The sequence below is a fragment of the Burkholderia sp. PAMC 26561 genome (genome assembly GCF_001557535.2).
GTDB lineage: Bacteria > Pseudomonadota > Gammaproteobacteria > Burkholderiales > Burkholderiaceae > Caballeronia.
The window spans coordinates 345,662-403,332 of sequence record NZ_CP014309.1 but is presented as its reverse complement, the minus strand read 5'-3'; the positions used below and the strand labels follow the sequence as shown (position 1 = coordinate 403,332).

Genomic DNA, 57,671 nt, shown 5'->3' with positions numbered 1-57,671 from the left:
TCCCGATGGCTATTCACTTTGGCGTTAGTGATCACTGCGGTGGTTGCAGCAGTCGCAATATGGCAACGCTACGAAACTCAACCATGGACGCGCGACGGACACGTTCGCGCCGACATAGTGCGCGTTGCGCCTGACGTGGGCGGTCTGGTAACCCTCGTAGCAATCCACGACAACGAGGAAGTCAAGATCGGTCAACTCTTGTTTGTGGTCGACCGACCGCGCTACAGCGATGCGCTCGCAGCCGATGACGCCGCAATTGAAAGCGCCCGGGCGACGTTGAACCAGGCACGACGAGAAGCAAAGCGGGATCTGGCGCTCGGGGACCTAGTGTCGGTAGAGACGCATGAGCAGAATACCGCTAGGGTTCAAACCGCTCTGGCCAGCGTCGATCAGGCTATCGCTTCCCGAAGCACAGCCGCGCTCAACGTATCTCGCACCGCAGTTCGGGCAAGCGTCAACGGGATCGTAACCAACCTGGACTTGCATCCCGGTGACTTCATCGGCTCAGGTACACAAGCGCTCGCCTTGATCGATAAAGACTCACTCCGCGTCGAAGGGTATTTTGAGGAGACAAAACTACGCCACATACACGTTGGCAGTGCGGCACGGGTTGAACTGATGGGTGACGATCGGGTGCTCGTCGGCCACGTTGAGAGTATTTCAGCGGGCATTGCCGACGACCAGCGCTCTCAGACAGCGAATTTGCTTCCCTCAGTTGCGCCTACATTCTCCTGGGTTCGCCTTGCTCAGCGTTTCCCCGTACGCGTCCGCATCGATCAGGTGCCTTCAGATCTCGCATTGATACCTGGACGGACGGCTACAGTCTCAGTAGACGCCAATCCCAGCGGTGCTCGCACAACGAACACGAATGGGAAAACCAAAGCACAAACCCGAGGCTGAGCGCAAAGCAGGCGCCGATACGGTCAGCCAGTTCAGCACGACTAACCAGCATCCCGTTCTGCCCAATCGGTACCTTCCGTCGCATCTTAGACTTGTGATATACCGGGAAAATCGTCGGCGGAGCAGCATGCCAATCGCCCACGCTGAGCAGACGCTCGTGGCGCATATTTTTAAGCCGACCTCAGGGCAGGTTAGCAACTTATTTTTTCTCTTGATTGCGACGCTGCGATTGTATGAGGGAGCTTCCAGTCACCGTAATCGAAAAAGTCGGGGGCGAGGCGGACAGTGACACCGCATTGCACGGGACATTGTGTCCGCCTGCCGAGGACTTCGAAGAGCGTACGACCAAAACGATGACCTAGCAGCTTTCGGCATCAACGATTACTAAGGCACTGAATCAAGTCGCCTTGCAAGCCGCCAAAAAAACCTATCGCACGTGACGGAGACGATTGTCAAGCGGTAGGAGGGTCAGCACCCTATCCCGAAGTTTTCTCATACTGCATCGTCCAAATTGCCTGATCTCCCGGCAAATAGGTGTTCCCGACCCACGGAGATCCACAGACGTGTAGATACGCGTAAGGGGTCCCTGGAAACATTATCCATGCGCCGGCGTCCCGTACATTGGTCGGCAGTCCACAGTGCGTCGAATCGAACGGCCAAAGTATCATCCAATGCGGGCCGATTGGGATCGCAGGACTTGTTTGGTCGAGTGCATTGGTGTTGCTATGCTGAGTCGCACCGCAAAGCATGTAGCAAAGGCCGGGGGTCGTATTGGACGGACGAGGTTTTCCCGCTATAACGTCGTTAAACCACTGCATACCGATACGATCTACGCACATCGGGGGATCGCCAACTCGGTTCTCATTGCCGGGAGTACAGACCCACTCGTTCGTTCCTTTACGTAGGACAGTTGTTAAGCTGCCTTGGCGGTCCATCTCGGCAATCGTGGCATCCTTAGTAATTTCATATGGGCCGGCCCTCATCGCACGAGCGATCTTGACGGCTTTGATTTCTGCATCTTGGTTATCAACAGCCGGACCAGTAGGAAGTGCGATGGCCGCGTTGCTATAACTCCCATGCACTTGATCCTGCGACCAGGCCCTTTCGCCAAGTGTCGCAAGTGCTGCTCCAAGCAAACCAACGCCTGCAATTAGCCTGCGACGACTCGTTAGTGTCTGCTGTTCCGTGCTTTCACTGGTGTCGGAAGGTTGTCCCGGTGTCATGCAAATCCTCAGTAAAATATTACTCGATGCGTTTATCGCGCAATCTAAGATTGATCTGGCAATACTGCAGGCCACCAGAAACAGCAGGTGGGTACGAAAGGCTTACGTCAGGCCGATTGCCCAGATTCATCCCGACGCCTATCCAGACGAATCTGGCACGTTGTCTCTTTATTGAGCTGAAAGCTCTTCGGTGGCGATGTGAACATTATCTGCAAGGCTCTGCGAGGTACCCGTACTATGGGCTGAATGTAATCTGATGTTAGTAGAAGGGCAATAATCTATTGGTATGTCTCGGCGATGTTGTGAAGCCCCGTACTTTGGCAACTTAAGTGCGCCGATCCGCTGGGATTGACTAGCTCGACGGAGATTGTTTTGCACCCCAGTATCCGTGCGCGTGCGCGGGGGTGCGCCCCGCCCTGTGCCGTCTCTACAACAGGACGTTGGAAACATCAGACACGGCCAGCGCTCATGGCCTGTCATCGGGGTCGCTTGGTGCTTTTCATTCTTGTTAGCTTGGCGATGAACACTGCCGGGGTCGGTAAATCCACACAGCAGTCTTTTTGCCAAATTCCCGCTAATTGTGGTTTGCCACGCTCAGATACGCTCATCGCGACAGTATCATCAAGCTCTCCCCTCACGATGGCGAAAAGTTTATAGGAAGCGTCAAGGATGTCTCGAGCCTCGCGGATGTTATCGTCTCTAGTGTCGAGGTCCGACCCACTTCGGCTGCCTCGCCCACGCGCGACGCGCCTTTGTTGATGCCTTCAAGGGCATGAAGAAACCAGGCGGGCGGGCCGCACATGCACTCGAATACTTCAAGGCGCTCTACCAGGTCGAAACACCCGCAAAGGGAGATCTGCCCGAAAGCGAGACGCGCGTCGATTACACGGCGGGCTCAAAACTGAAGCGCAACACCAAAGCGTATAAGGTGTTGTAATGCACAAAGCGAATCAGTATGAGCAGTTGCAAGCCGAGGAACGTCTAGAGATCGCGAGCCTGCGTCAACGGGGCTCGAGTATCCGGGCCATGGCCCGGATACTCGGACGCTCGGCCTCTACCGTCAGCCGTGAACTGAGGCGCAATAGCTCTGTGCTCGGTTATGTCCCAGCGGCGGCGCACGCGCTCAGTTCGGCCCGACGAACCGACACGGTCACCGCGCCCAAACTTGGGCCTCACAGCGCCTGCTGGAGGGTCGTCCTCACGCTGCTCGAGTGGCGTTGGTCACCTCAGCAAATCTCTGGAATTCTCAAGCGTATGTTTCCGACCGATCCTACTTTGCAGATCTCGCACGAAACGATTTACACGACCATCTACGCTCACCCAGGCGGAGAATTACGGCGCCAACTCATTGCTTGTTTGCGTCGTGCTCATCGCGCCCGTATGTCGCGCACGCGGGGTAATGATCGCCGCTGGCAAATTCCCAATATGGTCAGCATTCACGTGCACCCACCTGAAATCGAGGATCGCGTGATGCCCGGGCACTGGGAGGGCGACTTCATCAAAGGCGAAGGCAATCGCTCCTCAGTTGGCGTGTTGGTGGAGAGAACAAGCCGTCTGGTACTGCTGGCCAAGATGCACGATGCCACAGCCGAATCTGCACTGGCCGGCTTCTCGGCCAAGCTCAACTCGATTCCCGAACACTTGCGTCAAAGCTTCACTTACGACCAAGGGCGTGAACTCTCACGACATCAAGAACTTGCCGCTCAAACTGGCGTGAACGTCTATTTTTGCAATCCACATAGCCCGTGGCAGCGCGGAACTTGTGAAAATACCAATGGCCTGTTGCGCGAGTATTTACCCAAAGGCACCGATCTTTCCGTGCATAGTCAGGCAGACCTCGACATCATTGCCGACAGCTTGAACAAGCGACCTCGTGCCACCCATGCGTTTCATTCTCCCTTCGAGGTATTCGCCGCGACGCTACAAGCAGCGGATCTAGCAACGTCATCTAAACATTAACCTAGCTGTTGCACTTCGACTTGAGACCGCCCACCTTCCGGCTGCGCCAGCAACACAGCGTGCCGTCGGTTCATGCAACCGGCCTAATTCCAAAACGTGCAACTTGTCGGCTACAGCGCTACCAACCATTCGCCTAGCACTTGCGAGAACACCGATTTCCACCTCAGTCGTGGTCTAAACTTTGTCACACACTCAAATTCAGATAGCCGCGCCGGCTAAGCGGCGGTCACAGCGTTCAGAAACTCTTCGATCGTGAGCACTTCGTGGCCGAAAGTCGGATACGAAACGTCGAGAGCAGCTCGATGCGCCAGTTCGGTGAAGTCGGCTACCGCATCCTTCAGAAAGGTGACGTGGAAGCCGGTTTCAAGAGCATGGCGACCGGTTCCTTCGACGCAGGTTTGCGATGTCAACCCCGCGATGACGACCTTCTCGATACCATGGTTACGCAACTGCTTTTCCAGATCCGTACCAACGAACGAATCAAACATACGATGCTGACTAATGATTATTTCACCATTCTGTGGGCGTAGGGGTTCAAAGAAGTTAGCTCCACGGCTACCCTTCCAGAAAACCTTGTTTTCCAGGCCAAACTGAAAACGCGGATGCACATGGTGAACGTCGTCAAAGCTATGCTCGTCAACACCGTGTGGCGAGAAAAAGATCTTTAGACCAGCGGCACGCGCTCCTTCCAGGAGTCGCTTGAGATGCTCTATCAAATTAGTCTGATCGAGCATAGGACCGATCATGCCGTGGAGCTTTCCATCTTCAGCCAGAAAGTCGTTCAATACATCTACCAATACCAGGGCCGTTGTTTCGGTTGAATAACTTGGGATGTTCATGACAGGTCCTTTAGCCGAGGATGGTTTTCCCCGGCAGACAGCAATGCATTTTTTGGGCTCGAGATGGCGGGACTTCCAGCATCAGAATTGCTGATCCAAATATCGAGCGTGTTAGCTGAAGCGCGTGTGGGCCTGAGTGCGCATCAGCTCTTCCACGGTCCGAGTACATATTGCGACGAACTGCCCCCACACCATCTAAGAAACCGCACTGATGTCGGCACGTCTGCGGTCACGCGTGCGCCGTCCTACGAAGCTCACGCTACCGCTTCGCAACAGCGGCCAAATTGCCGAAGATGCAAAAACAGTGCGTCGCGGCCCACGGACACTTAGCAGGTAAACTACGCGTTGTGTGGTCCGGCCCATTGCTAATGCCTCTGGCATATACGTGTATATACTTGTATAGTATAGCGCAAACTCGGCGAGCTGAGGAAACCCAGATTGATGCGGGTGCTCGGACTGCCAGCCAAGCATTGGAAATTTGCCTCTTTTGAATTCTCAGTGGGTGGTTTGGCGGGTCAAGGGCGGGCGTGAGCCCGGCGCAGCGACCCCTTGAGGCGCGGTCACCCAGTAAGATGAGTTATGGGTGAGTGCGGCAGAATGCGGGAATCAGCCATGTAAAGCCAATCTGCTATGACGAATCAATTGTTCGAATCCGCCTTCGGTATCACGGCTCCTTGGTATGTCCGAAGTGTTGACTTCGATGCTGCTCAGCGGCAGCCCAACATCGCCGTTGACTTCGTTGCAGGCAGCCGATTTGGCTATGCCGGAGTTGCCGGCGAGCATCCCGTGCACGACACGCAAATCAAGCGCCTGCGGCATCTCAATTTCTTCCAGCACGAGTGCTTCCTCGAAGTGCGGGAGCCCAGGGTGCGCCTGCCCGATGGTTCAGTGCGTTTGGTTGAGCCAGTGTACGCGAGATAGCCCGCCGCATCGAACGCAGTCCTTCAGCCGTTTCACGAGAGCTCATCCGCAATGCGGCGACACGTGGTGGGTATCTCGAGTATCGTGCTTCGGTCGCGCAGTGGAAGGCCGAACGGTTTGCCAAACGACCAAAGCCGCGAAGCTGGCGAGTAATGCACGGCTGCGCCAATACGTACGGGAGCGGTTGGAGGGCAAGGTACATTACGTGGAGGGTCGTGAGATTGCGGGGCCAGGCAGGCAGGGTTCAAGCGGCGCAATAAACCACATCGCGGTGACCGAACGTGGGTCCACGGCTGGTCACCTGAGCAAATCCCAATCGACTGAAGGCCGATTTCCCGGACGATGAATCTATGCACATCTCTCACGAAGCCATTTATCAAGCCCTCTTATTCAAGGGCGCGGCGCACTCGAACGCGAGCTGCTGGGTGTCTTCGCACCGGGCGTGCGTTGCGCGTTCCTCGAGCGAGAGCGCGCGCTAAGGCGTGGGCGCACGTCAGCGAGGGGGTGATGATTTCCAGCCGGCCTGCAGAGGTGCAAGATCGTGCTGTGCCGGGTCATTGGGAAGGCGATCTAATTATCGGCTTAAACCGATCAGCCATCGGGACTTTGGTCGAAAGATCAAGCCGCTTTACGATGCTCGTGCACTTACCTCGCGAGAAAGGTTATGGGCACTTCCACGTACGAAGAATGGGCCTGCGCTTGCCGGCTATGGATCTGTCACGATGGCTAACACGCTCAAGAAGACCGTGGCTGACTTGCCTGGTCAGTTGTGGCGATCATTGACTTGGGATCGTGGCAAGGATCTGTCCGATCATGCCCGCTTCACGATAGAGTCCGGCGTGAAAGTGTTCTTCGCTGACCCGCTCAGCCCATGGCAGCGTGGTACCAACGAAAACACCAATGGCCTTCTGCGATAATACTTTCCAAAGGGCACGGACCTGTCTCGATGAGGTGTTCAAGAGCTCCAAGCAGTTGCTAACACGTTGAACGCCAGGCCCCGGAAAACGCTCGGCTGGAAGACGCCTGCGGAAACCCTAGACGCATACCTAAAATCCGTTCAATATTCTAGTTGTTGCGACGACCGGTTGAATCCGCCCTGACTGCCGCAGTCCGTGTGTTGTATCAGACCGGCCGGTGGTCGGTGCGACGCGACAGCACGAAACAGTGCCTGCATTACCGGCTGTTTTGTCATGCGCTCGCTCATCGAGTAGCCGACTACCTCTCCGCTAAACAGATCTTTGAGGCCGGCCAGATACAGCCATCCCTCATCGGTCGCTATATATGTGATGTCGCCACGCCAGGCCTGATTCGGCCCGCTCACCTTGAAGTCCTGATTCAGCAGGTTCGCTGTAGCCGTTCCGGGCCAAAAGTTTCTCGCCTACGCTCGTGAGCTGCACGCACCTGCGCTTCGAGCCGAGGCTCTTGCCGAGCGTGCAACGACAGCGGCCGTTTGCGCCAGGCGTAGTAGCCACTGGTGGAAACGCCCATAAACCGGCACATCGGCGGCACTGGATACTGCTGTTGCATCTGTTCAATCACGCCGTACTTCACCGCGACTCCCTCGTAAAGTACGTCGCGAATTTTTGCAATAAATCGCGCTCCGTCCTCACTTCGGCCAATTCCCGCTTGACCGGACTCAGCTCCGCCTCGATCTCCGTCAGGGGCTTCTGGTACTGTCCAACCTTCTCCAGCTTGCCGCCTTCGCAGCACGTACCCAGTTCACCAACGTCTTCATCGATATTGACAGTCGACGCGCGGCTTCAGACACGCCGACGCCGTCAGTCATTGCCAGCTTCACTGCTTCTTCACGAAATTCCTTCGTGTACACAGCCTTCGGGATTCGGTTCATCGACGCCTCCATTCCACAATTCTACGGGATGTTGGCGTCCATCTTTTTCAGCCGACCTCAACCTGGCCAACTTAGAAGAGTCGAGACAGAATCAAGAGGGTTATGGTGACAGTTATTGCGCCCCCGATACGGGTTGCAATCTGGGCAAAAGGCATCAGACTCATACGGTCGCATGCAGACAGAATCGCCACGTCGCCTGTACCACCTTGTCCGCTGTGACACGCATTTACGATAGCAGCTTCAATTGGATAGATGTTTACCCAACGCGCGACAACGAAGCCTGTCGCCATTAGCGAAAACACCGTAATGACGATTGTCGCGACGTTGGCCATGCTTATCGCGCCGACGAGGTCGTTCCAGGGCGTCAAAGCCGTCCCGATGGCGAACAGCAACGGGTACGTAACCGCAACCGAGAAGAACTGGTAGACAATGCGCGCCCCACTTTGAAGCTGCGGCGACACGGCATGAGATAGTTTGATAAGAACCGCGACGAAAAGCATGGACACCGGCGCCGGGAGACCGAAGAAACGGTGACACAAGAGCCCAACGAGGTAAAGCGAAATTGCCGTAATCGCACCAGCGGCGACCGTCGCAACATCAGGTATAACAGGGGTTTCTTCAGGCGCGCTGGCGGGCAGGTCGTCCGGCACTCGCTGTAAAACGCCTTTACCCGTGAGATGAGGCAACTTTTCTCCGATAAAGCTAAGTGCCCCCGCAAACAGGATGGCCGTCAGGCTGCCAATCATGACGGTCGGAAGCACTTGGGCAAAAAGCGGCCCTTGGGGCAAATGCATAATTTCGGAATAGCCCACTGATAGTGGAATTGCGCCTTCCCCGACACCCCCGGCCATGATTGGAATAACGACGAAGAGCAACGTGTGCTCAAAGCCAAGTCCGAGCAACCAACCCGTTGTCGTACCGACGATCCCCGCCACCACTGTCCCAGCTGCAAGCGGGATAAAAATCTTTGTGAACCCACGAACAAGCACGGTACGGTCCATGCTAAATATGCTGCCTACTATGATGGACGCGATGAACAAATACAAAAAATTGCTGACCTTAGTGAAGCTGACAACGACGTCAAGAACGCGCGCGGGCAGGAAATGATGATAGGCCAAATATGATGGCAGGAAGGTTGCCAAAATAGCCGCGCCCCCTATCTTCCGGATTACGGGCAAGCGCTTGCCGATTTCCGCACAGGTGAAGCCGGCCACCACGAGGATGGCCAGCGCCATGGAAATCTCGCCCGGCACTTTCCCGGTCAGGGCGAAGCCCGCAATGAGACCAACCAGCAACACATAAACCGGCAACGGGATAATGCCGACACGTATTTCTAGAATGGTCCACCATCCATTGGGCCAGAATGGAACCCGTTCCTTCAGCACAGGCATCTCAGAGCTCGACGACAGTTGTTTGGCGTCAGCCTCGGGCGCAATCTCAGCATTCGTGGGCACGGCGTGTCCTTTACATCGTTATCGGTTTGGTGAGAAGGCTGGGCTGGATGACAACCCGCCTAGATTCATTCGTCCTTGACGAAGTACATCAGCGAGCCAGTGAGAAGGGTCGAGATAAGCAGCATCGCGGCCATGCCAAGGATGCCCGCCGAGAAAGAGCCGGTCAGGTCCTTCAACCATCCCATCATGAACGGTCCCGCGAAGCCACCGAACGTGCCGACGGAATTGATGAACGCGAAACCGCCCGCAGCTGCCGCGCCTGTGAGGAAGCGGGTAGGAATGCTCCAGAACACTGCGCGCGCTGTCGTCACGCCAATCACGGCCACCGTGATCCCGACAAGCGCGGGCCAGAATGTATGGAGCAACGCTGCACAGATCATCCCTGCTGCCCCGAGCACGCATGTCAGCAAGAGGTTTAGAATCTTTTTCCCGCTTCGGTCGACGCGTCTTGCCCATGTCAACATCGCCAGTGTTGCGAAGATGTAGGGAACTGACGAGACGAGACTGATTGCGGATACGGTGAGTCCGTGTGACTTCAGAATGGTCGGCAACCAGATGCCGATGCCATACGAGCCCATCACGAAACCGAACTGAATGGCGGTAAGAATCAGCACACGTGGGTCTTTCAATGCAGCGCCAAAATGCTTGTGCTCTTTCTCACGACGCTCGGAAGCCAGCATACCGATGAGCGCGTAGCGCTCGTCATTTGACAGCCAGGTTGCCTGGGTCGGGTTATCGCGGAGCATCAACAAGACCACGACGCCGATGACAGTCGCGGGCAATCCCTGCATAATGAACATCCACTGCCAACCCGCGAGACCGAGCGTACCGTTCATGTTCAAGAGCAGGCCGGACAACGGACCGCTGATGACAGACGAAATAGGAACGCCCACCATGAACCATGCAAGCATGCGGGTGCGATATTTCGCTGGGAACCAGCAGGCGAGATAGAAAGTGACGCCGGGAAAGAAGCCGGCTTCAGCGACACCCAATACGAACCGGGCGAAATAGAAACTCTTCGGACCTACCGCCAAGGCAGTCGCTGCGGCTGCAAGCCCCCAAGTAATCATAATGCGCGCCAGCCACCGTCTGGCGCCGAAGCGATAGAGCATAAGGTTGCTCGGCACTTCGAGCACACAATAGCCTGCGAACAGAATACCGGCGCCCCAGCCAAATTCAGTCGCGGAAAGGCCCAGGTCTGCATTCATCGTCAGCGCGGCGAAGCCCACGCTGGTCCGATCGATGTAATTAAAAATGAAGGCGAGCGTCAGGACAGGAAGCAACCGCCAGGCGGTCTTCGATACCGCACGCTGCTGAAGCATTTCCTCGTTCGCTGACGGCGTCGGAATCGTGTCTGCCTGCGATGCTGAAATCATGAGTTGTCTCTTGCCCAATACATATTGGATACTGAAACGCATCCCCGCGAGGATGCGACTACACATCAAAACTTATGGCGAATGCCGACCCGAACCGCGACCTGTTTGCTGGTTGCGGACGGGGTCATGCCGGTTATAGTTGCGACCGCCGGCTGGTTCAGAGAATCAGTGCCGCTCGCGTGTTCGTAGACCGCGACGGTGTACACATCAGTTCGCTTCGAGAGGAAGTAGTCCGCGCCGATGCTGGTTAGCTCGTATTTTTGCCCGCTCTGACCATTCGCCCCACTACCTTTGGTGTAGTCGAACGCGGCCCCGAGCAGGAACGCCGGACTCACCTGCCACTTGGCGTTCACCTCGGCATTGTGGAAAACGGCTTTTCCGCTATAGCCCAGCGGATTGGGACCGGAGGGTGAGCCCAAGTCTTGGAAACGGGTATTGGAGTAGCCCAGCCCTAAGGTTGCCGGGCCGAACGTGTAGGCAGCTGCGACGGCCGCAATCTGAAGCGTTTTTGCTGAAGCAAAGCCTGCATAAACCGGATTGCTTTCTGCCGATGTAGCAGACCCAAGACCCCCGAGGTTGTTCGTGGTCGCAGGACCGCCATTCGGATTCGACCCATAGAACGAAGTGTTCGGGTTATGTGCGTTAAGGTAGCCTGCGCCGACCGTGAATGGGCCCGATGCGTAACCCCCGCCCACCGACCAGATTCGATTCGTCCCGAAGGAACCTGCTACGCCCCCCAGGCTATAAAGACCTGCGAACGTAAGGCTGGACATCGTGGGCGACGTGTACTTTATTGAATTGTTGATCCGGCGCGTATTGGAAGCGTTGTCGAGGTCACTTGGATGCTCAGCCATATAACCGCCCCACTGTGGAGCTGCCAGAAGCGGTGCATAGAAGTCGACCACCTCGTCATATTGGCGCCCCAGCGTGACCCTGCCATAGTTGCTGGTCAAACCCACCCACGCCTGACGTCCGAACTCAGCACCGCCCTGCCCAAACGTGCCATTGTTCATGTTGAAGCCATTCTCAAGAACAAAAATGGTCTTGAATCCGCCGCCCAGGTCCTCCGAACCTTTGAGCCCCCAGCGACTACCTTGCAGGCCGCCCGTCCCACCGTCCATGACCGACCACTGGCTGCCCCCGTTCAAGCCGGTTTTTGTTCGCGCGGTCTGCGCATTGCTCAGATAGTTCACGCCCACGTCGACAATACCGTACAGGGTGACACTGCTCTGCGCCTGCGCGGTCAGGCACGGAAGAATAAAAATTCCGGGAATTATGTTCTTCAGCATATTTAAGTCTCCTAATATATTTTATGTTTATCAGGACAAGGGCGACGGACGCCGCCCTCTGCATCAGACAGTCTCTACGACTTCCGTTGCAGGCTTTTTAAGCAGACTCGACAAGACGTAGGGCAAGATGCCTCCGTTGCTGAAATAGGTCGCCTCAATCTGCGTATCAATTCGTGCGAGCAACGTCGCGTTCCGTTGCGAACCATCGGCGCGCCTGATAACCAGGGTGACCTCCTGAAGCGGTCGCACGCCGCTTTCGAGACCGATGATGTCGAAAGTCTCGGTGCCGTCCAGTCCGAGCGATTGTGCGCTGTCGTCACCAATGAACTGCAGCGGGAGCACTCCCAGCCCAGCGAGGTTGCTGCGGTGGATACGTTCAAAACTCCGTGCGATTACGGCCTTGACACCCAGCAAACGAGTGCCCTTGGCGGCCCAGTCGCGGCTGGAGCCAGTTCCGTATTCTTCACCCGCGACGACGATGGAGGGCGTGCCTGCTTCGAGATATCGCCGAGACGCATCGAAAATCGTCGTGCGTTGCCCGCTAGGTTGGTGCACGGTGAACGGGCCTTCGTCGGCAGCGCCATCCTCCTTAGCCGGCAGCATCAAGTTTTTCAAGCGCACATTTGCGAATGTGCCGCGCACCATGACCTCAAAGTGTCCGCGTCGGGCGCCGTATGTGTTGAAGTCCTTCTGCGCGACGCCGCGCGCCGTCAACCATTCGCCTGCTGGCGACTTTTTGGAGATTGAACCAGCCGGGCTGATATGGTCCGTGGTGATGGAATTACCTAAAATGGCGAGCGCCCGTGCGCCAGCAATCGGCTTCGGGCTCGAGTCGGCATCGCTGAAGAAGTCAGGCTCAGCGGCGTAGGTCGACTCGGGCCAGCTATACACTGCTCCGTCACCGCTCGCGATGTTGTTCCAGAGGTCGTGACCAGCGGTGAAGTCCGAATACAACTCCTTGTAGTGTTTGGGGTTCGCTGCATAAACGCTGAGCGCCTTGATTTCCTCGTTCGTCGGCCAGATATCGGCGAGCATGACAGGCTTGCCATCACCGTCGATGCCCAGTGCCTCAGATGTAACGTCGATACGCGTCGTTCCAGCCAACGCGAATGCGACGACAAGCGGCGGGCTCGCAAGGAAATTGGCGCGAAGATTCCCGTGAATGCGAGCTTCGAAATTCCGGTTGCCCGACAGCACTGCGCTACAGACCAGGTCCTTCGACACGACCACCTCTTCAAGCGCCGGGTCGAGTGGTCCAATGTTCCCAACACATGCGCCGCATCCGTAAGCGGCGATGCCAAACCCCAGTTGCTCCAGCGGTTGCGTAAGGCCAGCGTCCTGAAGGTATGCAGTCACGACCCGCGAACCGGGAGTGAAGAGCGTCTTCACCCAAGGCTTTGCCTTCAGACCGCGCTCAAGGGCCTTCTTCGCGACCAGGCCTGCTGCGACCAGCAACTCTGGGTTAGATGTGTTCGTGCAGGACGTGATCGCGGCGACCAGCACGTCGCCATGCCCAACCTCATATCGCTCAACAGGCCCAGGCGCTCCCGCCGGCTTGGCGGATACCGGATAACGCTCATTTAACTGGGCTGCAGTCTTGCCGTAGCCACCAATCTTGCTGTCTTGAACCATGACTTCATCGAATCGTTGGCCCAACGCCGACAGGTCGACACGGTCCTGTGGACGCTTTGGCCCGGAGACACTTGGCTTGATAGCGCCCAGGCTGATTTTGACGACGGCCGAGTAGTTGACCTCTCCGGCCTTCGGTGCGCCGAAAAGACCTTGTGCGTCGAAGTATTCTCGAATCAGCGTGATCTGCTCGTCGCTGCGGCCAGTTTGACGGTAGTACGTCAATGTGTTTTCATCGACGGGAAAGAAGCCACTCGTTGCGCCGTATTCCGGCGCCATGTTCGCAATCGTTGCGCGGTCCGTTGCACTCAGGGAGGCAGCTCCTTCGCCAAAGAACTCGACGAGTTTGCCCACCACCTTCGCAGCGCGCAGCGTCTCGGTGACCTGCAAGACCGCATCGGTCGCCGTAACGCCAGCCGAAAGCGAGCCACTCAGTTCTACGCCGACCACGTCCGGCATGAGCATGTAGACCGGTTGGCCAAGCATCCCAGCTTCGGCTTCGATACCGCCCACGCCCCAGCCCAGCACGCCAATGCCATTTATCATGGTGGTGTGCGAGTCAGTGCCGACCAGCGTATCAGGGAAGACTACGCCATCCTTTTCAATGACGCCTTGAGCGAGATATTCGAGATTGATTTGGTGGCAAATCCCAATTCCCGGCGGCACGACCTTGAACGTGTCAAACGCCTGCATTCCCCACTTCATCAGTTCGTAGCGCTCGCGGTTGCGTGCGAACTCGACTTCCATGTTCTGGCGTATTGCGTTCGGAACATTTGAGAACTCGGTTTGCACCGAATGGTCGACGACCAGATGGACGGGAACGAGCGGTTCCACCGCCTTTGGGTCCGCGTTACGCTTCTTCGCCTGACTTCTCATTGCCGCGAGGTCAGTCAAGAGGGGAATACCGGTAAAGTCCTGCAACAGCACTCGGCCAACAACGAAAGGAATTTCGTTCACGCGCTGCGCGTCCGGCTTCCAGCTAGCGAGGTCCGTTATATGCGACTCGAGAACCTTTGTCCCGTCGCAGTTGCGCAGCACGGACTCAAGCAGAATCCGGATGACGACCGGCAGGCGGCCGACATTGTCGAAGCCCGACTCAGCCAACGCCGCGAGCGAAAAATACCTGTGCCGTTTTCCGTCGGGGGTGTTAAGGAAACGAATGGTCTTGAATGTGTCGGCGGGCTGGTCGGCCATGATGTTCTCTATAGTGTAAGGGGTAGCGATCTATATGGTCAGAACTTGAAGAGGCTTCGCGGCGTATCAGAAAGCACCACCTCACGTTCCCTCGAATCGGCAATCCAGTCGTTGATTGCCACGCGCTGGGTTCTATAGTCCTGCGTTGATTCATGCTGCGTGAAAGGCCAGTCGCTCGCCCAGAGCAGACGTTCTGGCCCAAACGCTTCAAGTAGCCGCGGCGCGGCATCTCGTGCGATGTCGAAGCTTGTCCGATAGGCGCCCGAGAGCTTCACCCAAACCTGGCGGGTGTCGGCGACCTGAAGCAAATGGTCGAACCCTGGGTCATCGATGCCTTTCTGTCGGTCCGGCATGCCGAAATGGTCGACGACGACCTTCGCTCCCGCGTTGATTAGCGGCGTTAGCGACTGATGCAAACGGGCCGCCCGGTCATTGATTTCGATATGCCAGTCATGTTTCATGCACTCTGCGACGGCCTCTGCCCACGCTCCTGACCTGAAATCCGGTGCTGGGAAGTCACCGGTTAGATTCACGCGGACTCCTACAACGCCAGCGGAAGCGAACGCATCAAACTTGCGAATGTCGGTGCTCGGGTCAATTGAGACCACGCCGCGCAGGCGTTCGGGATGCGACCGCAGGCAATCCAGCAGGTAGTTGTTATTGTTGCCCAAAACGCTGACGGCGATTAGCACGCCGAGCGCAACTCCGTTGGCGTCGAGTTGAGCCAGATAAGAATCGAGCCGGGCATCGTAGTTTGGCGTGAAGCGGCGCGACGGGACAAACATCAGTCCCCTATGGAACACGTGAGCGTGGGTGTCAACAATGGATTTGGTCAATGACATGTTTAGTCTGTGAGTCGCCCAGCATTTCAGATTTGAATTGGAAATTGTTCATTTGCTCCCACAAACACAATCAGATTATTTTTTTGAAGTGTCTTTGTCAATGCAAAAACGCAAATCGAATTTGGCATCGACGAAAAAAAACCGCCCTAAGGCGGCTGGATGGGCGTCTGCGTCAACGACTATCGTTTACCCGCTAGGCATCGACCTCGAGCGGCTGCAGCGTATCCGCACGATCAAAAACCTCCATGACCGCCTTTTTGCGGCGCGCGGCGTCCACATGCTGTCGCATTAAACTGGCCGCTGCCAGCATGTCGCCGCTTTCAATTGCATCAAGGATGTCGATGTGCTCTTGAGCGAGCGCGCGCCTCGGCAGTTGCTGTCGGGCCTGACGATATTCAGCGAGTCGGCGCATTTGGTCGAGCCGACGAAGTGTCTGTAATGCAAACCGGTTGCCCGACCAAGCGGCTATCGCCTCGTGAAAACGCGCATTGGATTCGAATCGCTCCGTAGGGGTCATCGCTTCGTGCCCCCCTTCAAGGATGGCCAACTGCTCGCGACGGAGCTCATGCAGCATGTCAAGATTGGGGCGGAATTTTGGATTAAGAATACCCGCGGGCTCGATTGCCAGGCGTAGAGCATACATGTCGTCATACGCTTCTAGCGAATCAATCATCGGCAAGAAGCGCCAGCCATAGCCCGCCTCCTTCTCAGCCCAGCCCTCGCTGTGCGCTCGCACCAGTACCTTACGGATATCGCTCCGGGACGCCTCGAGCAAACGAGTCAGGTCCGCCTCCGTCACTGACTTAGGTACAGCCCCCCGAAAGTGCGCATCGGCCAGACGGAGATATAGCGGATCCTCCACTGAGTTGACCTGTTCTAGGACGTCGGTCGGAAGTTCACTAAACGATGCTTGCACTGAGTAGCCGCGATTCTTGTCGTAGCGCATTACGCCGGATTGGACCAAGCGGTTTAGCGCGACCCGAATGGGCGACCGGGACGTTCCAATAAGCTTGGCCAACGTCCACTCGGGTAGGTGCGTGCCGGCGGGCAACCTCTCACGTCTCACGTGCGCGACGATTTCGCGAAGCGCCTTCTGCTGACTATTGGTCAAATCAGTTGTCATGATCTTGAAGGGTAGAACGCACTGAGCGATACCTGCAAATATACCCGTATGCAGGCGGGAAGCCCAATGCGCTGGGCTTAGAAAAACAAAACCGTTGCACTCGTCTTGCGTTTGTTGTTAAATAAACGCACTATCCCACTTGTCTCGGGACTTCACTTCCAGGGAGAAAATCTTGGCGCAGTCGAAGATTCAAGCCGTGTACATGCGCGGCGGCACGAGCAAAGGCGTTTTTTTCCACAACGACTGGCTACCGAGAGACGCAGCTGTGCGAGACCGAATACTGATGCGCGTAATCGGTAGTCCCGACCCGTATGGTCAGCAAATTGACGGCATGGGTGGCGCAACATCCAGTACGAGTAAAGTAGTACTCGTCGAGCCGTCTTCTCGCGCGGATTGCGATGTCGATTACCGCTTCGGACAGGTCGCCATTGAAAAGACGATGATTGATTGGTCCGGCAACTGCGGTAACCTTACCTCGGCTGTTGGCCCATTCGCCATCTCGCAAGGGCTTGTTGATGCCCCTCGCGACGGTATAGCGACGGTCCGAATCTGGCAGGCCAACATCAGCGCAAAAATCATTGCTCACGTGCCAATGAAGAATGGCGAAGTCGTTGAAGACGGCGACTTCGAACTTGATGGTGTGACCTTCCCGGCGGCTGAAATCAAGATAGAGTTTTTCGACCCTAGCGGTGACGGTGAAAAAGACGGCAGCCGCATGTTCCCTACTGGGAATGCCGTAGACGTGCTCGACGTCCCGGGGGTTGGCCCAGTTGAATTGACGATGATTAATGCAGGTAATCCAGCCGTTTTCGTTGACGCTGCGACGCTCGGCTTGAAAGGGAACGAATTACAGCGCGACATCAATAGCAATACCGAACTGCTAAAACGGGTAGAAGCGATTCGTGCGCATGCGGCCGTCCAAATGGGGCTGTCAAAGTCCGCCGACGAAGCAACACAGTTGCGCCCGCATACGCCGAAATTGGCTTTCGTCGCGAAACCGGCCGGCTACTTAGCCTCGAGCGGTAAGCAAATTGACCCGGCAACCCTCGATATCAATGCTCGGATCTTCTCAATGGGCAAGCTCCACCATGCGATGACGGGAACGGGCGCAGTAGCTATCGCTGTTGCCGCCGCAATTCCAGGTACGCTTGTCAATCGCTTGGTTCCCGAATCGACTGGCGCAGTGCGATTCGGCCACCCATCGGGTAGCCTTGCCGTCGGTGCCGAGGCTGAACAGAAGGGTGGCATCTGGACGGTGACAAAGGCCGTCATGAGCCGAAGCGCACGCCGTCTGATGGAGGGTTCAGTGCTCGTTCCTTCGTCGGTTCTCGAACAGTAACTAACGACGGACGAAGGCTGTTATGGCTGCAGAACTGGCAATAAGGGAAGCGTTCGCGCCGTCGGGTGTGCTGCGCATATCCATCAACTTTGGAAATCCAATTCTCGCGACAAAGGACGCTGGGGGGAAGCCAAAAGGCATCTCTGTCGACTTGGCAAACGAACTGGCGAGCGCACTGGCGCTTCCTTTGGAACTCGTGAGCTTCGATGCTGCGGGGGATGCCGTCACCGCCGTCGCCGCTGGTGACGCCGACGTCGGATTCTTCGCCATCGACACGAAGCGGGGCGAAGAAATCTCATTCACCGCACCTTACATTCTTATCGAAGGGAATTATCTCGTCCGTACGGATTCACTAATCCGGACTACGACCGACGTCGATAAACCCGGCATTCGCGTGGCTGTTGGCGCCGGTAGCGCGTATGACCTTTTCCTGACGCGAGAACTCAAGCGGGCTGAAATCGTTCGTGGTTCAACGTCCCCGGAAGTCGTGAACACTTTCCTTCGTGAAGGGCTCGACGTTGCAGCAGGAGTGAAGCAGCAACTGAAAGCTGATGCCGACCGTCTGGGCGGATTGCGTCTTCTCGACGAAAAGTTCATGACCATTCGGCAAGCAATGGGGATTGCAAAGTCACGCGGCCCCCAAGCAGCGTTGTTGCTTGGCGGCTTCATTGGCCGGATGAAGCGAAATGGATTCGTTACCGCCGCTATGCGCAGGCATGAAATCAACGAAGCTTCCGTTGCTGACTGATAGAGCGAGCGATCACCGCAGCGCGCGAACGCCCCCCGGCGGTCACCCGAATTAGTTCTTTAAAGTGCGAGACTCATTACTTGGCGATGCATTGCCCCATAACGCAACAACGATCATTCAATGCTTGCTATTAGAACTGGCGGCGAGCGCACCGAGGTCATGGTCCTCTTTCTTTCTCAGCGCCGAGATGGCACTGGCTTCAGACGCACAGCAAGATGATCAGGAAATTATGAGCTTACGGGCTAAGCTTATTGAACTTTCCTGGCTAGCGGAAGCTGGTCGCCCGGAGAGCGTATGATTTAAACAGTCTACTTAGGAGAATAGATTGGGTTTGATAGCAGATACTCCTGTCTCATCAAGGCCGATCGAGGGCGAGCGTCGCTATAAGCAATCTTTGTTGAGTCGACGACGGGTTGCGATGCGTATAAACGCATTAGCAATCAAGAGTCTCGCTTAAGGCTGGTAAGTAGCGATGAATTCCCATGCTTTGAGCGCAGCTTTCCGATGTTTTTCCGCTCTCTCCCGATATAGAGGACTCTCGATTATCTTGCGGAACGCTTTGAATGTAGGATAGCGTACCAACGCCACGGCATCCCATATTGGATCAATGGTTCCGAGGATCGTCGAAGCAACATTGCCTAGGTACACTATCTCTATACCTTCAATCTGTTCCAATGCTGCTACTTCATTAAAAATGGGCGCGTATCGTTGCAGGTATGCTTCCATCCCAGAGCACGGCTTTTCGAAAGTGTCGCCGTACTGCGCATGATCGTTGAACTGGACGAGATTAATCATCGTCACGGGCTTGCCGCTTGGGACTTGCGACTCCGCAACCAACACTCTTTTCGGATCAAGTTCAATTCCATTCATAGTCATTTCTCTCCATTATCAATTGCTGTAGATGCAGCCGCAGCCCAGTGATCTTCCAACGCATGCGCCACTTCCTCGCTTCTCTCTAAAATTGTCCAGTGCTCGGAATCCACTTTTAGCATCCTACGCGCCCCGGTATTGGCTACAAGCTCGTCGGAAAAGCGGACAGGACAAGCGGAGTCGCTCTCACCCCAGAACACTAAGCCAGGCGCGGTAACATTTGCAAGACCAGGCTGCCACTCCTCGCCGACACGTCTCGCGGAACGGTAAAGATTTAGAATGCAGGATTGCATCGTGTGATCGATGTGGCTCACCGTTGCTTTAGCGTTATCCCTTGAAAGCCCTGATTTCGCCAAGATATCGGGAAGAACAGAAACGCATTGTGCCCTCATCCACTCTTCACCTTCTTCTGGCGTTTGCCAAATTTTTGCAAGCGGATGCCATTCATAACCGATGCTTAAAGGTCCACCGCCAGCTGCCCACGATCGAATAAGATCAGGTCGCAACGATGCAATCCGCATTGCGAACATACAGCCCCAATCATGTCCGACGAGATCGACAGGTTCTACGAACCGTTCCAGTTGGCCAACGATCCATGAAATGTACTCCTCTTTTGTTGCTGAGAAGTTTCTTGGAAGTGGACTACCAAAACCGGGGAGTGACAGTGCAAACACGTCTTTACGCGAAAGGCAAGCTCGTACCGATCCCCAAACCCGAAACGTGTCGGGTACTCCATGTATTAACACTGCAGGCATTGATCTCCCCTTCCTCGGATAAGCACGCTGCGGAATACTCAACCTTGATCATTCAAAATCATTGAAACTGAAAGGTTCAGCGCCACGAGGGTCGCAACTCTCTTTGAGCGATCGGCAGTCCGAGATTGCTTATTACTAACGAGGGCATGGTTCTTCGACAGACAAACCACGAGAAACTGACCACCGTCCCACGGTAAATTCTTCAAGAAAATCGACCGTCTGGTTGAGAGTATCGCGGTCCGATAAATAATTTACGATGTCGCACCAATTATCAATGACCGCTGTGGGAAGCGAATGGACTACGAAATGCTAGTGTCAATCTTATCAAGCCAATGCGCGATGCCATTTCCGATTTCGTCCGGCGAGTCTTCCTGAACATAGTGCACACCTGCGACTGTGAATTCGGAAAGACATGGCCACGTTCGAACGAAGTCTCGCAACGCACCGGTTAGCATGGCACCCGGCTCGGCGTTAACGAACAACTTTGGCACTTTTGAACTCGCGAGCCAAGTTCCGTATTCTTTCACAATAGAGACAACGTCCGCAGGCGACCCCTCAATCGGTAGCTGCCGCGGCCAACTCAACATCGTGCGACGGTCTTCGCCTGGCATCAGATAAGGCCGCCGATACTCGGTCATTTCTGCATCAGTAAGCCCCCGCAGGACCGAATTGCGGAGAACCACGTCGATGAACGTGTTCTCGTTGAGAATCATGTCGTCGCCGGCGTCAGATCTGAAACGTTGAAAAAGAGTTCTTCCGTTTTCTGGAAAGTCGTCCCAGGTTGGAAATGGTCCGACAATAGCCTCCATAAATGCGATGCCTTTCATTGCCGACGCGTGTTGGTGCGCCCAATGAAATCCGAGCGCCGAACCCCAGTCGTGCAAGATGAGCGTTACTTTCTCCCTTACATTAAGCGACTCAAGTAAGGCGAACAGAAAATGACGGTGTTCGACATAGGAGTAACGATCCGGGCCACTCTCTTCTAGCTTATCCGAATCACCCATGCCAATGAGATCGGGAGCGATCAACTTTCCCCGCCCTTGAAGATAGGGCATGATATTGCGCCACAAATAAGACGACGTCGGATTACCATGGAGGAAAACGATGGGGTCGCCCTCGCCATGCTCGATGTAGGCCATTCGCTTTCCGTGAATGGTCGCGAAACGTTTTTCTTTCGGAAATTGATCCATCATTTACTAACCCTGTCAGTTACCAAACTGATAAGTGTATGAACGATTCGATGCAATACCGCTGCATCGTCTACCGTTCGCGAGAGAGACCAGAGTCCTTGGGTCGAAGTCGTCATGGTCACGGCGAGCGCGTGGATTTCACTGCTGCTAAGTCGTGCCTCAGCAGCGTTTTCGTTTGCCAGAACCTGATAAAAGCCAGCGGTAAGCCGGGCGTTGTGTTCGCGAACCTTCGCCATTGCTAGGTGATCGTGCGGCGCAAGTTCAATCATCGTGTTTGCAAATAAACATCCCGACCCAGGCAAACCTTTCGCTACCCCGCGTGAAATCTGCGCCTCGAAATACGTACGAACTGCGTTTAGCATTGCTCCCTCAGCTTCAACCCTCGCAAAGGCGGGATTAACGATCTTCTCCCTGTACGCGTCTAAGCAAGCGATAAACAGTTGATCTTTCCCGCCAAATTCGCTGTAGATCGCTGCTCGACTTGCGCCAGTTGCGTCCACAAGATCCGCCATGGAAGCGCCAGCGAATCCATAGTGCCAAAAATGCTCCATGGCGGCGGCGACTATTGCGTCTTTGGCGAGTGTGCGTGAACGAGGCATACCGTCAGACTATCAGAACGATCATTCTGCTACAAGCGATATCGTCGACACCCATCAGCGGTCCTGGTGTCAAGTGAGCAAACAAAATCCTCGACTGCGCGAGCAGCCGATTCTTATTAAACGACCGAATGCAGTAGCCGAGCACACCCGTTTCTTCGATTCATGGCTGCGACGGATCGCGCCAGACACCCATCAGGCTCAAGCGAATGGCGTACGTCGGTTGCCTATCGCCCTGGTGGCTTTGCCACCCCCAGAAGAACTACAAGGGCATCCCCGTTGAGCACAAGCTAAATCGAAGCTCGGCGTGCATACATGTTGCAAAGCCATTCGGCTTGCATGAGGTGAAGGACTGCTGTACTACAAGCGGTCATATTGGGCTGCTGGCCCGGACCCTGATGAAAGACGCGCGCAAGGACCTCATTCTTTGGACGGGATAGTAATCCCCGTTCTTCTGACAGGCACACCTTGCGCGGGTCCAACCCGCTTCACATCACCGCTGGCAGTGCAAAGTAATCGTCAACTCCCTCGTGGTTGCTCTGATGCATCGGGCTGCTTGCCTATCGGGCGTAGTGTTCGTTCATGTGGTCGCCAATACGTATTTGAAGGCTTCGCCGTAATTGAGAGAGTTATGGTCGAAAGTGGTGTTCGGGGTGAGGCAGGGATTTGAAGGCGGTGGCGGTTTAGCTGAGAATGTTGCTTGTCTAGAGTAACAACCAGCCAAACCGAGATCCACCACCAATGAAGAAGCTTACAGAAGAAACAAGCGCGGGTAAATCGGAAGCACGGCCCAGTGGGCTTGACGATTTGATTCAACAGGGCGCGCGGCAGATTGTCCAGCAAGCGATCGAGGCAGAATTGGCGGCATTGCTAGAAAGATACGACAACGTGAAGACCCTTGATGGAAGACGGACTGTGATTCGCAATGGCTACCTGCCTGAGCGCGAGGTCGTCACAGCAATCGGCCCGGTCACCGTGAAGGTGCCGAAAGTTCGCGATCGCTCGGGCTCGGGCGTGAAGTTCAATTCGAACATCGTGCCGCCCTACATTCGGAAGTCACCCCGCGTGTCAGCGGCGTTGCCCTGGCTGTATCTACGTGGCGTCTCGACCGGCGACATGGGAGAAGCGCTGAGCGTGCTGCTGGGCGAAGAGGCCAACGGTCTTTCGCCCAACGTGGTCAGCCGTCTAAAGGCTCAGTGGGCCGACGAGCACATCCTGTGGAATCAGCGTGATCTGTCAGACGCCCGCTGGGTCTATTGGTGGGCCGATGGCATCCACACGGGGTTGCGCAGCGACGATTCGGATGGCCAGTGCTTGTTGGTCATCATCGGCGTGAAGCCGGACGGAACGAAAGAACGCGTCGCGATCGGCGACGGGTTCCGCGAGTCGAAGGACGCCTGGTGCGAGCTCTTGCTGGATCTGAAAGCGCGAGGCCTACAAAGCGGTCCGCTGCTCGCGGCCGGCGATGGGGCAATGGGGCTGTGGGCAGCATTGGCCGAAGTGTTTCCGAAAACGCGGCACCAGCGTTGCTGGTTTCACAAGACTGGAAACATTCTCAACGCTTTGCCCAAATCGCAGCATGGTCGGGCCAAAGCTGGCCTGCAGGAGATCTGGCAAGCCGCCACACGCGAAGAAGCGCGCGCGGCCTTCAACCGCTTCATTGACGCTTATTCGGCCAAGTATCCGAAGGCGACGGAGAAACTCACAAAAGACAGTGATGAGTTGCTTGCCTTCTATGACTTTCCTGCCGAACACTGGCAGCACTTGCGAACGACTAATCCCATTGAGTCGACCTTCGCCACAGTTCGGCATCGAACAACCCGCACGCGCAATTGCGTCTCGCGGGCGACCTTCCTGGGCCTCGCATTCAAGCTGATCGAGTCGGCGGAAAAATCGTGGCGGCGCATTCGTGCGCCCGAAAAAGTCGCCTCACTGCTCCAAGGCGTTCCTTTCAAAGACGGACTACCGGTGACCGACAGCACACCGGCTCAGCAACCGCTTGCCGCCTGATCATGCCGAGCCTCGCAAACACCAGATTTGACAGTAACTCTAATTGAGAGTCGCCCACGCCATGCGCGCATTCTTCGCGGCGATGGCGACAGCCGCCCGCCAGTAGCCGCGACGCTCGACGAGACTTCTCACCTAGCGGCTGAAACGGTCCTGCTTGTCGCCCAGACTCGCCATCACCGAGCGAGCTCCGAGTATCAGCAGATTTCGTAGGTACGCATCCCGTCTTCGTGATGCCGCCCAGCCGTTCCTTCCCTCCGCTGCTGTACTGGCTTGGCGTGAGACCTATCCATGCGGCCACCAGGCGGCCACCAGGCGGCCATTTCTGAAATCGTGTCCGGCGCCGAGACTCGCAAGCAAAGCGCTTGCGGTGGTCGGGCCAATGCCGCGGAGATGCACAAGGTGTCGGCTGCGCTCATCGTCTCGGGCGATTCCGCTGATTGCACCATCGTATTCGGCGAGCCGGGCTTTGATGTTGCTGGCGTGCTCGAGCAGATCACTGATACAGCGCCGGACCCAGCCGGGCAAAGCGTCCAGATAGGTCGGGAGCTCTCTTCGGAGGCGTTCCGGGCTCTGTGACAACACCACGCCGAATTCTGAGAGCAGGCCACGTATCCGGTTGTAGATCGCGGTCCGTTCCTCGACGAAACCCTGACGCGTTCGATGCAGGCAGAGCGTAGCCTGCTGGTTCATCCTTAAGTGGCACGAAACGCATGTTGGGGCGCGTCACTGCCTTACAGATTGCCGCGGCATCGGCTGCGTCGTTCTTGCCACGCTTGCCCGACATCCGGTACGGCGCCACGAGTTTCGGCGCCATCAGCTTCACCGTGTGACCGTACTGCTGAAACATCCGCGCCCAGTGATGTGCACCCGAGCATGCTTCCATGCCGATGAGACAGGGCGGCAACTGGGCGATCAGCGCGAGCAGTTGATCGCGTTAGACGCGCGGTTTGATCAATACGGCTTTGCCGGCTTCATCCACTCCATGGCTACCGGATTGGTCTTGCTTTTCTTACGCTCGTGGACTGCCGGGCTTCCGTGCTAAAGTGCATCGAGAAGTTGGCTGCCTCGATGAATGCCCAGCTTAGGTATGAATTTCCGTTCCTGGTATTGCCTTCGCCCTTCTTCTTGCCGTTGCTCATGCGCTGACTGTCCACGCACCGCGCGTAGGAGGCGAAGTTGCCGGCGCTGGCGAAACGTTGGATGGACCCAGTTTCCAGCACGATCACGGTGGCAAGGGTTTGGCCAATGCCGGGCACTGTGGTCAGAGTGCGAAGTCCGCATGTGGCGCTACCTTTTCCTGAAGCCGCTTTTCCACAATCGCGATCTGCGCGGAAAGCGTTGTGATGACCGCGACGTTCGCGCGAACCGCAAGCGCTACGTCCTTAGGCAGATGCAGTTGGTCGACAGCGTCCTCGTCCAATTGTTTGACCTGATTGCTCGTGATTCGCGTGCCGAACTGACGTGCCGTTGTGTTCTCGACGGCGAGGATATGGGTGGTGCGGCTGCGCACTAGTTGCATGCGCTTGCGAGCCATGTCGCACAGCTCACGGTGCTTCGCCGGCAGGATGGTGCCGGTAGGAAGGATGCCCAGGCGCAGCAGATGGGCCAGGTAGCGCGCGTCGGTCTCGTCACCGCTGTGCTTGAGCCCGTCGTATTTCTTGATCGCGGTGGTGTTGGCCAGATGAACCGTGAAGCCGCCCGCCTGCAGGCCGTCGACAAGCCAGTACCAGTTGTACGTGGATTCGACCACGACGCCTGCCAGCTCGGCTCGCCACGGGGCTAGGAACGCCAGAATCTTTGCCAGGTCTTTCGGCAATCGCTTTTCGGCGCCCACGCGGTCCGATTCGTCAATCACGCTCACCACGCTGTTATTCAAATGCAGGTCAATGCCGCTATAGTTCATGATGACCTCCTACCGGTTAAAGCCGTTTTGGCAAACTCACTTTAACCCATCTCTTTATACACAACCCGACACTTGTGGCAACGATGGGGGAGTAAAAAAGTAGCCGCAAGGGGGTTGTTAACTGTGCGGATTTCGCGTTTACTCTCGGATTTTCAGCATGAAGATCCGAGACGACGCAGGAGCATGGGTGGACGAGGAATTTGAGACGCTGGATCTGGGTGATCCACGGCGAGACCGGCGCGCGAAGGAGCTGGTCAAACGGTTCGCCAGCCGGCCCACGGCTAGCATTCCGGGCGCGTGCGAAGGCTGGTCAGAGACGATCGCTGCATATCGCTTTTTGGGCAATGAGCACATCGACTGGCGCGACATGATGCAGCCGCATTGGGACCGTACCACGGCACGCATGGGGCAGTTGCCGGTGGTGCTGTGCATTGCCGATACGACAGAGCTGAACTTTAACGGTCAGGATATCGAAGGGGCTGGCCCGCTCTGCTATGAAGCACAGGTGGGCATGTATCTTCCCGCGACCTATGCGGTGACACCAGATCGGGAGCCGCTGGGTGTGATGAACGCATGGATATAGGCGCGCGAACCACGCGATGCAAACGGCAAGCGTGGGGGCGTTAAGGAAAGTGCGCGGTGGATCGAAAGCTATGAGATCGTGGCCGAACAGGCACGGGCCCTGCCTGACACGCGGCTGGTGTATGTGGCCGATCGTGAAGGCGACATCGCCGCGCTCATGCAGCGTGCGCAGGAACTGGGTGAACCGGCGGACTGGCTGATGCGCTCGCAACACAATCGCGCGCTCAAGGGCGAAGCAAGTTTGTGGGAGACGGTGCACGCCAGCAAGGTACTCGGCCACATCAGCTTCGTGCTGCCCGGGCGTAACGGCCAGAAGGCGCGTGAAGTGAGGCAGGAACTGCGTAGCCAGCGCGTCACGCTGCCCGGGCGTGCCGGTGTCAAGCTAACCTGCGTCGAGGCGTATGAAGTGGATGTGCCAGCGGGTGTGAAGCCTGTTATCTGGCGTCTTGTGACCAACCGGGAAGCAGGTGATGCGCATGCCCTCATCGAACTCGTTGACTGGTACCGCGCGAGGTGGGAAATAGAAATGTTCTTCAACGTCCTGAAGAACGCCTGCGGTGTCGAGGCACTGCAACTCTCACAGATGGAGCGGGTGGAAAAGGCGCTCGTGCTGTACATGGTCGTATCGTGGCGTATCGCGCGGCTCATGCGTGTGGGCAGAACCTGTCCGGAGTTGAACGCGTCGCTGTTCTTTGCGGCTGACGAGATACACGGCGCCCATGTGCTCTGCAAGAAAGCGCGTCCCAAAAAACCGCCGACGCTCAACCAGATGATACGGATGGTCGGCCCACTGGGCGGATTTCTTGGGCGCAAGAGCGACGGCGAACCAGGCGCGAAGACGCTATGGATTGGCATGCAGCGAGTCATGGATGCTGTGATCACTATCCAGATCTTGCGCGACGGCTATGACACTTGTGTATAACGAGATGACTTTAACCCCGTCGCCCGGCAGGGCGCGGGAGGTGGTCCGCTAGATGATTTCCAATCCTTAGCACGGGGTAAGTCGGTAACCCGGTCCTGGGCAATATAAGCCTGGGTCAATCCCTTTAGTACGACATCAAAGTGCTCTGGATTTTCTTAGCATGAGGTAGAGCGGATGCCCCGCAGTCCACACCGGCACGAGGATTACCGGCTATTACATATGCGGGGCCGAACACATCAGCGACACCGTGTTTCAAGTCTCTGATGACAGAAGCGGCGTCGCCCCCGATCTGCTCCATGTCAAGCTCGCCGTTGATATCGCCCGTGCTGCGTGCGTTTGACCGTCTGCCATATTCAACAATGGCATAGTTCGGCAACTTGTGCGGGCAGTCTCCTGAACATTCTACTGTCGCAGTTTCCGCCTGCGACAAGCTTTAATAGCAGGCCCTGACCTTCGATGTCGTAGGCGATGTCGGCTCATCGTTTCGAACGTCTCTTGAGTGGATCTTGAATACTCCTGAAGGTATTAGGGAGAAACGGTGGCTGCGCCCCATCCAAGCCCCACCGAAACGCCTGCACCCAAATTACAACGTGCTCAATTCAACAGCAGAACTTCCGCATTCCCATCGAGGCTGCGCTAAAATTTGCCTATGCCGGTTAGTGAGTCGCCGCTCGCAAGCCGCGAATCAGCATCGATCCGGTTAGCAGTGTACGACAGATGCGCAACATCACTAACCAGGCCCAATCCGGCGCGCCACGACGACCACCGGCATACATGTCCCCACCTGCATGCTGGACAACATGCTACCGCTAGGCGCCGAATAATATGGTGTACCAAGCACAGCAGGTCCAAAACGCTAAAATGTATGCTTGATGCCAGCAACAACCGCAATCTGCTTATAAGAGTCGTTACCACTTACTGCCCCGTTAAAACTAATCGCCGCAAGAGATGCGTCACGTGTTGCAAACTGGAGTACGGTAGCGAGATGCAGAGTCGTTCGCTTTGACAGAAAATATTCGGTCCCGAGATTGATCTGCTGCCAGGCAGGATGATTGCCTGTCGCAAATGGCTTAATGCTCATCCCGCCTTGCGCTAAGCCAGCAGTGTACGTATAACCCGCGCCAACAAGCCACGCGGGCGTGATCAGCTTTTTCGCGTTGATTTCATAGTTGTCCAGTCGGAGCCGGGTACCGTCGCGATAGTCAAGAGTCGAATCGCTGAAGACGGCCGATAGGGTCAAGAACGAGAACGCATAAGTGCCGCCCACTGCAATGATGCTTTGTCGCGTAACGGGCGAGGTATTGTAGAAAATGCTGGAAGCGCCGAGGGTGTACTGATTCGCAGCGATCGTGCCGTTGGGATTTGTGTTATTTGTGGACGACGGATCGTCTAACCGCATGTAGCTCACGCCTGCCTTGAACGAGCCGCCATCGTAAGAGACGGCGACATTGTAGTCCCGATTATTTGCGAAGCCGGCGCCGTTGTTTCCAGACGCTTGGTTGCTAAACCCATAAAGTATGCCGAGTGTAATCCCGTGAAGCGTCGGTGACTGATATTTGACCGAGTTGTTGCTCCGTATCGTCTGATACAGGTTATCGTTGTCGCCAACGTGGGCGCCGAAAGTCCCCATGAACTGGGTCCATGCCAGGAACGAGCCGAGAAATTCGTAACCGAAGTCGTACAGCCGACCCATTGTGAAGGTACCCAGACGGGCGCTTGAAAGACCGACAAAAGCCTGCCGTCCGAACAAAAGGCCGCCTTGCGCGAGTTTTCCAGTGGTTCCCTGGAAGCCGTTTTCGAGCGTGAAAATCGCAGTAAGGCCGCCGCCCAGATCTTCGGCTCCGCGTAGGCCCCAACGATTCCCACTAAGTTCACCAGTTAGTGCCTTGAAGTTTCTTTGTCCACGTGCTGTTGCGGAAGCCGCTTCGCTAGAAGAGTACGCTAACGACTCGTCGATAATTCCATATAACACGACACTCGGTTGCGCATATGTCCCTGATGCAGCGCAGAGAAGCGCTAGCGCGAGGCAGATGTCCTTTTTCATTTCGTCTCCTAAACCTAACTGGTTTTTTTGTGGGTACTACTACTTGTGTTTATTCGGCGTCCAGGCTCGCTTTAATGGCCGCGGCAGTGACGGGTGTGGTTGACGCCTTGTAGGCTGTTGCTACATCGCTTTTCATCTTGGCGAGCACCGCCTTATCAAGATATCGACCCTTTAGTAGAACCGCGGAGATCCTGTCGAGGTTGGCTGCGTCCTCGATTGGATTGCCTTCCAACAAAACGAGGTCAGCGTTCTTACCTGTTTCGACAGTGCCCATCGATTCTTCTCGGTTGAGAAACTCAGCGCCGTTCAGTGTGGTCATCTGAAGAATTTCCAACGGTGAGAGTCCAGCTGTCGCAAGCTCATGAAACTCGTCATGCAGTCCGAACCCCGGAACCACCCAAACTGATGCAACGCCCGAGTCGGAGACCGTCAACATCTTGACGCCGCTTTGCTTTAGCATCTTGGTGACAGATTGCTGCAACGCATAAGTCTGCCGAAGCGCAGCCTTGTTAGACGGCGTAAGGTTGGCAAACGTCCGCTCTAACTGCATCCAGGTCGCAAGCCGGATCTTGTCAACGTAAGCCAGATCGGGGTCGGTTTGAAACGCCGGATCATCCGTTGTTTCGAGTGCTTTCACGCGGCGAAGAGTGGGCACATTCCAAGTCCCGTTCTGGACGAAGGTTGTTGCCAAGTTCAGGCACTTCTCGTTACTGTAAGTGGCCAACAATTCCTGCAGCGTAGCGGTATCAGACGCATACGCTGGCGCACTTAACCCCGCAGCGGCGACCATGGTTTGCCGCATTGCAACTTCGTTTGTCGTGCAATCCAGGAGGATTCCGATTCCGGAGCCAAGATGCTCGATAGATTTCCATCCCAGTTGGGACGACTCGCTTGCACTGACAGCTGGCGTGAGATGGCCGGCCAATGGCAGCCCTAAGCGCTTTGATTCACCCAGGAACGCCAACATCGCGTCGCGGTTTGCGCTGATCACCTTGATGAAATCCACGCCAAGCGCCTTCTGTTGGTCCACGCCTTGGACAGCACTTGCTGCGGTATTGGTACCGTTAAATATGTCGCTCGGTATCAATAAAACTTCCGGCGCGTCGATGCGGCCCGCAGCGCTGTTTGCGTTTAGTTGCTGCGCACGGGAGACCATGTCAGGGAACTGACCAGGAAATGCGCCCATTTCCCGAAAGCCCGTAATTCCATTGGCGACCATCAACGGAAAATAGCTGGGATTCTCGTCAACATGCACCATCGCATGGGCATGCATGTCGAGGAACCCAGGCACCAGAAATTTTCCCGTCCCATCAACCGCCGTAGCACTTCCACTCACACGAACATTCGCGGTCGGCGCGATCCTGGTAATTTTTCCTCCGTCAATGACCACTGCTTGCCCATTGTTTAGGGTCCCGTCACGAGTGTTAACGACGGTCGTGTTTTGAATGACGGTCCCCTGTGTTACGTCGAAGATCCCGTCGCTACCGTGACCACACGCCACAATCAGGCCGCCAACGAATGAGATTGAGAGCAGCGCAATTGAAAGTCTTTTCGCCCGCCACCTCATACTGAATCTCCTTCAAAATTAGTCACGAAATCTTCAGGGACGGCCGGTCCCCAGACGTAAAGCGAATCCTCGGGGAGGTAATCGGCAGCAGGCCAGTCGACGCCAGCCGGTATAAAGTCGATATCGAACGAGTATTCCGCGTAACTGCCCCACGGATCACGGACGTAGCGGAAATAGTTCGACCCAAGAACGTGACGACCCAACCCCCATCCTTGACAGTATCCGGCGCGCGCCATTTGCTCACTGCCAAGCGCAACATCGTCGATCGATGAGACGTCCCAACTCGTATGATGCAATCCCGGCCCATCGGACTTGGCAAACGCGATCAGATGGTGGTCGCTTCCATGAGGGCCATGCATAAATGCGATGATCGAACCAGAATGGTCGGACAACCTGAGACCGAGCACGTCGGAATAAAAGCGTCTGGATTGGTCTACGTCACTTGTGAAAAGCAGTATGTGGGACAAGCGATTCGGCTTCACTTGTGTGACCTCACTGCGGCACGGCGCCCTGCCCGACTCACTTGACTCGGGTGGAAAGATGCGCGCCGACTTTACCTGCGGCGAGGTCTTTTCGGCAACGATCAGCTGGAGCGGGATACCTTGCGGGTCGATGATCCAGATCCCTTCCGTACTGGCGCCGTGAGGCGGTGCTATACGGGCAATATTCATCAACGTGAGCCTCTCCTCAAACGCTTCTCGATCGTGGGCAAATACGCCGAGCGTCAACCACAAGAGGCGCTTGCGTTCGCCCTCTAGGACTCGCCCCCATCTATGCTCATGGCCGAAGGTATATAAGCTCAGTCCAGATAATTCCCGCCGCACGTCCAGACCGAACGACCTGAAAAAGTTCTCCGCCTCACCTAAATCGGGAACGCCGAATACAAACTCGTGGATCGAGTGGACAGCCGGATGAGGAGATCCATTTTCGATTTTCATTTTGTATTCCTGATTATTATCAGTCGATAGCCACTCCGCATTTTTGGAGAGGCATACGGTGTTTCTTAGACGATAAATTGCTGTTGCGTCCCGAGCCCATCGATACTTAGCTTGACTGTGTCACCCCGTTTGAGAAACTGCGGTGGCTTCATCCCCAAGCCCACACCTGATGGGGTGCCGGTAATGATGATGTCCCCCGGAAGCAAGGTCATGAACTGGCTCAGATAAGACACTATTTCAACGACGGAGAAGATCATGTCTGCGGTATTGCTTTTCTGTCTGATATCGCCGTTGACCGAAAGCTCCATATTGAGCGTCTGCGGAGCTGGCATTTCGTCGCGTGTGACAAGCCACGGACCAACCGGTCCGAATGTATCGAAGCTTTTGCCTTTTCCCCACTGCCCGTTGCGCTTTGTCTGCCAATGCCGCTCCGAAACATCGTTGGCCAGACAGTAGCCCGCCACATGCTCGATTGCCGTGTCTGTACTGACGCGCCGGGCCACCGAGCCGATGACGATGCCTAGTTCCACCTCCCAGTCGCCCTGAAGCGCGTCTTCGGGCAAGACTGTGTCGTCGTTAGGGCCGCACAAGGAGGTAATCGCTTTCATAAAAACGACGGGTTCCGTCGGGATCTCCATGCCCGCCTCTTCAGCATGCTTGCGATAGTTGAGGCCAATCGCGATGAACTGCCGAACGCCGGCGACGGGAATGCCCACACGAGGCGTTCCTTCGACGCAGGGAAATTGCTCAAGGTCGACAGCGTTGATCGCGCGTAAGCGCTCAGGGGACAGCCACTCCGAGGTCCAGTCTGTAACAAGTGTCGACAGGTCACGGATATGACCATGCGCGTCGATCGCGCCTGGTTTCTCTTGGCCTTTCGGTCCGAATCGTAAAAGCTTCATGGTAGGTTCCGACTTGATTGAGTAGTTGGAGAAGGTCCGCTCACACTCACGCGTGCCAGCGCGGCAAGATTGCGGACGCATTGCCGCTCGCGATCCTGCGCCGCAGGTCTTCTGGCAACGCAAGTGCCTTGAACTGATCGACAGCGTGGGAGACGGGGAAATAGCTATAGTCCGTGCCGAAAAGAAGATGGGTAGACGGCACGACCTTACGAACGAGATCGAATGCTTCAGGTGCGTAGGCCTGTGCACACTCGAAGTAAAGCTTCGCGAACTCGGCGTAGATGCCTTCGGGAAACAGCACTTTTAACCGGTCTGGGCCGACCGATTTCCAATCGGAGAAGCCTGCTATGCGTCCCAACAAAATGGGCATGACGCCGCCGCCGTGGCAGAAGATAAACTTGATGTCGGGTAGCCGTCTTGTCGTCTGCGATCCCCACAGACTCAAAATTGTTCTCGCGGTGTTGGTCGGAAATTCGATCCAAGGTGCGGTTATTCCCGATGTTTCGTACGTCAGCGTCGCGGGCGTGCAGCACGGAGCTTGAGCCGGATGGACATATACGACCGCTTTACGGCGATTCAGCTCTTCGAAAATCGGTTCAAACTTCGGATCGCCCAGCCACGCGTCCTGGTAGTTCGTCACCAGACCGATACCATCCGCCTTCAGGACGTCGAACGCATACTCGATCTCTCTCAAAGAACCTTCAACATCGTTCATTGGGATTGAGGCGAACAATCCGAATCGACCGGGATGATCGACGCAATACTGCGTGCTCCACTCGTTCGTCTTGCGCGCCCTCGCCCGGCCGTCCGCGGCGTTGGTTTCCGGAATGGCCCCTGCGAACGCGATAGCGGTGTCTACGCCGTTACGATCAAGTTGATCGACGGCCATTTGAATCGACCACGGACTGCCATCGACATTCTTGAAACTCGGTTCAAAATGATGATGTACATCGATCATACGTTGCGGCCGGACAGCAGCTCGCGCGAGAGCCGGAAGCGCGGCCGATGCAGCGAGACCTGCTGATGCTGCCAGGAATTGCCTCCTTCCAAAACTCGGCGTTGCGCAACAAGCGCACTGGTAGTTGCTGGACGATTGGTTCATCCCGGATTTTTTTGTTGCCTTCACGGCGTCTCCTGTTTCTCTTTTGTTTTTAGACGTTTCACTCGGCGGTACGCTACTGATTTCCGCCCCGAGCAAATCGGGGAAACAATGCAAGGGCGTTGTCACGCATGAAGTCACGATGCATTGCGGCGGACATCAGAGGTGTTACGTCCAGTTTTTGCGCAAGATCAGCGACTAATGGTTCAGGCGTGTACGGCCAGTCGCTTCCGTACATGATGTGCTTGGGATCAGCGATCTCGAGAAGCGGCAAAATCTGGCGTGGCAAAGGAAAGCCGGCAAGGTCGTAATACAGACCGCGAAGCGTCTCGTAGAACCGTGCACTGTCCAGCGGCCTAGGCAGTCCGAGCGCGGGCGCCAATCCTGCGACCCGGTCGGCGAGCACCGGAATCGTAGCGCCTGCATGCGGCACGATAATTTTCAGATTTGGAAAACGGTCCAGGGTGCCCGAGAGAATCAGGTTAAAGACGGCACGAGTGGTTTCGAACATGAATTCGAGCATTGGAAATGGATATCCAATCGGCGGGAGCGCCGTGGGATCGCTACAGCATGGGCAATGCGGGTTGGTCGGGTGGATGAAAACCTTTGCGTGCCGACGGTTGAGCTCCTCGAAGACAGGATCGAGCTTTCTATCACCGAGGTATATCCCGTTGTGGTTGCTTTCCACTACAACGCCGTCGACATTCAACGTATCGAACGCGTAGCTGATCTCTGCAAGCGACCCATCGATATCTGGCAGTGGCATGGAGGCGAACATGCCGAAGCGTGTTGGATGCGAGCTTGTCGCCTTCGCACCTTCGTCGTTCACATACCGGGCAAGCTTGCGTGCAGCGGCGTCGTCACCAAAATGCAGCCCCGGTGCGGAGATGGAAAGAATGGCGACGTCGATCCCCACGCGATCCATCATTCTCAAAGCTTGTTCCACGCTCCAGGCGGGAATACCGGGCATGCCGGACGGTTTTGAATGACCCGCAGCGGCAAGAGCTGCACGGTACTGCTCGGGCAGGTAGTGAGCATGCACGTCGAAACGCCCTGTATTCGCTTTCGCGGTCGGCTCTTTCGCGGCGTCGGCACCTGATGCAACCTCTGACGCGAATCCCGTTGCTCCGAATGACGAAGCTGCAGCGCCCAACATGCCGGCAACCAACGCTCGCCGCCGGGGCCACATGTCATCCGGAAATGATCGCTCCTCCCTCGTCAAGTTGAGCGCGCGTTCGTTTAACGATCCTTGTGTGCGTGTAGTGGTGCGAGATTGCGTTACTTTAAAATTCATCGTCTTCTCCAATGACCCACCGCGCACTTCTGCGAGTGCGGGATTACCAACAATCGTTGTTGACCGTCCACCCGGCCGCAGGTGCATGCGCCTCGACTTGTTTGTACTTGCCGCTGAAAAAGACCAAGGGCTTGCGTTGCTCGCCTAGTTGCAGGCCTTCGATCTGCGCTACATAAAGCAAGTGGTCACCGGCCTCGTGAATTGCGGTTGTTCTAGCGACGATGTGCGCCAGGCTTCCGACGATCAATGGTGTCTCTTCACTGAATGTGTACGGCACGTTCAGCGTTTCGTCACGCTTGCCGCCGAAATGCGCACTGACGGCCTGTTGGTGCTCAGCGAGGAAGTTCACGCCGTAACGCACGCCTAAATGGACAATGTCGTTGAACCGGGACTGCTTCCTTACTGAGACAAGCACAAGCGGCGGCTCCATCGACACAGACATGAACGCATTAGCCGTCATGCCGGCGGGTTTTCCCTCGGCAACATAGGTGATGACCGTCACACCCGTGGCGAACAAACCCATTACCGAGCGGAACAATCGGTTATCTAATTCCATTTCGGTATCCCTATGAATGGTCGGGCGTCAAACAAGTGGAGTTACCGTGTTTTCCACGCCCAGAAGCGCCTTTCCGTAGACCTCGATTCCCACCGCAGGTAAAACGACGGCATGGCGAGCGGCCGTGTTCGAGTCTCGCCACATCCGCTGCAGAGGACTACCTTCAGCGAACGTGCCAGCGCCGTGCGCCGAGACAAGAATATTGATCGCATCGGTGATGTTCGTGACTACGACACCCGAATCGGCTCGCACACGGGCTCGAGTCAAATAGTCCAGTTTCTCGCCCCGCTGAGCGGCGTCGTCAATGTCTGCGGCGGCACGGTAAGCATGCAGGTGGGCCGTGTCAATCTTCAGCGCCGCCTCTGCAATTTGCGCCTGGAACATCACCGAAGAGGTCTGCTTTTCGAAAGTCGTATAGGCAATGTTTCGCTGAGAAGCCTTCTCGATGACGTACTTCAGCGCCGCGCGGCCTATGCCCAGTTGCGCTCCAACCAGAACCAACGCAGCGACAGGCACGAATGGGCCCCGGTATTCGGCTTCGTCCTTAAATTCCGTCGGATAGTCGCTCGCGACTGCTGCGCGGATATCGAGCAGTCGGTGGTCGGGCACGAATACGTCCTTTGCCACCACGCAGTTGCTTCCGGATGCGCGCATTCCGACTGTGAACCAGGTGTCATCGATCGTAATGTCTGACCGTGGCAGCAACGCAAGATATTGGCCAACGTAAGCGCCATTCTTGTCGTGCTCCATAACGCCCACTGTGACCCAGTCAGCATGCAAGCTACCCGAGGACCAGAACCATTTCCCCGATACAACGAGGCCTCCTTCCACCCTGCGGCAGTCCTTGGACGGCGTAAATACGCCCGCTACGCGAGCGTTCGGGTTTGCACCGAATACGTCTTCTTGAGCTCGCTTGGGATACAGGCCTACAAACCATGCACACACATTCGTGAGTGCCGTGACCCATGCCGTACCAGCGCACGATTCAGCCAGAGCTGCCGTGACGTCCAGATGCGTTCGGAGCGACTGTTGGTAGCCCCCGAAACGTTTCGGAACCATCAGGCGGAACAACCCGGCCTCGCTGATGGCATCGATGTTGTCTTGGTGCGCCCGACGATCTTGCTCTGACTTCAGCGCGTTCAGTGACAACAACGGTCCGAGCGCGCGAGCCCGATCGATAAGTTCGTCCGAAGTAGGTTCAGACTGTCGTGGCACAGCTTGTAGTTGAGCGGTCATTCAAGACTCCATGGTTATTCGGTTAAAGCAGGTAACGCTGGGCTGGCCCCTCTGCCCAGCGCTGTTCCATAGCGGAATAGCGGCGTATCAAGCGAGCCGTTGATGTGCTACGGCGCATAACGCTTTGGTTTCGTCGCCCAATAAACGCTTTTGTCATTCCGACGAATTCGTTCAATCTATACTCATTCTCGTCTGAACTCAATCAACCTCAGGGCGGTACTTTCCCTTATCAAACAGGGCTTTATCGCGACGCCGTGTCATTATGATAAAATGTCATTTTGAGGAAGAACCCAAATGCGAAAACCCGCCGAGGCATTGAAACAGCCCGCCCGTGACCACCGAATCGTTGTCGCGGAGAAAAAGCGCATGCTAATGCGCACACGACTCATTGATGCAACGATGCGGGTCTACGGAAACAGTGAGAACGCAACCCCGGTAATCGATGATGTGATCAGCGAGGCAAAGGTATCGCGGGGGACCTTCTATAATTATTTCAACTCGCTTGACGAAGTTCTGATTGTGATCGGCCAAGATTTGAGCAATCAGATGACCACCGAAATTTTGCCGGTGTACAACGTACTAACCGAGCCATGGCAGCGATTTTCGGTCGGCTTCCGGCTTTTCCTCATTCGTGCATTGCTCGATCGCAAATGGGCCGGGTTTGTTACTCGCACAGCGGCCTGGGCGGAAGACTCCCTTGTCGCGCAATTTATGTCGCGTGACCTTGAGCATGGGAAAACGCAAGGCCAGTTCAACTTCGACGATGTCGAGGTTGCCGCAGATTTCTTGAAAGGTGCGTCGGCTCACGGAATTCAGGCCTTACGGATCGGGGTGAATCAGCCTGGCCGTTACATCGACAATTCGGTGCGCATGGCGCTCGCGAGCCTGGGATGCAAAGAAGAACTTCGCGACAAGGGCGCAGATTTCTCCAAACTTTATTTGAAGGACTGGCTAAACGGAAATTTGAAAGCAACGAGGCCGGCATGGGCGGGCCACGCAAACGTCGCTGTACGGCATGATCTATTTTGATAGATCCGGCTACACAGACGTGGCTCAAAAACGTAAGGCGACACATAGAACGCCGGTGGGTTTGAACTGGCATAGTTAAAAGGGACAGACGTTGCCCGCGCTGCGCTTCGCGTGGTCGGTGGCGGCGATAGCCTCCCCAATTAAATTACGGCCTCAGAACGCCCGGCACCTAGCATTGGCTGACGGATGTTGACGGCATCACTATTGCCAATACTGATCAGAGTGGAGGATTGCCTATCGTTGTGACCACGCTTTACGGAAGACTTTTGGTTATGTAAACCTATCGGAAAATGGACCCCATGCGGTTTGCGGTGAAACGTCAACGCCGTTGAGGCCAGGATCAGGACTCGCGCGTCTCAAGATCGAATCCGCTCCTCGACATCGACGATATAGCATTGCTACACTGTTTCGTAGTCGCACCTATTTATTTCGACTCGCATCAAAAACAGATGTATTCCCGTGCGCCGGCGTTGGAAAGGATCATTAGCATCTCGAAACAACAGCAAGATTTTCAACGTCCTATGGTCGGTGACCCGAGTGTAATAGCGAATACGCAATTTTGCGTATTGTTGAGCTTGCGACACAAATCTACACTACATTCAGGGAAAGCCAATATCACTTCAACGCACACGAGCATGCAATGACCACAGAACTCAAGACTCGCTTCTCTCACGTCAAACCAGGCGACACACATTTCCGTAGCGACGGCCTGCGCGACTTCTTCGCTTACCGTGATCTCGGTATTTTGCAAGCGACGGGAGGAAAGGTAATTGCCCAACTCGTCAAAGCGAAGAACGCGCCCGAGGCAGGCACCGGCTGGCACATTCATGAAGCCCAGTTTCACATCGTGCTGATGTTAAAGGGCTGGGCGCGTTTCATGTATGAGGACAAGCAGACCTTGGTCTCAGTCGGCGACTGCGTGCATCAGGCACCAGGTATCCGGCACTTCCTATTCGACTATTCTGAAGATATGGAATATCTTGAGGTTGTTGGCCCGGGAGATTTCACAAGCGTCGGTGTAAAGGGACCGTGCGAAGTGCCTGCGCCGACGGCTTGGTCGCGATAGTCTTTTCACCGTCCCCCTGGCAAGCGCAGATACGCTTTGCACAAGCGTAGCGTGCCAGGCGACCGAAACCAAACGAAGCCTTGGGTACACAGCCTGCGCTTGGCAAAGCGAACGGGCCAGCGGGCTCGCGCTTGCCAGAGCTCAAGCAACGTGTGCATTCCTGCCGAATCTCATCTCGCGCGCTCGCCGACTGCTTTGACTCGCCGATCTGCCTCCTCGGTTTGCCTTATCAGCAAGGTAGGACATCGGGGCGGGGAGCAGGTACGGTTACGGTGCCATCTTGTGAAGCAGGTCGGACGCTACGAGCGTTTGCGCCTTTGCGCAAGCGAAATGAGGCTTCGCGAAGTTTGCATCAGTGCCGACTGGAATCATCTCATCGAGCTGGGTCGGCCGGCCGCCTTGCAGTATATGAACTGGTGATTCAGCCGACGTCGGCGGCCTGGCCGGCCATCACAGGCGATGAGCTTTACATAGAGATCGCGCTGTGACGGGCCAGGCGGCCGAAGGCTCATAATTGTTTAAGTAGTGACGATAAAAAATTACGATTCTGGGCACCGATCCCAGCGGCTTTTCACTGCTTAGCATGGCGGGAATACAGCCGCCATCTTGAATTTTGAATCAAGTTCAAATCATGGTTGCGGTCGGTTTTCGGCCTCCGTGTTGTATATAAAATATGGCGGCACTTCCGGCCCCCACAAACAAAGCGAATCCTCCGGCGAGAAGTCTCCTGCTGGCCACGTGTGCCCGGCACTAACAAAGTCGATATCTGCGGACTATTCTGAGAACGATCCCCACGGATCCATTACATTAACTACCGCGTCCGTCACGGCTCCAAGAAATGCGTCAATCGTTTCGGCGGCGGCGGATTGCGCAGGCTTTCGTCGTTGCGTAGATATGTTGCGTCGCTAGTAGCCCAATCATTCTACCGGCGTATCCCCTTTATTGGGGATGCCCGCCCTTACGAAATCAGCTACATTTTGACCGCGACCGAAAAAAATAACCGGCGTGCGCGGGACGCCCCCAAAATTAAGTTATCCGAGGGCTTCGGCAGAACTTGAGAGACCAAAGGCCCGCGTTAAGCGGGCCTTTTTTTGTGGCAAGTTCCAACCGTGGGTCAAATATTGGCGAGATCTATTTTTCCACACCACCGTAAAAGTACTTCGGGTTCATGTTGTCCAGTGGGTTGCTCGACCCAAACAAGGATCCGCTCACGCTGCGCAACGTCGCACAAACAGCGTTGATTCCCGTCTGCAGAGCCCCCTCGACCCACCCGCCTGTAAATGAGCAGCTATCGCCAGCGAGGTAGATGAATGGGTCTGTAGCAGGAGCCCGGCTACCCTGGAACTGAAAAAACAACTGCTGGGTCTGCGCATCTCCGTTTGCGTAATTTAGCTTGAACGCCCCGTAGTAGCCTTGCTCAGTATCCCAATCGATAATGTGCACATTGTTCTCATAATCGCCTGCGAGCGGAACGACACAACTCGCGAAAGCGGCGTTCGTCTGGGCAAGATCAGCTACGAGGCGCTGCACACGCCGTTTGTTGTCGCCAAGCGCGAGCTGCTTAACCGCGTCGTCCTCCCAGGCATAACTCAACAAGACGATGCCGGGCGAGTTGGGATCTTTTGGTGCGTAGTCGAGGCAGTACACGCCACGGACCATCGTGTCTGTTTGTATGTTGACGGGAAGCTGTTTGTCGAGTCAAAATTTCCGCTCGGTCATGACAAATACTTTGGACGAGCTCGTCAAGTGCACATCGTCAATAGCCGAACATTGCTGGGCCGTTAGGACCGAACCAGGCGCGCTCAGCGCCATGTCAATCTGCATTGCCCGCGTGCTTGCCGTCACAATGACGCGATCCACAAACGTTTCAGATTCGTCTCCCAATGTCAACATAACGCCGTCGGACGCGCGAGCCACTTTCGCAACAGCTCGGGTCACGACCCATTGGGCAATTGTTTGGCCGTTGAATACCTGTGCAGAAAACGCTCGTGCTAGCGATTCGATCCCACCTGGGATAAACAACTGATTCGTTTCAAGCTCGTCGACTATCAAACGAACGATTTCCAAAAACGCGACCGGATACATTGGGCCAAGTCCCCCAGACCCGACGCCGAGCGCGCCAAAAAGATCGTAGTCGTCTGGAAATCGCCACTGCTTCCCACCAGGTGGGTTGGCGCTGCCGAAAATCTCTCGCAGCGCTGTGTAGAAGCTGTCACTGCCAAACGCGTTTATATAAGCTTGCCAGGCGGCCTGGGCCGCATCCGTTTGCCCACTTCGAAGCAGTCCCGTGATAGCACCGGGGCAAGCACCGCAGGGGCAACTGTCGGCGCATATCCGTTTTCAATGAAGGCATGCCACCCGTCATTTACCGTCTCGAACATCTCAGGTGCTTTGCGCCAGCTTCCCACACATAAGTCTGCCCCTGATAGCCCAAAGTGGTCAGCACGCTACCTGGGTCTGGAAAACTCGATGTCGCTTCAAAGTCAAATTGGTCAAGATAGTGGAACAGGCTATATTCGCTTGGCGGAAAGCGCATCGCGCCTAGTTCGGCCAGATACTGGGGTGGTTGGCTAGGAAAAGTTGCGCTCCATGTGCGTCCGCCAATCCGGTTAGAAGCCTCATAGATGACAACGTTTTAAATTCCTGCCCGTAGCAGTTCATACGCCGCGACAAGTCCAGCAATTCCACCTCCGATAATTGCAATTGTTGTTTGCGGACTGGCAGTGGGTGCGGTGCCAAGGGCATTCGGTAGGCCCTCCAGATAAGCACCGTAGTCGAACAGGTTATCGATATAGCCAAAGCTCGATGGTGCGGTAGTTCGACCGGTCGCAGCAGCCGGTGCGCCAACATGGCGCCGCAGATTTGGAATGATCGCCATAAAATCCGTGTGAAGGCAGTGGTTTATTAAGCGTGCAAACGTTTAACGGCAACATGCAGAACAGACTTGAATACTGATTTTGGAATGTGTAGGCTGTTGGACGCTGAGGCGGCTATTAGACCGTATCATCTCCCTCCTTTCTGATGCATTTGCGACAAGCGCTGAGCCACTATGTATCTATCAAGTCGTGAAACCGCACTTGTCTCCGACATTTTCACGGTGCTAGCGGATTCGCTCCCCGAAAATATCATGCGCCAGGAAGTCGGCGTACGGATGCTTGAGCTGTTGCGGGCCGATTTTCTTGGGTCTTACGTATGGGACGGAACAAAGCGAGAGTTTGTCAACCGCGTGTCGCTAAACATGTCCGACGATAACCTATCCGAATACGAAAAATACTACCAATATCGAGATACCGTTACCCCCCTCCTCCAAAACTGCCGACGAGCAGTGCGAGTTTCTGACGTCATCCCGCAACAAGAACTCGTCCGCACAGAGCTCTTTAATGATTTCCTTCGCCGGGATGGCTTGCATTGGGGTATGGATGTCTTTGCTTGGAATGGCGATACAAACATCGGGGACCTCCGCATCTGGCGGGCGAAGCAGCGAGACAATTTCTCGGACCACGAACTCGCGATTGCAGAGCTAATCCGTCCCGCATTCACAGCGGCGTTATCGAGGGCTCGAGTCGAAGCCGGGTTAGGTTTGATATCTACACCGATGTCTGCACTCATAGCCGAAGACGTTCTCGGCACGCTTACGCCTAGGGAAAAACAGGTTGTATTACTGCTTGTAGAGGGCCTTCTGGACAAGCAGATCGCGTTCAAGCTTGGTATCTCCTACGCAACGGTTCGCACACATGTCGACCGGTCGTTCCAGAAGCTGGGGGTGGGGAATCGCTCCGCCCTTATCCGGGCTGTCATGCTCAATAATGATGACTAGTTCTAGCATCGAATCCAATCGACCGGCTCGAAGGCAACTCACTGACTTGTTGCCAGATAGCTCAAGCCATGCGGGTGTTACCTGCGGCTAATCCCGCGACGAACCGCAATCTTAGGGCGAAAAAAAGCCGGCGTCTTAACGACGTCGGCTAATGGTTCTGATGCCTTCCGAGGGCGGTTACCAGAACCTGAGAGGCCTCCAGCATAACACATTAGATCTCTTAGTAAAATGAGATCAATTGCCTATCCTTTGAATAAAATTTTCATTTCGGAGAGAACTAATTGGAAGGTAGACATAGTCAAAGTCGCAATCGTTTAGGGCCTGTCGACTAGCTGTCAAGTTGATTAACGCGTTTTAGTTTATGCTGCTTGTAATAAGGTCGACCCACGATTGCGAGCTATATGCAAAGAACCACCTGATGTCCGAGACATGCGCTAGTAGCGACCAAAGCTGCCACGCTTAGCTTTACATTATTTATCGGTTACCCTAATAAATTCCTAACAATCACCATACGTCCTCGGGGCCCCGGAAACGGCGGTGGTGTAAGGATAAATTTGAAGCGGAAAAATCCGTTGCCGCATGTATCGGTAAATATTAAATATGCTCGACCCTGCGTTGAATTGATGCGAATTTTTCGAGACAGGCTTGGGCAATGGCACCCAACTTGCAGAAACCAGCCACAAGCTTCAGTTCCTGGCATAAGGCCAATTACCATTGGCTATTCTCATCGTCATTCAAGAAGTCAAGCGTATGACGCAACCGCACCGCGGTCCGCTGGCTCGACAGTCCTAACCGGGCGCTGACTTGCTCATTTGTACAGCCGGATGCAATATGCCTTCGACCGTATGTGTTACTGAGTATTCGCGGGGTGATGTCGGCCGCTGTCGCCCCAGAAGCTAGTAAAGCGCTTTTGACGAACTTGCCCAGTATGCCGTCATCCATCGGTTCGTCAGTCGAAGTCGCAATGAACAAGTAGTCTGAGGATGCGGCAAGGCGCCTACGCGCCGAAATATACATGCCGCTTGCACAACTAAAGATGGTCCTACAGCAATCCAGCCATTATTCGCTGGAAACGCACGTCGGAAAAGGCGGAGAGCCACAAACCATTTCAAGCAAAGTTGGTTCTATAGGCTCCCCTAGTGTTCTGTCCCAGAAATAACTTTACATAGTTTCGCCACTTTCTTGAGAATGGAATCGGCTGTTGCAGTCCACACAAACGCTCGCTTGTGCTGGTTGTACTGCTGAACATAGCGCTCGATACTGGTAATCAGTTGGCGCACGTTTCTGAATGACCCGCGCCGAATCGCCTGTTGTGTAACCAGTCCAAACCAGCGCTCCACCTGATTGAGCCAGCTCGAATAGGTGGGTGTGAAATGCATGCGGTACCGCGGATGTTTGGCTAACCAGGCCTTGACCTTCGGATGCTTGTGCGTCGCATAGTTGTCGACCACCAGATGAATCTCGAGATCAGTCGGCACAGCCTGGTCGACGTGATTCAGAAAGGCCAGAAACTCCTGATGCCTATGGCGTGACTTGCATTGGGTGATGACTTCTCCCGTTGCCGTATTGAGCGCAGCGAATAGGGTCGTCGTCCCGTGCCGGATGTAGTCATGCGTTACCCCTTCGAGATAGCCTAACCCCATCGGCAGCACGGGCTGCGTACGCTCCAGTGCCTGACACTGGGTCTTCTCATCGACGCACAGCACGAGTGCATGGGTCGGAGGGCTTAGGTATAGCCCGACAATGTCGCGCACCTTCTCAACAAAGTACGGATCGGTAGACAGCTTGAAGCTCTTTGAACGATGGGGCTGTACGCCGAATAGCGACAGATACCGGGCCACCGAACTCTTAGAAATCCCTGTCTGCGTAGCGGCAGAGCGCACGCTCCAATGTGTCGCCCCGTCCGGCTTCTCGTGCAGCACCCTGGCCAGCAGTTCTGCCACCGCTTCATCGTCATGTGTGCGCGGACGGCCCGGGCGGGCTTCATCATGCAGACCGGCAAGCCCCTGTGCGACAAATCGCTTCTTCCAATGCGTGATCGCCGGTGGGGTCACCTCGCACCGCAAAGCGATTTCCTGGCTCGTATGACCGTCAGCGGCCATCAAAATAATCTTTGCTCGACGGACCAAAGAATGAGGCAGAGAACGCGAGCGACTCATTGTTAGCAATTGCTCCCGCTCCAGCGTCGACACCGAAATCTCGATTCCCTTGCGTCCCATGATCGCCTCCCTGTCGGTCATGGCTTTATCGTAGAACAACAAATATCTATGTAAAGTTATTTCTGGGACAGAACACTAGCCGTCAATTAAACTTGGTTCTCTCTGAACGATTTCAGCTAAAGTTGGCACTTAATAGCCAGAAACCTTACAACGCAGCTACCCTACCGAACAAGCAGCACGTCCCCCGCAAAACTCTCCGAGTCCCGCCAGGCCGGCAATAGAGGCCACTCTAACTCCTAGTGGCGACGGCGCACTCATTGCCTGAAATGCGTAGTACCAACTTTACTTGAAATTTAGAACCGACTTTAGTCGCTTGCACAACTAAAGATGGTCCTACAGCAATCCAGCCATTGTTCGCTGGAAACGCCCGTCGGAAAAGGCAGAGAGCCAAAAACCATCTCAAGTAAAGTTGGTCCTATCGCGTCCCCGGCTGTCAACTAAACATGGTTCTCTCTGAACGTATTCACCTAAAGTTGGCCCTTAATGGCCAGAAACCTTTCAACGCAATAACCCTACCAAACGAGCAGCACGTTCCCGCAAAGCTATGCAAGGGCCGCCAGACGGGCAATAGAAGCCACTCTTACTCCAGTGACGACGGCGCGCTCATTGCCTGAACGCCGTAGTACCGACTTTAGTTGAAATTTAGAACCGACTTTAGCTGCGTGAGCGCAAAAAAAATTGCGAAGAATAAAGATCTATTTCAGTGCTATTAAGATAACTATCCTTATCCTAATAGATGTTTATGTGCGCTAAACTCATGGTTATGGAAACGAATGAACCTTTGATCTGCCCCCACTTATTAGGACATACTAGCGATTTGCCGAGTGACGACGCACTTGCCGCCTTGCGATGTTGGTACGAAGGTGTGCCCACACGTGAGGCCGTCGTTCGTTACCTTCCCCATCGGCTCACCCACGGCACATCCGCACGCGGCGTGCTGAGTGAGATTCGGCGGCAACTCGTACGCTGTGCCCTCGCCCGCTATCGCGACGACCTTGCCAAACTCTTCGATCACCGCACGGCCGAACGCGTCAAGCACGCACGGCTTGTTGCCAAGGGCATTGAGGCCCTTCGGGTCGCAACTGTGGCGATACCTTCGATCACTGACGACATTGCCCGCTGGCTGTTGCCTCGCGCTGTGCACGCACTTCATGCTCACGGCATCACAACGCTCGCCGATCTGACGCTTCGCATTCCACGCCGCAAGCAATGGTGGACAGCCATTCCCAAGCTTGGACAAGCCAGCGCCAAACAGATTGAGGCGTTCTTTGCCGCCCACCCGGCGCTCACCGATCGCGCCCGTGCATTGATCAAGTCCACGGGCTCACCCATTGTGGTTCCCTGGGAGAACGTGCGACTGCCGCACGAAATCGACGGGTCGTGTGGCGTATTCAGAGCACCGCGAGAAAGCTGCGCGCTCGACGCGAACAATGACTACGACGCAGTGCAAACGTGGTTGTCGCTGCACGAGTCACCCTCGACGCAACGCGCCTATCGGAAGGAAGCCGAGCGACTCATTCTGTGGGCGATCGTCGAACGGGGTCGGGCGCTCTCCTCACTGACTACCGAAGACGCGATTGCGTATCGCGCATTCTTGCGCCGGCCCACGCCCCGTGATCGATGGGTCGGTCCAACGCGTGCGCGAACATCGTCACAGTGGCGGCCTTTCACGGGCAACCTGGCGCCGCGCTCGGTCGCCTATTCGCTGATGGTGCTGGGCGCGCTGTACCGATGGCTGATCGAGCAACGGTATGTGCTGGCGAACCCGTTTTCCGGCGTCAAGGTGAAGGGTACGGAGCGCGCCGCGCTTGATGCGTCGCACGCATTCACCGAAGGCGAATGGCAACTGTTGCGGACCATCGCCGACGGGCTTGAGTGGTCGTATGGCTGGAAACCTGCATCGGCCCAGCGGCTGCGATTTGTGCTGGATTTTGGCTATGCCACGGGGTTGCGCGCCAGCGAGCTCGTGAATGTGACGCTCAAAGACATCCGCACCGATGCACAGGGAGATCATTGGGTTGAACTTGTCGGCAAGGGCCAGAAAGCGGGAAAAGTCGTTCTACCGCCTCTTGCTCGCAGGGCGCTCCAACGCTACTTGGTGGAACGCGACTTACCCGTCTCACCAGAGCGCTGGACGCCTGGAATCGCGTTGATTGCCAGCCTGAATGAAAGCGATCGCCAAGGGCTGAGCACCGTGCGGCTGTGGACGATTATGAAACGGTTCTTTGAGACAACAGCGGCCCTCATCGAAACGGAAAAACCGGCGTTCGCGGTAAAACTGCGACTGGCCGGCCCCCACTGGATGCGGCACACGCACGCGACCCATGCGCTCACACGCGGCGCGCAACTGACCTCAGTTCGGGATAACCTGCGTCATGCGTCTATAACGACGACGTCGACCTATTTGCACAGTGACGAGGTTGAACGGGCTCGACAGTTTCGGGATGCATTTAAGGTGCCGTAGTACGCTTCCTCAACTCAACGCCTACCCAATTTATGCCGCTCAACCCACAGTCCTCGCTCACCAGGCTCTTCAATGCGCCCGTCAGATCCGGAGCGCTCATATGGATCGGCGTGCGGCCCGAGCGGCGGTTGGTCATGCGCCCGGTCGAAGAAGCCATGCTGGACCCGCATGTCGGGCTGGAAGGCGATCACTACAGTCGCGATGCAGGAAACCGGCAAGTCACCCTCATTCAGGCCGAGAGTCTCGCGGCTATCGCAAGTCACCTCGGACTGGAAACGCTCGCGCCAGAGGTCCTTCGTCGCAATCTGGTTACGCGCGGCATTAATCTATTGGCGTTGAAAGACCGGAAGTTCCGCATCGGTGATGCGGTGCTGGAGATGACAGGCGAGTGTCATCCCTGCTCGCGCCTTGAGGAAACGCTTGGCGTTGGAGGATATAACGCCACACGAGGTTTTGGTGGCATAACGGCGAAGGTGATTTCGCGAGGCCGCATAGGTGTAGGCGACGCCGTCCTGCGCATCGACGAGTGATCCCCAGCCGCTCGCTAGGAGTGGCGTACTCGCACTCATCAACCTGTGTGCAGCAACGCGAACGGAGTAGGCAATTATTGATTTGCTGGCGGGTTCAGCACTCCGAGACGTGAAAGCCCTGCTACGCATCTTTCTCTCGGCTACCCCGTCGCATTGCCGGCTCATTAATGACAAATCGCCGATTCAGGCACGTCCCTAGTTCTGTGATGATGAAACAAGTCGATCAGACCGTTAGTAGATTTTAGCCCGGTTTTTGTGCAGCTCGTTTTCCTGACCGGCCGTGATCGACCCGTTTCAGCCATACGACTCTGTGAGGGTCTGACGGCTGCTTTCGGGGCCCTACCGCCACTCATTGCCCCGTAAGCAGCGGGTTCTACGGCTTGCCGGCGGCAGTAGATCATCGATCAATTTTGTTATTTGCGATATAACGCCAAAGTCCTCGGCGGTATGGCGGCAACTTCACCCGCCAGAAATACCCTCGCGCGTCAGCGCAGTAGATCTCGCAGCGTGTCAACCAATCGGTCAATTTCCGATTCGGTGGTCAGATAACTGACCGACGCACGAGCCACCTCGCTAAGTCCCCGAGCCTGCATATCAAAAGGCGTGTAGGCGATGCCACTGGTCCCGATTGCGATGCCCTGTGCGGCCAGTCCGCGCTGAAGCCACTTCGCATCGCGACCGGTTGCGTTAAACGCGACGAGCCCTGATCGCTCGATTCCATCGTCGAGAAGCTTGATAGATGGGATCTCCGACAGTTGCTTGCGCAACCTGTTGGCGAGGCGATCGATTTGGTAGCGGATATTCGGAATGCCGCCCGCCAGCGCTTCCCGAAGCGCGTTGACCAGCCCACAACGAAGTGCGACGGGCGTCTCCGCTGACTCGAATCTCCCGGCGTCCTCTCGCAAGACCGGCTCGCCATGTGCGTCGAGAGGTGCGGAGTAACGGTCGACGCAAGCGGGCGTCAGCCGATGCAGGAAATCGCGCCGAACGTAAAGCAAGCCCGTGCCTCTCGGGCCACGTAATGCCTTGCGGCCTGCTGTGCTCAAGACGTCGCAGCCAATCCGCGTGACGTCGACCGGCAGTTGCCCGACCGCCTGCGCGGCATCGACAAAGTACGGTATGCCGTGACGCCGAGCCACCGCGCCGATGGTCTCGGCTGGATTGATGAGTCCCCCGTTTGCCGGTAGCCACGTGAGCGCGATGAGCCGGACCCGTTCGTCGAGCATGGCAGCCAGCGCGTCGGGGTCTACAGTTCCGCTTTCCCGAGACGGGATGACTTCGATTGATGTCCCTGACCGCCGCGCCCTTAGATACATGGCAGCAAGATTCCCACCCCACTCGTGTCGGCCGACCAGAATTCTGTCGCCTGGACGCCAATTCTCCATCGCGGCAAAGGCCGCTCCCCACCCCTGAGAATTACCGGCGGTCAGCGCGATCTCGTCAGGCTGCGCGTTGAGTAGCACAGCCGCAAGCGTGCGAGCCTGCTCAGCTTCCTCGGTTGCGGCCACGCCAGCTTCCATCGGCCCGAGCGAGGCCTCGCGTTCCAGATGTTCGCTGATTGCGCGTAGCGTTGCGGATGAGGGAATCGACGCACCGGCATGATTGAAATGTACGTTGGTGTGCGCACCCGGCGTCTGGGCACGTAACGCTTCGATTGCGGCGTGAGTGAGAGGAGTGGACATGGCATTTCCCGATGGTGATGGATACTAGAAGTGGTGCAAGGCGATCATCGCATCGACTTCTACCGCCGAACCGGCAGGAAGCATCGCGACACCGACAGCGCTGCGCGCGTGCCTTCCGGCATCGCCGAATATCTGGACCATCAGGTTGGACGCCCCGTCGGCGACGGCACTTTGCCTGTTGAAGCCGGGCGCGCTGGCCACGAAAACGCCAAGCCTCACTACGCGCGCCACGCGATCGACCCGATCGCCCGTGACGGCTGCAATCTGCGACAGAATGCCCAGTGCGCAGAGACGGGCCGCCTTGATGCCGTCGTCTTCCGTCACGTCGGCACCGAGAAGACCTGTGTAAGCCACCTGACCGCCGTGGCGCGCAATTTGGCCGGAGATGTGGACGATATTCCCTTCCTTGGCGAAAGGGACGTAGTTCGCGGCGGGTGATGCGGGGGCTTCAAGGCTTAGGCCCAATTCGGCCACACGTGCAGAAATTGACTGGCTCATATCTGTCGCTCCGGTGCGAGATTGCAGAAGGACGATCCTATCGGTCGGCAAGGTCGGCGACCAATCAATCCTTGCGGCTCCTGCATGAGCGAAACTAATCCGTGTCTTTGCGTGCGTCCTCGTTCGTGGCGGCTGTCAGCCAGTCGCAGAACGCTGAAGCGGCCTCGCTGCGTGGGCCGCGGGGAGTGACGAGCCACCATCCGATGTATGGATCATCGAGTGTTGCTTCGGGAAGAGCGTGAACCAGCGTCCCGTTGGTCAGTTGAGTCTCGATCAGGCGATGTCGACCCATGGCGATCCCCTGACCCGCCAGCGCGGCTTCGACCACGATGTTGTAGTCATGCAGTTGTACGGTTTTGGCGTCGCTCATATCCAAGCCAAAGCGATCTGCCCAAGTCGTCCACTCGAAGGGCTTGCCGGTATGTGAGACCAGAATCGGAACACCCAGCAGATCTTTGGGTTTCTCAAAACGCCCCAGGCTGGCGAGCAGGCTCGGGGCGCACACCGCCGTCAACCGTTCGGACATTAGCTTTTGCGCATGCAAGCCGGGCCACGAGCCCCGGCCATAGCGAATCGCAACGTCCACGTCACCCTGCGAAACCTTGGCAAGTGTAATATCAGGGCGCAGGCGAAGGTCGATGTTGGGATAGTCTGCATAGAACGCACTCAGCCGGGGCGCCAACCAGCGCGTGGCAAATGAAGCCAATAACCCGACTGTCAATGTGCCGGTCGCTCCGAGGGGCCCGCGAATTTCCTCCGTGCCACAACGCAGGAGTTCGAAAGCCTCATGGACCTGTTCGTAATACGCTTGACCAGAATCGGTCAACGCCACCGAACGGGTGCGCCGCTCAAACAATAGCCGTCCCAGCTCGTCTTCGAGTTTCTTGATATGGTGGCTGACGGCGCTCTGTGTCACATTGAGCTCTTGTGCCGCGTCAGTGAAACTCAGATGTCTCGCGACGGCCTCGAAAACATGCAACGATAGGAGTGATGGTATTGGTCGTGGCGACCGCATGGTGTTTGGCGATAATTTACAAGACAGCTCATATTACGCCACGTCCGGAACATCGATCAAAACCATTGAGATGCGTCAGGTAACCTTCCAGAATGGATCGCTGCTTGAGCAATAGCCTCGCAAATCCGCCATCGCGGATTTGGCTGACGCCTTCGTCCGGGCTGGCTGCGACGCTTCGCGTGAGTGTCCCCCACGGGAGCCGAGCCGCCGCTCGAGTGATCGCGTGGCGGCGATCGCGAATGGCGGCAATTGGCCGCACCGCCAACCGTCGCCAGCCGGCTTTTTCGTTCCCGCCACAGATTTTCCGGGGACTGAGGCAAACTAGCGTTCTTTCGGCCCAAATCAAATCTATGCCTGCTCAGTTCAGACCCACGCCAGAGCAACAGGCCATCGTAGATGCGACCGGCGGCGGCAACAACCTCAAGATCAAGGCGTACGCGGGTGCGGGAAAAACATCAACGCTCCGTCTGGTCGCGCATCGGCTCGCTCCACTGCGCGGTACCTACCTCGCGTTCAACAGGGAAATCGCTGAGCATGCGCGCCGGGGCTTTCCGGATAACGTCGTCGCGCGGACGGTCCACTCGCTCGCGTATGCCTCTACACCGCCTGCCTTAACTTCCCGGGTGAGCCTGCCCGCCGAGCCACCGCATGAGCTTGCGGCGCGGTACGGCCTGAGCTCCGTGGAGGTGCCATCTGTCACTGGCAAAGTTCTCGAGTTGACCCCCTTCGACCTGGGCCGCATGGTCGCCGACGGACTTGGACGCTTCTGTCGCTCTGCGAGTCCTGTACCTGAGCCGGGCCACATTCCCGTCGACGAGAAAATCGACACGGGCGCCGTGGACTGGCTCCGCGACGGGCTGCTCCCCTCCGTTTCTCGCATGTGGACCGAGAGCACTGTACAAAGCGGGCGCAGCGCGATCATGCCGGACGTGTACCTGAAGGTATGGTCACAGATGGATCCGCGCATTGACTCGGACTTCATACTGTTAGACGAGGCGCAGGATAGTGACGGCGTTATGCTTCAAATATTGGCGCGTCAAACTCACGCGCAGATCATTTATGTGGGCGACCCCTATCAGCAGATTTACGAGTGGCGCGGTGCACTCAACGCGATGTCCGAAATCAACGCCCCAGAGTTTGCACTGACCGAGTCGTTCCGGTTCGGCTCACTGTTCGCTGCGCTGGCCAGCAGGCTGCTCCAGCTGCTGGGCGAACCCACGCCATTACGCGGGCAACCCGGCATCGGCTCCATCATCTCTGACGACCCGGCCATTGCACCGCCTGTCGATGCCATCTTGTGCCGAAAGAACGTCTCCGCGATCTGGCATCTCGCGGCCGGAATCGAGGCAGGGCATCGACCCTCGATCCGCATGAGCCCCGCTGAGATCGTGGCGTACGCCGACGGCGCTGATGCGCTAATGGCCGGACGTCGCGCATTCCGACCCGCGGCCTTTTCGCTGTTCGAAGACTGGAAGGAGGCGCAATACTTTGCGCGCAGTGCCGCCGGCGTCGATCTCCTACCGGTCGTACGAATCGTGGATGAACTCGGGACCGACTACCTGCGCTCGCTCGCCAAGCGAATCACCGCAGAGGTTGAAGCGGACTACGTAATCTCGACCGTTCACCGGGCGAAAGGGCTTCAGTGGAAACGTGTGAAGGTCACAAACGATTTCCTATTCAAGATAGACAACGGTCGACTCGTTCTGGACGACGACGAATTACGCCTTTTGTACGTAGCCACCACCCGCGCCCAACACGTGCTTGATGTCTCCGCGCTTCGCGAAGAATTGATACGACTGTTGGGCTCCCGTCCGTGAAATCGCCGCGCTCCAGCCGATTACTCGATGTGTTCGATGTTCTGAAGGCTTTTATTAAACTAGGCCTGACGTCGTTCGGCGGCCCGATCGCTCATCTCGGGTATTTTCGTCGTGAGTTCGTCGAGCGGCGTCGCTGGCTCGATGACGAGTCCTACACCGACCTGGTGGCGCTGTGCCAATTTCTCCCAGGCCCCGCCAGCAGTCAGGTGGGATTTTCCATCGGCCTGATGCGGGCGGGCTGGCTCGGCGGTTTAGCTGCCTGGTGTGGTTTCACGTTGCCGTCCGTGCTTTTTCTCATCGGCTTTGCTGCAGTCGCCCCTGACCTCGGCAGTGCCGCTGGGCAAGGCCTAATTCACGGCCTGAAACTAGTGGCTGTCGCGGTGGTTGCGCAGGCAGTCTGGGATATGGCACGGCGCTTGTGCCCGGATCGCCAGCGGGCGGCCATCGCCCTTATCGTAATCGGTGTGCTTGCCGTTTTGACAACGGTATATGCCCAGTTGCTGGTTATCGCACTCGGAGCGCTGCTCGGCGTCGTCTTTTGTAGGGCGGAGCGCGCGCAAGGAGCCCATGAGCCGCACCCGGCCGTTGTCACATTGCGCGTCTCGCGCGTGATCGGGTGGGTTGCGCTGGCGTTTTTTTTCGTTCTTCTATTTGGACTTCCGGCCTTACTCACTCTGCATAACATGCGCAGCATTCAGATGTTCGACGCTTTCTATGGTTCTGGCGCGCTGGTGTTCGGCGGCGGCCATGTCGTCTTGCCCTTACTGCAACAGCGGACTGTCGCGACGGGATGGATTGCGTCTAGCGATTTTCTTGCCGGCTACGGCGCCGCTCAAGCTGCACCGGGGCCACTGTTCACCTTCGCAGCATTTCTCGGATGGATGATGTCCGAAGCACCGCATCGCTGGGCTGGCGCTGCGCTGGCCACGGTCGGTATTTTCCTGCCTGGCCTTATACTGGTGATCGCCGCACTACCTCACTGGCAAGCGCTGCGCTCGCGCCCTGCCACGGCGGCAATGCTGAGCGGCGTGAACGCGGCGGTCGTCGGCTTGCTGGCTACAGCTCTGTATACGCCGGTATGGACCAGTGCGGTTCTTTCAAGCGTTGACTTTGCGATCTCAGCAGTCTGTCTGCTACTGCTGACGCGTTGGAAGGTACCGCCGCTCGCCGTGGTCATCGTGTGTGTGTTCGCTGGAATCGCCGAGTTCGCCTTGCGCTGACCGGATACCCATTTGATGAAGCTGTCCGAGCACGTTTGCTTGTAAACAATTCGGCTTTGATGGTCGACGTACCCATGCTGGCCGGACCCGGTCTTTCAGCGATCTGCCGAACACGGCTCGCCACAACCCTTAGACCTGCCCGACACGAGACGTTACGTTCGGCGCAGGTTTAAGATAACCAGACCCAATCTTAGCTGTTAACCAGAATGCCGACGCATAAATCCAAGTTGCCCAGCGTTCAGATCCGCATGGCTGCCGGCCGAATGCTCTTACGCGGGGAGACAATCGCAACTGTCTGTGAGGAGGTCGGCATATCGATTAAAACAGCCAAGCGGTATCAGGAATTATTCGCGGCTGGCGGCCTCGCCGCGCTTGAGAACATGTCGGTCGGGGGGCGACCCTCGGCGTTGAGTCCAGAAGCGTTCGATTGGATCGCGGCTGCGCTGCAAGGCGAACCACAAGCGTACGGCTTTCCCGGCGCCCGATGGACCTCCGGCACGCTCGGGCAATTGATCGAGCGCCAGTTTGGCGTGAAATATTCTCGCGTGTATGTCCGACAGATCGTCCTTAATCTTGGCCTCAGTCTGCGGCTCGGCCGCCGCTGAGAGAGTGAAGCCGAGGCGGAGTTGCGAGTTGAAAATCATCTAGCGGACCCCTGCCGCCGCCCTGATGGGCGACGGGGTTAAAGTGAGTTTGCCAAACCGCTTTAACCGGAAGGAGGCAATCATGAACTATAGCGGCATTGACCTGCATTCGAACAACAGCGTGGTGAGCGTGATCGACGAAATGGACCGTGTGGTCGCCGAAAAGCGGCTGCCGAACGACTTGGCAAAGATTCTGGCGTTCCTTGCCCCGTGGCAAGCCGAGTTGGCCGGCGTCGTAGTCGAATCCACATACAACTGGTACTGGCTTGTCGACGGCCTTCAGGCGGGCGGCTACGTGGTACATCTGGCCAACACCACAGCGATCAAAAAATACGAGGGGCTCAAGCACAGTGGTGACGAGACCGACGCGCGCTACCTGGCCCACCTGCCGCTTCTGTGTCTACGTGCGCGACGATCGTCGCTCGGGTTCGGCTGAGCCTGGTGCGATATGGTTCGACTTCTCCTCGGATCGCAAAGGCGTCCACCCTCAAACCCGGCTCGCCGCATTCCACGGCATCGTGCAGGCCAATGCTTACTCGGGATCCGATCAACTGTACTCGAGCGGCGAGATCCACGAAGCGGCATGCTGGGATCACGCGATGAGGTACATCTACGATGTTCACGCGCGCACGCCGACTGCGGATACTCAGCAGCTGCTCGAGATGATCGGCGAGCTCTACAGCATAGAAGCCGACATCCGCGGCAAGGAACCGGACGAGCGTCTGCGCGTGAGGCGGGAGAAGAGTAAGCCATTGCTCGTGAAGTTCGAAACGACGATCAGGGCAAAACTCACCACGCTGTCAATGAAGTCCGCGCTCGCCAAGGCAATCAACTACTCGCTGAACCACTGGGCAGCCCTCACGTTCTACTGTGAAGACGGTCGGGCCGAGATAAGCAATGTGCTTGCCGAAAACGCCTTGCGCTGTGTCGCGCTCGGACGCAAAAATTATCTGTTCGTCGGCTCCGACAGCGGGGGCGAGCGGGCCGCCGCGATGTATAGCTTGATCGGGTCGTGCAAGCTCAACGGAATCAACCCGCGTGCCTACCTGGAATACGTCCTGACCCACATCGCTGATCACAAGATCTCCCGCATCGACGAATTGCTGCCTTGGAATGTGGCTGACAAACTGAAACCCCTCACCCCGCACACACTCTCAACCGGGTAGATCTGGATAGATTTGGATGGATCGTGCCCACGATCGCCGATCGTGGACACGATCTACCTTGATCTACACGGACTCCGACACGCCATCACCATCATGCCTCACTCGCGCGCGCGTGAGGACACGGCCCAGCCGAGCCGCTTACCGTTGAAGTTGGATGTATTGGTGCCAAATGACCATCCGTTTCGCGTTCGATTCACACGTGGCTCACTAACGCCGCCTTTTCTTTTGCTGCGGATCTTACCGGACAGGCTCACGCATCGGTGCGAAGTGGCCGGGTTTTTTAAGATCGGTGGTAGGAGCAATGTTCACTCTCCCCCGGATCGCGAACACATCATTCGGAGGAACCGGCAGGTGCAAACCCGCCGTTAGAAGGCGATTTCAATGGTAACGTCAGAACCGCGCGATGTCGCAGTACCGGAAGCGTCGTGGACCACCGCAAACGGGCGGCCGTAAATTATCCTGCTCCAGCTCTGGTGAAGACAAGTCACACTCACCTCGAAGTCGTGTGCCCGCACGCTACAGGATTCGGCGATTGTCAGCGAAACTGCCATCTGACTTACCATCGTCGTGGCCATGACTGAAGGACACGCGACCGTAACGGCGACACCGGCGTACGCTGCGTACAGACGGACATAACGGCCCGGCCAGCTCTTCTCAATGATTATTGCGGACACAACGCTCCTTTATGGTACAAGCGAACACCGCAGACGAAGCTCAATTTGCAATCTCGTCCAGCGCTACCGTGTTCCTACCATCTTCACTTACATTTACGGCAAACCGAAAAGCCAAAAGGCTGAGCCTAGCGACCAAGCCTCACGTCTCGACCAATCCCGTTTTCTGATGGCACCGCCGTTTGACCGGCAGAGTCAGCCGAAAAGTGATGCAGCGCCCGACTTCACTTTCAAACACTTAAGGTTCCATCATACTTTTGTACGATGCCGTTCGACATGACAATCCGAGCCCTGATCCTTTACCTACCGCCTTTGTCGTGTAAAACGGGTCGAAGATACGTGACAGATTTTCATTCGGTACGCCACAACCCGTATAGCTACTTAAGAAGCTCGGCCGCGAAAGGCGCTTTCTGATCACCGACAAGCTCAAGAGCCACTCTGCGGGCAATCGGGACTTAGGCCTGAACGTTGAGCACCGGCAGCACAAGGGATTGAACAACCGGGCGGAAACCGCGCACAAGCCAGAGCATGTACGCGAGATAGTGGTGCGCTGTTTTGAATCAGCTCGACACCTGCAACGATTTACGTCAGTCCACGATCGGGTGGAAAACTTGTTCATTTCTGTCGTTACAACACCAACCAGCAAGAAAAGCGATCAGCACGAGCGCAGGCTTTTGGGTAATG

The 57,671-nt window shown here is 56.3% G+C and carries 38 protein-coding genes and 11 pseudogenes (1 of these 49 cut by a window edge); 19 read left to right on the top strand and 30 right to left on the bottom strand.

Annotation, left to right across the window (positions count from 1 at the left end; genetic code table 11):
- From AXG89_RS28645 to AXG89_RS28630, 3 genes and pseudogenes are all read left to right on the top strand, one after another.
- Positions 1-900, top strand: partial view of an HlyD family efflux transporter periplasmic adaptor subunit gene (locus tag AXG89_RS28645; RefSeq protein ID WP_062173526.1) — the 3' portion only. Its footprint begins 24 nt before the window's first position; only the last 900 of its 924 coding nucleotides appear in the window; its start codon lies beyond the left edge, outside the window; it ends in the stop codon at positions 898-900.
- 1,932 nt (positions 901-2,832) lie between these two features.
- A pseudogene (locus tag AXG89_RS28635) lies at positions 2,833-3,012 on the top strand (IS66 family transposase); the annotation flags it as partial.
- Between the two features lie 47 nt (positions 3,013-3,059).
- Positions 3,060-4,082, top strand: coding sequence for an IS30 family transposase (locus tag AXG89_RS28630; RefSeq protein WP_062173530.1), 1,023 nt, complete (start codon positions 3,060-3,062; stop codon positions 4,080-4,082).
- A 215-nt stretch (positions 4,083-4,297) separates the two neighbouring features.
- Here AXG89_RS28630 and AXG89_RS28625 read toward each other — a convergent pair whose 3' ends face one another.
- Positions 4,298-4,921, bottom strand: coding sequence for an isochorismatase family cysteine hydrolase (locus AXG89_RS28625; RefSeq protein WP_062173532.1), 624 nt, complete (start codon positions 4,919-4,921; stop codon positions 4,298-4,300).
- A gap of 630 nt (positions 4,922-5,551) precedes the next feature.
- Between AXG89_RS28625 and AXG89_RS43585 the strand changes: the two are divergent.
- Together AXG89_RS43585 and AXG89_RS28615 are read left to right on the top strand one after the other, a co-directional pair.
- Positions 5,552-5,836 (top strand): annotated as a pseudogene (locus tag AXG89_RS43585) (ISL3 family transposase); the annotation flags it as partial.
- Positions 5,830-6,931: pseudogene (locus AXG89_RS28615) on the top strand (IS30 family transposase); the annotation flags it as partial. The pseudogenes AXG89_RS43585 and AXG89_RS28615, both read left to right, overlap by 7 nt.
- Positions 6,932-6,938: 7 nt before the next feature.
- Here AXG89_RS28615 and AXG89_RS28610 read toward each other — a convergent pair.
- The 7 genes and pseudogenes from AXG89_RS28610 to AXG89_RS28580 all read right to left on the bottom strand — a co-directional run.
- Positions 6,939-7,691, bottom strand: a pseudogene (locus tag AXG89_RS28610) (transposase); the annotation flags it as partial.
- A 71-nt stretch (positions 7,692-7,762) separates the two neighbouring features.
- Entirely contained in the window at positions 7,763-9,082 is a 1,320-nt protein-coding gene (locus AXG89_RS28605) for a 2-hydroxycarboxylate transporter family protein (protein ID WP_062174097.1), read from the bottom strand.
- Positions 9,083-9,210: 128 nt separating this feature from the next.
- Positions 9,211-10,521, bottom strand: a complete 1,311-nt coding sequence (locus AXG89_RS28600; RefSeq protein ID WP_062174099.1) for an MFS transporter — start codon at positions 10,519-10,521, stop codon at positions 9,211-9,213.
- Positions 10,522-10,586: 65 nt separating this feature from the next.
- The gene (locus tag AXG89_RS28595; protein ID WP_062174178.1) at positions 10,587-11,810 is read right to left on the bottom strand and encodes a porin; all 1,224 of its coding nucleotides are present in this window, start codon (positions 11,808-11,810) and stop codon (positions 10,587-10,589) included.
- A 63-nt stretch (positions 11,811-11,873) separates the two neighbouring features.
- Positions 11,874-14,633, bottom strand: a complete 2,760-nt coding sequence (gene acnA, locus AXG89_RS28590; protein ID WP_062174177.1) for an aconitate hydratase AcnA — start codon at positions 14,631-14,633, stop codon at positions 11,874-11,876.
- Between the two features lie 38 nt (positions 14,634-14,671).
- Complete coding sequence (locus tag AXG89_RS28585) at positions 14,672-15,475, bottom strand: amidohydrolase family protein (RefSeq protein WP_062173536.1); 804 nt, start codon at positions 15,473-15,475, stop codon at positions 14,672-14,674.
- Between the two features lie 193 nt (positions 15,476-15,668).
- Positions 15,669-16,598, bottom strand: a complete 930-nt coding sequence (locus AXG89_RS28580; protein ID WP_062173538.1) for a GntR family transcriptional regulator — start codon at positions 16,596-16,598, stop codon at positions 15,669-15,671.
- Between the two features lie 172 nt (positions 16,599-16,770).
- On the opposite strand from AXG89_RS28580, the gene prpF reads away from it, so the two are divergent.
- Together prpF and AXG89_RS28570 are read left to right on the top strand one after the other, a co-directional pair.
- Positions 16,771-17,937, top strand: coding sequence for a 2-methylaconitate cis-trans isomerase PrpF (gene prpF / locus AXG89_RS28575; RefSeq protein WP_062174175.1), 1,167 nt, complete (start codon positions 16,771-16,773; stop codon positions 17,935-17,937).
- A gap of 22 nt (positions 17,938-17,959) precedes the next feature.
- Positions 17,960-18,685, top strand: coding sequence for an ABC transporter substrate-binding protein (locus AXG89_RS28570; RefSeq protein WP_062174174.1), 726 nt, complete (start codon positions 17,960-17,962; stop codon positions 18,683-18,685).
- Between the two features lie 453 nt (positions 18,686-19,138).
- On the opposite strand, the gene AXG89_RS28565 is transcribed toward AXG89_RS28570, so the two are convergent.
- From AXG89_RS28565 to AXG89_RS28550, 4 genes are all read right to left on the bottom strand, one after another.
- Positions 19,139-19,555, bottom strand: coding sequence for a hypothetical protein (locus AXG89_RS28565; RefSeq protein WP_062173541.1), 417 nt, complete (start codon positions 19,553-19,555; stop codon positions 19,139-19,141).
- A gap of 2 nt (positions 19,556-19,557) precedes the next feature.
- A complete protein-coding gene (locus AXG89_RS28560) occupies positions 19,558-20,310 on the bottom strand; it encodes an alpha/beta fold hydrolase (protein WP_062173543.1) in 753 nt (250 codons plus the stop codon).
- A 299-nt stretch (positions 20,311-20,609) separates the two neighbouring features.
- Entirely contained in the window at positions 20,610-21,503 is an 894-nt protein-coding gene (locus tag AXG89_RS28555; protein ID WP_119024701.1) for a haloalkane dehalogenase, read from the bottom strand.
- On the bottom strand, positions 21,500-22,012 hold the full coding sequence (locus AXG89_RS28550; RefSeq protein WP_062173547.1) for a TetR/AcrR family transcriptional regulator: 513 nt from the start codon (positions 22,010-22,012) through the stop codon (positions 21,500-21,502). Before AXG89_RS28550 ends, AXG89_RS28555 begins: the two co-directional genes overlap by 4 nt.
- 825 nt (positions 22,013-22,837) lie before the next feature.
- Here AXG89_RS28550 and AXG89_RS28540 point away from each other — a divergent pair.
- Complete coding sequence (locus AXG89_RS28540) at positions 22,838-24,106, top strand: IS256 family transposase (protein WP_062173550.1); 1,269 nt, start codon at positions 22,838-22,840, stop codon at positions 24,104-24,106.
- Between the two features lie 39 nt (positions 24,107-24,145).
- On the opposite strand, the pseudogene AXG89_RS28535 reads toward AXG89_RS28540, so the two are convergent.
- Positions 24,146-25,085: pseudogene (locus AXG89_RS28535) on the bottom strand (IS110 family transposase).
- 8 nt (positions 25,086-25,093) lie between these two features.
- Positions 25,094-26,009 (bottom strand): annotated as a pseudogene (locus AXG89_RS28530) (IS110 family transposase); the annotation flags it as partial.
- Positions 26,010-26,166: 157 nt separating this feature from the next.
- Here AXG89_RS28530 and AXG89_RS28525 point away from each other — a divergent pair.
- A pseudogene (locus tag AXG89_RS28525) lies at positions 26,167-27,513 on the top strand (IS4 family transposase).
- Positions 27,514-28,369: 856 nt separating this feature from the next.
- Here the strand turns inward: AXG89_RS28525 and AXG89_RS28515 are convergent.
- The 8 genes from AXG89_RS28515 to AXG89_RS28480 all read right to left on the bottom strand — a co-directional run bounded on the left by AXG89_RS28515 (position 28,370) and on the right by AXG89_RS28480 (position 37,149).
- A complete protein-coding gene (locus AXG89_RS28515; protein WP_062173554.1) occupies positions 28,370-29,557 on the bottom strand; it encodes a porin in 1,188 nt (395 codons plus the stop codon).
- A gap of 49 nt (positions 29,558-29,606) precedes the next feature.
- Complete coding sequence (locus tag AXG89_RS28510; protein ID WP_062173556.1) at positions 29,607-31,124, bottom strand: amidohydrolase family protein; 1,518 nt, start codon at positions 31,122-31,124, stop codon at positions 29,607-29,609.
- Positions 31,121-32,062, bottom strand: coding sequence for a VOC family protein (locus AXG89_RS28505; RefSeq protein WP_062173558.1), 942 nt, complete (start codon positions 32,060-32,062; stop codon positions 31,121-31,123). Before AXG89_RS28505 ends, AXG89_RS28510 begins: the two co-directional genes overlap by 4 nt.
- Positions 32,063-32,127: 65 nt before the next feature.
- Positions 32,128-32,964: a fumarylacetoacetate hydrolase family protein gene (locus tag AXG89_RS28500; RefSeq protein WP_062173560.1), complete on the bottom strand. Its 837-nt coding sequence runs from the start codon at positions 32,962-32,964 to the stop codon at positions 32,128-32,130.
- 46 nt (positions 32,965-33,010) lie between these two features.
- The gene (locus AXG89_RS28495) at positions 33,011-33,922 is read right to left on the bottom strand and encodes an amidohydrolase family protein (protein ID WP_062173561.1); all 912 of its coding nucleotides are present in this window, start codon (positions 33,920-33,922) and stop codon (positions 33,011-33,013) included.
- A gap of 217 nt (positions 33,923-34,139) precedes the next feature.
- Entirely contained in the window at positions 34,140-35,357 is a 1,218-nt protein-coding gene (locus AXG89_RS28490; protein ID WP_236873498.1) for an amidohydrolase family protein, read from the bottom strand.
- A 43-nt stretch (positions 35,358-35,400) separates the two neighbouring features.
- Entirely contained in the window at positions 35,401-35,913 is a 513-nt protein-coding gene (locus AXG89_RS28485) for a flavin reductase family protein (RefSeq protein WP_062173563.1), read from the bottom strand.
- 27 nt (positions 35,914-35,940) lie between these two features.
- Complete coding sequence (locus AXG89_RS28480) at positions 35,941-37,149, bottom strand: acyl-CoA dehydrogenase family protein (RefSeq protein ID WP_062173565.1); 1,209 nt, start codon at positions 37,147-37,149, stop codon at positions 35,941-35,943.
- Between the two features lie 294 nt (positions 37,150-37,443).
- Between AXG89_RS28480 and AXG89_RS28475 the strand changes: the two genes are divergently transcribed.
- Positions 37,444-38,178 carry a TetR/AcrR family transcriptional regulator gene (locus AXG89_RS28475; protein ID WP_062174169.1) on the top strand — a complete coding sequence of 245 codons (735 nt, stop codon included), beginning with the start codon at positions 37,444-37,446 and terminating at the stop codon, positions 38,176-38,178.
- Between the two features lie 640 nt (positions 38,179-38,818).
- The gene (locus AXG89_RS28470) at positions 38,819-39,244 is read left to right on the top strand and encodes a cupin domain-containing protein (protein WP_062173571.1); all 426 of its coding nucleotides are present in this window, start codon (positions 38,819-38,821) and stop codon (positions 39,242-39,244) included.
- Between the two features lie 629 nt (positions 39,245-39,873).
- On the opposite strand, the pseudogene AXG89_RS43575 reads toward AXG89_RS28470, so the two are convergent.
- The 4 genes and pseudogenes from AXG89_RS43575 to AXG89_RS43570 form a co-directional block, all read right to left on the bottom strand.
- Positions 39,874-40,050: pseudogene (locus AXG89_RS43575) on the bottom strand (VOC family protein); the annotation flags it as partial.
- Between the two features lie 325 nt (positions 40,051-40,375).
- Positions 40,376-41,476: pseudogene (locus tag AXG89_RS28460) on the bottom strand (NAD(P)/FAD-dependent oxidoreductase).
- A 133-nt stretch (positions 41,477-41,609) separates the two neighbouring features.
- Positions 41,610-41,849, bottom strand: a complete 240-nt coding sequence (locus AXG89_RS44075) for an FAD-dependent oxidoreductase (protein ID WP_250645754.1) — start codon at positions 41,847-41,849, stop codon at positions 41,610-41,612.
- Positions 41,850-41,879: 30 nt separating this feature from the next.
- Positions 41,880-42,122: a hypothetical protein gene (locus tag AXG89_RS43570; RefSeq protein WP_236873500.1), complete on the bottom strand. Its 243-nt coding sequence runs from the start codon at positions 42,120-42,122 to the stop codon at positions 41,880-41,882.
- 171 nt (positions 42,123-42,293) lie between these two features.
- On the opposite strand from AXG89_RS43570, the gene AXG89_RS44290 reads away from it, so the two are divergent.
- A complete protein-coding gene (locus tag AXG89_RS44290) occupies positions 42,294-43,061 on the top strand; it encodes a helix-turn-helix transcriptional regulator (RefSeq protein ID WP_082771609.1) in 768 nt (255 codons plus the stop codon).
- A gap of 1,136 nt (positions 43,062-44,197) precedes the next feature.
- Here AXG89_RS44290 and AXG89_RS28445 read toward each other — a convergent pair.
- Entirely contained in the window at positions 44,198-45,280 is a 1,083-nt protein-coding gene (locus AXG89_RS28445) for an IS630 family transposase (RefSeq protein WP_062174103.1), read from the bottom strand.
- Between the two features lie 763 nt (positions 45,281-46,043).
- Between AXG89_RS28445 and AXG89_RS28440 the strand changes: the two genes are divergently transcribed.
- Both AXG89_RS28440 and AXG89_RS28435 read left to right on the top strand, forming a co-directional pair.
- Entirely contained in the window at positions 46,044-47,744 is a 1,701-nt protein-coding gene (locus AXG89_RS28440) for a site-specific integrase (protein WP_062173587.1), read from the top strand.
- Positions 47,745-47,878: 134 nt separating this feature from the next.
- Entirely contained in the window at positions 47,879-48,274 is a 396-nt protein-coding gene (locus AXG89_RS28435; protein ID WP_256936052.1) for an MOSC domain-containing protein, read from the top strand.
- Positions 48,275-48,759: 485 nt separating this feature from the next.
- On the opposite strand, the gene AXG89_RS28430 is transcribed toward AXG89_RS28435, so the two are convergent.
- The 3 genes from AXG89_RS28430 to gcvA all read right to left on the bottom strand — a co-directional run bounded on the left by AXG89_RS28430 (position 48,760) and on the right by gcvA (position 51,469).
- The gene (locus AXG89_RS28430; RefSeq protein ID WP_062173592.1) at positions 48,760-49,956 is read right to left on the bottom strand and encodes an aminotransferase class V-fold PLP-dependent enzyme; all 1,197 of its coding nucleotides are present in this window, start codon (positions 49,954-49,956) and stop codon (positions 48,760-48,762) included.
- 24 nt (positions 49,957-49,980) lie between these two features.
- Positions 49,981-50,454 carry a RidA family protein gene (locus AXG89_RS28425; protein ID WP_062173594.1) on the bottom strand — a complete coding sequence of 158 codons (474 nt, stop codon included), beginning with the start codon at positions 50,452-50,454 and terminating at the stop codon, positions 49,981-49,983.
- 94 nt (positions 50,455-50,548) lie between these two features.
- Positions 50,549-51,469 carry a transcriptional regulator GcvA gene (gene gcvA / locus AXG89_RS28420; protein WP_062173596.1) on the bottom strand — a complete coding sequence of 307 codons (921 nt, stop codon included), beginning with the start codon at positions 51,467-51,469 and terminating at the stop codon, positions 50,549-50,551.
- Positions 51,470-51,819: 350 nt separating this feature from the next.
- Between gcvA and AXG89_RS28415 the strand changes: the two genes are divergently transcribed.
- The 5 genes and pseudogenes from AXG89_RS28415 to tnpC form a co-directional block, all read left to right on the top strand.
- On the top strand, positions 51,820-53,286 hold the full coding sequence (locus AXG89_RS28415) for a UvrD-helicase domain-containing protein (RefSeq protein WP_062174104.1): 1,467 nt from the start codon (positions 51,820-51,822) through the stop codon (positions 53,284-53,286).
- Positions 53,283-54,506: a chromate efflux transporter gene (gene chrA, locus AXG89_RS28410; RefSeq protein ID WP_062173598.1), complete on the top strand. Its 1,224-nt coding sequence runs from the start codon at positions 53,283-53,285 to the stop codon at positions 54,504-54,506. Before AXG89_RS28415 ends, chrA begins: the two co-directional genes overlap by 4 nt.
- A gap of 248 nt (positions 54,507-54,754) precedes the next feature.
- Positions 54,755-55,111, top strand: coding sequence for a helix-turn-helix domain-containing protein (locus tag AXG89_RS28405; protein ID WP_236873567.1), 357 nt, complete (start codon positions 54,755-54,757; stop codon positions 55,109-55,111).
- Positions 55,112-55,232: 121 nt separating this feature from the next.
- Positions 55,233-55,538: pseudogene (locus AXG89_RS28400) on the top strand (IS110 family transposase); the annotation flags it as partial.
- Positions 55,534-56,316 (top strand): annotated as a pseudogene (gene tnpC, locus AXG89_RS28395) (IS66 family transposase); the annotation flags it as partial. The pseudogenes AXG89_RS28400 and tnpC, both read left to right, overlap by 5 nt.
- Between the last annotated feature and the right edge of the window lie 1,355 nt (positions 56,317-57,671).

What these genes read in the sequence shown, in the direction of transcription:
- AXG89_RS28630 (WP_062173530.1), top strand. Translation starts at nt 3,060, where the DNA reads ATGCACAAAGCGAATCAGTATGAGCAGTTGCAAGCCGAGGAACGTCTA.
- AXG89_RS28625 (WP_062173532.1), bottom strand. Translation starts at nt 4,921, where the DNA reads ATGAACATCCCAAGTTATTCAACCGAAACAACGGCCCTGGTATTGGTA.
- AXG89_RS28605 (WP_062174097.1), bottom strand. Translation starts at nt 9,082, where the DNA reads ATGCCTGTGCTGAAGGAACGGGTTCCATTCTGGCCCAATGGATGGTGG.
- AXG89_RS28600 (WP_062174099.1), bottom strand. Translation starts at nt 10,521, where the DNA reads ATGATTTCAGCATCGCAGGCAGACACGATTCCGACGCCGTCAGCGAAC.
- AXG89_RS28595 (WP_062174178.1), bottom strand. Translation starts at nt 11,810, where the DNA reads ATGCTGAAGAACATAATTCCCGGAATTTTTATTCTTCCGTGCCTGACC.
- acnA (WP_062174177.1), bottom strand. Translation starts at nt 14,633, where the DNA reads ATGGCCGACCAGCCCGCCGACACATTCAAGACCATTCGTTTCCTTAAC.
- AXG89_RS28585 (WP_062173536.1), bottom strand. Translation starts at nt 15,475, where the DNA reads ATGTCATTGACCAAATCCATTGTTGACACCCACGCTCACGTGTTCCAT.
- AXG89_RS28580 (WP_062173538.1), bottom strand. Translation starts at nt 16,598, where the DNA reads ATGACAACTGATTTGACCAATAGTCAGCAGAAGGCGCTTCGCGAAATC.
- AXG89_RS28570 (WP_062174174.1), top strand. Translation starts at nt 17,960, where the DNA reads ATGGCTGCAGAACTGGCAATAAGGGAAGCGTTCGCGCCGTCGGGTGTG.
- AXG89_RS28565 (WP_062173541.1), bottom strand. Translation starts at nt 19,555, where the DNA reads ATGAATGGAATTGAACTTGATCCGAAAAGAGTGTTGGTTGCGGAGTCG.
- AXG89_RS28560 (WP_062173543.1), bottom strand. Translation starts at nt 20,310, where the DNA reads ATGCCTGCAGTGTTAATACATGGAGTACCCGACACGTTTCGGGTTTGG.
- AXG89_RS28555 (WP_119024701.1), bottom strand. Translation starts at nt 21,503, where the DNA reads ATGATGGATCAATTTCCGAAAGAAAAACGTTTCGCGACCATTCACGGA.
- AXG89_RS28550 (WP_062173547.1), bottom strand. Translation starts at nt 22,012, where the DNA reads ATGGCGGATCTTGTGGACGCAACTGGCGCAAGTCGAGCAGCGATCTAC.
- AXG89_RS28540 (WP_062173550.1), top strand. Translation starts at nt 22,838, where the DNA reads ATGAAGAAGCTTACAGAAGAAACAAGCGCGGGTAAATCGGAAGCACGG.
- AXG89_RS28515 (WP_062173554.1), bottom strand. Translation starts at nt 29,557, where the DNA reads ATGAAAAAGGACATCTGCCTCGCGCTAGCGCTTCTCTGCGCTGCATCA.
- AXG89_RS28510 (WP_062173556.1), bottom strand. Translation starts at nt 31,124, where the DNA reads ATGAGGTGGCGGGCGAAAAGACTTTCAATTGCGCTGCTCTCAATCTCA.
- AXG89_RS28505 (WP_062173558.1), bottom strand. Translation starts at nt 32,062, where the DNA reads ATGAAAATCGAAAATGGATCTCCTCATCCGGCTGTCCACTCGATCCAC.
- AXG89_RS28500 (WP_062173560.1), bottom strand. Translation starts at nt 32,964, where the DNA reads ATGAAGCTTTTACGATTCGGACCGAAAGGCCAAGAGAAACCAGGCGCG.
- AXG89_RS28495 (WP_062173561.1), bottom strand. Translation starts at nt 33,922, where the DNA reads ATGATCGATGTACATCATCATTTTGAACCGAGTTTCAAGAATGTCGAT.
- AXG89_RS28490 (WP_236873498.1), bottom strand. Translation starts at nt 35,357, where the DNA reads ATGAATTTTAAAGTAACGCAATCTCGCACCACTACACGCACACAAGGA.
- AXG89_RS28485 (WP_062173563.1), bottom strand. Translation starts at nt 35,913, where the DNA reads ATGGAATTAGATAACCGATTGTTCCGCTCGGTAATGGGTTTGTTCGCC.
- AXG89_RS28480 (WP_062173565.1), bottom strand. Translation starts at nt 37,149, where the DNA reads ATGACCGCTCAACTACAAGCTGTGCCACGACAGTCTGAACCTACTTCG.
- AXG89_RS28475 (WP_062174169.1), top strand. Translation starts at nt 37,444, where the DNA reads ATGCGAAAACCCGCCGAGGCATTGAAACAGCCCGCCCGTGACCACCGA.
- AXG89_RS28470 (WP_062173571.1), top strand. Translation starts at nt 38,819, where the DNA reads ATGACCACAGAACTCAAGACTCGCTTCTCTCACGTCAAACCAGGCGAC.
- AXG89_RS43570 (WP_236873500.1), bottom strand. Translation starts at nt 42,122, where the DNA reads ATGGCGATCATTCCAAATCTGCGGCGCCATGTTGGCGCACCGGCTGCT.
- AXG89_RS44290 (WP_082771609.1), top strand. Translation starts at nt 42,294, where the DNA reads ATGTATCTATCAAGTCGTGAAACCGCACTTGTCTCCGACATTTTCACG.
- AXG89_RS28445 (WP_062174103.1), bottom strand. Translation starts at nt 45,280, where the DNA reads ATGGGACGCAAGGGAATCGAGATTTCGGTGTCGACGCTGGAGCGGGAG.
- AXG89_RS28440 (WP_062173587.1), top strand. Translation starts at nt 46,044, where the DNA reads ATGGAAACGAATGAACCTTTGATCTGCCCCCACTTATTAGGACATACT.
- AXG89_RS28435 (WP_256936052.1), top strand. Translation starts at nt 47,879, where the DNA reads ATGCGCCCGGTCGAAGAAGCCATGCTGGACCCGCATGTCGGGCTGGAA.
- AXG89_RS28430 (WP_062173592.1), bottom strand. Translation starts at nt 49,956, where the DNA reads ATGTCCACTCCTCTCACTCACGCCGCAATCGAAGCGTTACGTGCCCAG.
- AXG89_RS28425 (WP_062173594.1), bottom strand. Translation starts at nt 50,454, where the DNA reads ATGAGCCAGTCAATTTCTGCACGTGTGGCCGAATTGGGCCTAAGCCTT.
- gcvA (WP_062173596.1), bottom strand. Translation starts at nt 51,469, where the DNA reads ATGCGGTCGCCACGACCAATACCATCACTCCTATCGTTGCATGTTTTC.
- AXG89_RS28415 (WP_062174104.1), top strand. Translation starts at nt 51,820, where the DNA reads ATGCCTGCTCAGTTCAGACCCACGCCAGAGCAACAGGCCATCGTAGAT.
- AXG89_RS28405 (WP_236873567.1), top strand. Translation starts at nt 54,755, where the DNA reads ATGGCTGCCGGCCGAATGCTCTTACGCGGGGAGACAATCGCAACTGTC.